Consider the following 56,498-nt stretch of genomic DNA (forward strand, 5'->3'; position numbering starts at 1 on the left):
GTGTCGTTCAGCCAGAAAAGTTCCGCCATCTTCCAAGTCCTCCGAACAGACTTGAATCAGACGCCCCGTAGTCATGGCAATAGGTACAGAACCTAGAGCGCGGGATACAAAATAAACGCTGACGCGCGGGACGCGAAAATACGCGCTGACGCGCGGGACACAGGCGCACGGCACCGTGCGCGGACGCGGCGATTGTGAAGCGGGACCGTCTGCTGTTACGTTGCCCGCCCGCGCGCCGCGCCGGCGGCGGGTTCGCCAGTTCCGGGATAGCAAGATGCCGCAGACAGACAGAGTTTTGACATCACGACGCCAGATGATGGCGGGGGCCGCGGCGCTCGCGGCGGCCGCAGGGGGCGCGCGGACGGCGCGGGCGGCAGGGATGACGGCGCTCCGCGTCGCCTATATCCCGATCCTGCCGATGGCGCAGCTCTTTGTCATCGAGGCCGAGGGCTGGGCGCGGCAGGCGGGGCTCGCGCTGCACGGCACCAGTTTTTCCTCCGGCCCGGCAATGGTGCAGGCGCTCGCCTCCGGCCGGTTCGACGTCGCCTATATCGGGATCGGCCCGGCGATGGTCGCCCAGGCGCATGGCGTCGATCTGCGGATCGTCGCGGCGAATGGCGAGGGGCAGATCGCCCTGCTCGGGCGCGGCAAGCTCGCCGGGATGTGGCCGCACGCAGCCTCCCCCGCCGCCGCCTTCGCCGCCTTCCGCAAGGCGACCGGGCGCAAGGCGCGGATCGGCAGCCTGCCGCGCGGCTCGGTGCCGGATACGGTGCTGCGCTACTGGCTCGACGAGGTGGCGCATGTGCCGCAGGATACGGTCGAGGTGATGGGGTTCGGCGCCAGCGCGTTGCAGCAGGCGCTGCTCTCGGGATCGCTCGACGCCGCATCGACGCTGGAGCCGACCCTGACCATCGTGCAGGAGCGCGACAAGGGGGCGCGCATCCTCGTGCGCGGCGATACGATGTTCCCTGGCCAGCCAGGCGCTGTGCTCGCGGTGACATCCCGCCTCGCGCATGACAACCCGGCGGCGGTGCAGACCATGGTCGATCTGCATGTGCGGGCGACGCATTTCCTGCGCGCGCATCCGCATCGCGCCGCCGCCGATCTCGCGAAGACGCTCGGCAAGGGGCTGATCCCGGAGGCGACGCTGCTGCAGGCGGTGCAATCGCCCTCGCTCAACCCGGTCGCCGATCCGCGCCGGATCATCGCGGCGACGGAAAAGCTCAACACCTATCAGGCGAAGATCGACCATATCGGGAAGGTCGCGGATGTGGGGGCGATGTTCGACACCTCGTACTACCTGCATGCGGTGAAATCGGCCGGATGAGGCCGGGCACGCCACGCCGGCCGGCGCTGCTCTCGGCGGCGGGGCTCGCGGTTTTTATCGGCGCCTGGGAGGCGGCGGTGCGCAGCGGGGTGCTGCCGGCGAGCCTGGTGCCGGCGCCGAGTGCGATTCCGCAGGCGCTGATCGGCGAAATCCGCAATGGCAGCTGGTTCACCGCGATCGGCGAGAGTCTCGGGCATTACCTGATCGGCGTCTGCCTCGGCAGCCTGCTCGGCATCGTCGCCGGGGCGGCGGTGGCGCTGCTGCCGCGCTTCGCCGCCGTGCAAGCCTGGATCGCGCGGCTGCTGCGGCCGATTCCGCCGCTGGCGTGGATTCCCTTCACGCTGATCTGGTTCGGCCCCAGCCAGGCGGCGGCGGCGTTCATCATCGGCGTCGGCGTGTTCTGGCTGAACTATTTCGCGACGTGGTCGGCGGTCGAGACGGTCGATGAGGGGCTGGTGGAACTCGCCGCGGCGTTCGGCCAGGGCGGGTTCGCCCGCCGGCTCGGCAAGGTGATCCTGCCGGCGGCGCTGCCGGGGATGCTTTCGGGCGTGCGCTCGGGGCTCGGCCAGGGCTGGATGGCGGTGGTGGCGGCGGAGCTGTTCGGGATTCCGGGGATCGGGCAGCGGATGAACGAGGCGGCCGGGGTGCTCGCGACCAATGTCCTGGTGCTCTACATGCTGACGATCGCGCTGCTCTACGGCATGACCGACCTGATGTTCGAGCGGGTGACGCGGCGGTTTCTGGCGTGGACGCGGGCATGAGCGGTGCCGGGGAGATGATCGTGGAGCTGACCGGCCTCGCCTTCGGCCATCCGGGCGATGCCTCCGGGCGCAACGTGCTCGAAGGGCTCGATCTCAGCCTGAAGCGCGGCGGGTTTACCGCGATCGTCGGGCCGTCCGGCGTCGGCAAGTCCACCCTGTTGCGGGTGGTGGCGGGGCTGGCCGCGGCGCGGCGCGGCGAGGTGCGGCTGCTGACCCGCCCGGCGCCCGACCGCAGGACGGCGGCGCTGGTGTTTCAGGATGCGCGGCTGATGCCGTGGCGGCGGGTGCTCGGCAATGTCGAGTTCGGGCTGGAAGGGCTGGCGCTGGACGCGGCGGCGCGGCGGCGGCGGGCGGAGGCGGCGCTCGACCTCGTCGGCCTGCTCGATGCGGCGGGGCGCTGGCCGGGGCAGCTTTCCGGCGGCCAGCGGCAGCGCGTCGGCATTGCCCGCGCCCTCGCCGTCTCGGCCGACCTGTTGCTGATGGACGAGCCGTTCAGCGCGCTTGATGCGATCACCAGGCATGCCTTGCAGGACGAGCTGCTGCGGATCTGGCGGGAGACCGGCACCACGATCCTGTTCGTGACGCACGATCTCGACGAGGCGACCTATCTCGCCGAGCGGGTGGTGCTGCTGGCCGGCAGCCCGGCGCGGATCGCGCGGGATGTGGCGATCCGCACGCCGCATCCACGCGCCCGCAACGGGCTCGATGGGTATGTGAGCGACCTGCGCCGGGCGCTGGAAGAGACGTTCGTGGGTGGTGCCGGAATCTGAGCTTCATCCGGGAGGATGATGCTCGGACGAATTGACGGCGCGTCATCCGGCCGGATGGAGGCACCCGGCCGGCGTTCGCGTTAGAGCATCATCCGGTCAGAAGGGAATCTCGTCGTCGAGATCGCTGGCGCGGCCGGAATCCCAGCCGCCGCCGCGCGATTGGCTGGCGGCGGGCGCGGCCGGGGACGCGGCCGGGGCGCGCGGCGCCGGGCGCGGCATGTCGTCGCCGCCGCCGGCGCCGGCACGGTCGAGCAGGACCAGCTCGGCGCCGATCCGGCCGAGCATCACCTCGGTCGTGTATTTCTCCTGGCCCGCCTGGTCGGTCCATTTGCGGGTCTGCAGCTTGCCTTCGAGATAGATCTTGGAGCCCTTGCGCAGATAACGCTCCGCCACATCCGCCAGCCGGTCGTTCATGATGACGACGCGGTGCCACTCGGTGCGCTCCTGGCGCTCGCCGCTCGCCTTGTCGTTCCAGGATTCCGAGGTCGCCACGGCGAGATTGACGATCTTCATGCCGGATTGCGTGGTCCGCGTTTCGGGATCGCGCCCGAGATTGCCGACCAGAATCACCTTGTTCACACTACCCGCCATTGTCCAACCCTCCGCTCGAAGACCGCGCCACGGCGTCCTGCCGCGGCGGAACATTGTATCAACACGGCTTGGCCATGCTGTCCAGCCATGCGCCCGGCCCTGCATGCGGGCCGGGCGTCGGGCTCAGTGATCGAAGGCCGCGTGGTCGACCTTGCCGTGGAAGACGCGGTAGGCGAAGGCGTTGTAGGCGATGATGACCGGGAGCATCACCGCGGCACCGGCCAGCAGGAATTCCTGCGAGCCGACCGGGGATGCGGCCTGCCAGATGGTCACGCCGGGCGGGATGATGTTCGGGAACAGCGAGAAGCCGAGGCCGAGAAAGCTGACCAGGAACAGGCCGAGCGCGCAGAGGAAGGCGGTGTTGTCACGCGAGGCGGCGCCGCGGCGCAGGGCGCGGAACAGCACGAAGGCCAGCGCCATCACCGCGAGCGGGGCGAGGCCGGTGACGGCGAGGCCCGGCCAGGTGAACCAGCGCACGGCATAGGCATGGTCGAGCAGCGGGGACCAGATGCTGACGGCGAGGATGCAGGCGAGCATGCCGAGTGTGAGCCGGGCGGTTTCGTGGCGCATCCGCAGTTGCAGCCCGCCTTCGGTGCGCCAGACCAGCCAGGCGGCGCCGAGCAGCGCATAGCCGCAGACCACCGCGAGGCCGGTGAACACCGAGAAGGCGGAGAACCAGGCGAAGGGCCCGCCGGCGAACTGGTCGCCGACGACCTTGGTGCCGTGCAGCACGGCGCCGAGGATCGCCCCCTGGCAGAAAGCGGCGAGGACCGAGCCGAACCAGAACCCGTAATCCCAGTTGAGCCGGTGCTGCTCGGTATGGGCGCGGAAGCGGAACTCGAAGGCGACGCCGCGCAGGATGAGGCCGATCAGCATGGCGATCACCAGCGGGTAGACCGCCGGCAGGATCACGCTGTAGGCCTCGGGGAAGGCGCCGTAGAGGCCGGAGCCGCCGAGCACGAGCCAGGTTTCGTTGCCATCCCAGACCGGGGCGATGGAATTCACCATCACGTCCCGCTCGGTGCGGCCGCGCTCGGCCGCGAAGAGGATGCCGACGCCGAGATCGAACCCGTCGAGCACGACATAGGCGAAGATCACGAAGGCCATGATGCAGCCCCAGATGATCGGCAATGTGTGGGCGTTGAGCATGGCGGTCACTCCGCCGGGCTCGGGGCGGCAGCGGGATCGTGCAGGCGGTGCGGGCCATGGCTGCGCAGCGGCTTGTCGTCGCGCAGCGGCGGTTCGCCCACCGTCGGCTCATGCGCCATCAGGCCGAGCACGTAGCGGATGCCGACGCCGAAGACGAGCGTGTAGAGCACGATGATGACGCCGAACGACCAGACGATCTCGCCCAGGGTGAGCGGCGAGGCGCTCTGCACCGTGCGCAGCACACCATAGACCGTCCAGGGCTGGCGGCCGGTTTCGGTGACCACCCAGCCGGCGATGATGGTGATGAAGCCGGCCGGGCCCATCGCCACCGCGAAGCGCTTGAACCAGGCGTTCTCATAGAGCCGGCCGCCGCGGCGCAGGGCCAGCGCGCCGAGGGCGAGGAGCAGCATCAGCGACCACAGCCCGACCATGACGCGGAAGCCCCAGAAGGTCGGGATCAGTACCGGCCAGTCGGATTTCGGGAACGCATCGAGCCCCTGCACTACGCCGTGCAGCTTGTGGGTGATGATCAGCGAGCCGAGATCGGGGATCTTCACGTCATAGAGCAGGCGGCCGAGGCTGCGGCTGGGCCAGCCGAACAGGTGCAGCGCCTGGCCGGCGCGGGTGTGGAAGTCGCCCTCCATCGCGGCGAGCTTCAGCGGCTGGTCGGTCATCGTCGCGCGGCCGGATTCATCGCCGATATAGCCCTGGACCGGCACGGCGATGGTCAGCATCCACATTGCCATCGAGAACATCAGCCGGCTGACCGGGTTTTTCGGGTTGCGCAGCAGGTGGAACGCGCCGACCGCGCCGACGGCGAGCGCCGTCGCGATGAAGGCGGCGAGCACCATGTGCAGCCACATGTAGGGGAAGGTCGGGTTGAAGATGATGGCGAGCCAGTTCTTCGGCACGAAATCGCCGTTCGCGCCGATCGCGTAGCCGCGGGGCGTCTGCATCCACGAATTCGCGGCGAGAATCCACGAGGCCGAGATCAGCGTGCCGATCGAGACCAGCGCGGTCGCCGCGAAATGCAGCTTCGGGCCGACGCGCGACATGCCGAACAGCATGATGCCGAGGAAGCCGGCCTCGAGGAAGAAGGCCGTCATCGTCTCCCAGGCGAGCAGCGGCCCGAGGATCGGCCCGACCTTGGCCGAGTAGCCGGACCAGTTGGCGCCGACCTCGTAGGCCATCACCAGGCCGGAGACGACGCCGATCGCGAAGATCACGGCGAAGATCTTCAGCCAGTAGCGATAGGCGTCGAGATAGACCGGGCGATTGGTGACCAGCCACATCAGCTCGAGCACCGTCAGATAGGCGGCGAGCCCGATCGAGAAGGCCGGGAACATGATGTGAAAGGCGATGGTGAAACCGAACTGGGCGCGTGCGAGCACGATCGCCAGCCCGCCGGCATGCATGCTTGTCATTCTCTGTCCGTATCGTTGTTGTCGTCGGCGTCGGCGCCGGCAAGGGCGTCGGCTTCGGTTGTCTCGGGCCGGGAGCGGCCGGCCTTGCCGCGCCCGAGCAGCGGCAGGCGGTTCTTCAGTTCCAGCAGCGCGACGACGCGGCCGCCGAGGCGGAGCAGCTGGACCAGATCCTTGTTGTCGAGCTTCTGCACGTCTTCCGACCAGCGCATCAGCAGCTCGATCAGGTCGTGCATCTCGGCGAGTCGGCGCTGGGCGAGCCGGTCGGCCTCCGAGCGGGGAGCCTCCATCAGCAGGTCGCGCAGCACGGTGAGGGTGGGGTCGATCTCGCGGCGGCGGCGCTCCTCGGCGAGGGCGCGGACGATCTGCCAGATGTCGTCCGGGGTCGAGAAATGCTCGCGCCGGTCACCCGGCAGGTGTTGCAGCCGCACGAGGCGCCAGGATTGCAGCTCCTTCAGCCCCATCGAGACGTTCGAGCGGGAGAAGCCGAGGGTTTCGGCGATCTCGTCGGCCGGCAGCGGACGGTCGGACACGTAGAGCAGCGCGTAGATCTGCCCGACCGTGCGGTTGATGCCCCAATGGCTGCCCATCTCGCCGAAATGCAGCACGAAGGCCTCGATGATGGGGGAGAGCGGCACTGTCTGAACTTTCAGTAATTTCTGAAATCCAAGTAGCCAGTGACGCGGCCATGTCAACCCATGGGGCGGGGTTCACGACAGGACGTGATCGACCGGCAACAGCGGCGGCGGCAGCTCGTCGGCGCCGAGGGCTTCGAGCACCGCGATCTCGATCGTTCGTGCGAAAGCATTGAGCGGCAAGGCATTTTGGGAGATGGCGAAAGGCTCCTCCAGCTCGTCGCCCAGCGCATCGAGGCCGAAAAACGCATAGCCGAGGATCACCGTGACGATGGGTGTGGCGAGGCCGAGCGTCTGCACGAAGCCGAAGGGGAGGAAGATGCAGAACAGCCATGCGGTGCGGTGCAGCAGCAGGGAGTAGGTGAAGGGGGTGGGCGTGGTGCGCAGGCGCTCGCAGGCGGCCTGGATGCCGGTCATCGCGGCGATGCGCTCGGCGAGGATGCGGTAGAGCATGTCGCTCAGCCTGCCGGCGGCGACGAGGCCGGCCAGTTCGGCGGAGAGCAGGCGCAGCGCCGCGTCCGGCCGGTTGCGCTGGCCGGCGAGCCAGGCGCGCTCGGCGGGGGCGAGCCAGTCCTGCCAGTCCGCCCCCGCCACGCCGCGCAGATGATCGCGCAGCAGGTGGGCGAAGGCGGCGATGCGGCCGCCGAGGCGCTGAGTGAGTGCGGCGTCATCGGGCAGGAGCGCGGTGATCTCGCGGATCAGGGCGCGGGATTCGGCGATCAGCGTTCCCCATTGCCGCCGCCCTTCCCACCAGCGGTCGTAACAGGCGCTGTTGCGGAAGCCGAGAAAGATCGACAGGCCAAGGCCGAGCAGGGTGAAGGGCACGGTGGCCAGCGGCCAGTCCGGCAGCGGGTGGATTGCATGGGCGATGGTGACGGCGAGGGCGAGCAGGAACAGCGCCAGCAGCCGCGGCGCGACGCGTTGCAGGATCGAGCCGCGCAGGGTGGTCAGCAGGGTCAGCGTGTTGGCGCGGTCGTGAACGATCATGCGGGCAATCCTCGGGCGGGGGAGACGGGACGGAACGGGTAGGCCGGGCGGGAGGGGTCAGCCGGCCTCGGCGTCCCAGTAGGGCGGGCGGCCGAATTTCATCTCGATGAAGTCGAGAAAGGCGCGCACCTTGGGGGAGATGCGGGCATGCGGCGGGTAGATGCCGTAGATGCCGCCGGGGCGGGTCGAGATCATCGAGAACCAGTCCGGCAGCAGCCGCACCAGCCGGCCGCGGGCGATGTCCTCGCCGACCAGCCAGACCGGCAGCAGGGCGATGCCGACGCCGGCGAGGGCGGCATCGAGCAGCGCCTCGGAATCATCGGAGCGGAGAATGCCGGCGATCGGCACTTCCTCCTCCGGCGCGCCGGCCTCGGCGCCGCGGCGGAAGAACCAGCGGTCGGTCGGTTGCAGCGTGTAGATCAGGGCGTTGTGGCGCAGCAGGTCGCGCGGCGCGGCGAGCGGCGGGGCGCCGGCGAGATAGGACGGGCTCGCGCAGACGACGCGGCGATGGCCGGCGAGCTTGCGGGCGATCAGCGTCGAATCGATCAGCGGGCCGATGCGGATGGCGAGGTCGGCGCCGCTGGCCAGCAGGTCCATCCGCACGTCGGTGAAGGAGAGTTCGAGCCTGAGGCCGGGATAGAGCTTGAGGAATTCCGGGATGAAGGGGACGACATGGCGGCGGCCGAAGGCGCCGGGCAGGTTGAGCCGCAGCAGGCCCTGCGGCCGCGCCTGCATCGCCGCGACGGAATCGCGCGCTTCGTCAAGATTGCGGAGGATGGCCTGCACCTGAGCGTAGAATTGCTCGCCCGGCTCGGTGAGGTGGAGGCGGCGGGTCGAGCGGTGGAACAGGGCGACGCCGAGATCGGCCTCGAGCCCGGCGACGGCGCGCGAGACGGTCGACACTTTCGCCCCCTGCGCCTCGGCCGCCTTCGAGAAACTGCCAAGCTCGACCGCGCGGCCGAACAGGCGCAAGGCTCCCAGGTAATCCACGTTCTGACCTCCGGCGGGGCGACGCCCTGCAGCAGACGCCGATCGGCCCTGATGTCGGCCATACACCGCCGCGCAGCAAGGGGGTCGTGCCCCCTGCCCCGTTCTGCACAGGTATTTTGTCGTCCAAGGGGTTGCAGGTTCGGACACACTGGCTCACGTGCGAGGCGCGACCGGCTTGCGGGCCGGCGCGGCCAGACCAGAGCACCGCCCGCGCGGATGGAAATATCCGAGCGGGTAACGATGCTTTAATGATCACCATCATAGAGAACCGCGGCCGGCCCCGACGGACCGGAAGGCGCTCTAGCGGAGATGCAGCCCATGACCACGCGACGTCGCATCGTGCCCGATCACAACCTGAAGGGCATCCGGCCCTACGGCGCGCCCGCCGGCGGCTGGGGCGCGCTGCGCGCCACCGCCAAGGCGATCCGCACCCAGATGGATGCCGGCGACGCCGCCCGCCTGCTGCTGCGCACCAACAAGCCCACCGGGTTCGACTGCCCCGGCTGCGCCTGGCCGGACAAGGAACACACCTCGACCTTCCAGTTCTGCGAGAACGGCGCCAAGGCGGTGACCTGGGAAGCGACGCGCAAGCGCGTCGGCCCCGATTTCTTCGCCGCCCACACGGTGAGCGAGCTGCTCGGCTGGTCCGACCACGCGCTGGAGGATGCCGGGCGGCTGACCCATCCGCTGGCCTATGACCACGCGAGCGACACCTATCGCGAGATCGGCTGGGACGACGCCTTCGCCCGCATCGGCGAGGTGCTGCGCGCCCTGCCCGACCCCAACATGGTGGAGTTCTACACCTCCGGCCGCGCCTCGAACGAGGCGGCGTTCCTCTACCAGCTGTTCGCCCGCGAATACGGCACCAACAATTTCCCCGACTGCTCGAACATGTGCCACGAGGCGACCAGCGTCGGGCTGCCGCAGTCGATCGGGTTCGGCAAGGGCACCGTCTCGCTCGACGATTTCGACCATTGCGACCTGATCATCGCGATGGGCCACAATCCCGGCACCAACCATCCGCGCATGATGGGCACGCTGCACGAGGTGGCGCGCCGCGGGGTGCCGATCATCGTGTTCAACCCGATGCGCGAGCGGGCGCTGGAACGCTTCGCCGATCCGCAGAACGCGGTGGAGATGGCGACGATGGGGGCGACGCCGATCGCCTCGACCTATCTCAAGGTGCGGGTCGGCGGCGATGCCGCGGCACTCTCGGGCATCATGAAGGCGCTGCTCGAACTCGATGCCGAGGCGGGGCCGGACGCCGGGATCCTGGATCGGGAGTTCATCGCGGCACACACCAACGGGTTCGACGATCTCGCCGCCGACCTGCGCGCGACGCCGTGGGAGCGGATCGAGGCGGCGAGCGGGCTGTCGCGCGCCGATCTCGCCACCGTGGCGGGGCATTACGCGCGGGCGAAATCGACCATCGTCACCTATGGCATGGGCATCACCCAGCATTCGACCGGCACGCAGAATGTGCGCCAGATCGCCAACCTGCTGCTGCTGCGCGGGAATTTCGGCCGCGAGGGAGCGGGGATCTGCCCGCTGCGCGGCCATTCCAACGTGCAGGGCGACCGCACCGTGGGGATCACCGAAAAGCCGGGCGAGGCGATGCTGGAGCGGATCGCGCAGCGGTTCGGCTTCGCGCCGCCGCGCGCCCACGGGCATGACGCGGTCGCGGCGATGGAGGCGATGCTGCGCGGCGAGTCCCGCGCGCTGCTGGCACTCGGCGGCAATCTCGCCATCGCCATGCCGGATACCGAGGCCTGCGCCGCGGCGATGCGCAAGCTGGATCTCGCCGTGCATGTCGCCACCAAGCTGAACCGCTCGCATCTGCTGATCGGCCGCGAATCGATCATCCTGCCCTGCCTCGGCCGCACCGAGGAGGATATCCAGCAGAGCGGACCGCAGGTCATCACCGTCGAGGATTCGATGTCGATGGTGCATGCCTCGGCCGGCAAGCTCGCGCCGGCCTCGCAGCTGCTGCGCTCGGAGCCAGCGATCGTCGCCGGGATGGCGATGGCCACCCTGCCCCGCAGCACCGTGCCCTGGGGCGAGATGGTGGCCGATTACAGCCTGATCCGCGACGCGATCGAGGCGGTATTCCCCGATTTCGCCGATTTCAACGCGCGCGTCGCCGTGCCGGGCGGCTTCCGCCTGCCGATCCCGCCGGCCGAGCGCGAGTGGCGCACCGCCTCGGGCCGCGCCGAGTTCATGCCGCCGGGCGGCGCCGGCGCGGAGCAGGAGACCCTGCTGCTGACCACGATCCGCAGCCATGACCAGTACAACACCACGATCTACGGGATGGACGACCGCTATCGCGGCGTGTTCGGCCGGCGCGACGTCGTGTTCATGAACCGCGCCGACATGGAGCGGCTCGGCATCGAGCATGGCGGGCGCATCGACGTCGCCCATGCCGAGGACGGGGCGCATCGCCTCGCCGGGTTCACCGCCATCGAATACGACATCGCGGAAGGCTCGGTCGCGGCCTATTACCCGGAGGCCAACGTGCTGATGCCGTTGTCGCGGCACGACCGGCAGAGCGGCACGCCGACCTACAAATCGGTGCCGGTCACCGTGGCGCCGCTCGCCGCCGGGGCGTAGGGCAACATCCGATCAGATGGAAGCATCTGATCGGATAAAGATGCTCTGGTTATCAACAAGATAGAGCACGACATCCGATCCGGATGGATCGGAACGTGCTCTAGGGCAGCATCAGGCGACCTTGCGGCGGCGGCCGGGGGGTCGCGCCGCCGGCTTGGCCTGCGGATTGGGCAGCAGCGGGGCGAGGAAGCGGGCGGTGTGCGAGCGGTCGCTCCCCACCACATCCTCGGGCGTGCCGGCGGCGACGATCTCGCCGCCGCCATCGCCGCCCTCTGGGCCGAGATCGATGATCCAGTCGGCGGTCTTGATGACCTCCAGATTGTGCTCGATCACGATCACGGTGTTGCCGGCATCGACCAGCGCATGGAGAACCTCCAGCAATTTGCGGACATCCTCAAAGTGCAGTCCTGTTGTCGGCTCGTCAAGAATATAGAGCGTGCGGCCGGTGGCGCGGCGGGCGAGTTCCTTGGCGAGCTTGATGCGCTGCGCCTCGCCGCCCGAAAGGGTGGTCGCCGCCTGGCCGAGCTTGATGTAGCCGAGCCCGACCTTGCCGAGCAGTTCGAGCCGGTCGCGGATGCGCGGCTGGGCGGAGAAATAGCCCATCGCCTCGTCGACATTCATGTCGAGCACATCGGCGATCGACTTGTCGCGGAAGCGGATTTCCAGCGTTTCGCGGTTGTAACGTTTTCCCTTGCAGGTGTCGCAGGTGACGAACACGTCGGGCAGGAAGTGCATCTCGATTTTCAGCACACCGTCGCCCTGGCAGGCCTCGCAGCGCCCGCCCTTGACGTTGAAGGAGAAGCGGCCGGATTTGTAGCCGCGCGCGCGGCTTTCCGGCAGTTCGGCGAACCAGTCGCGGATCGGGGCGAAGAGATCGGTATAGGTCGCCGGGTTCGAGCGCGGGGTGCGGCCGATCGGCGACTGGTCGATCTCGATGATCTTGTCGAGCAGGTCGAGCCCGTCGAGCCGGTCGAACGGCGCGGGCACCTGGCCCGAGCCCATCAGCCGGCGGGAGACCGCCTTGTAGAGCGTGTCGATCACCAGAGTGGACTTGCCGCCGCCGGAGACGCCGGTGACGGCGGTGAACACGCCGAGGGGGAATTCGCCGGTGACGGTCTTGAGATTGTTGCCGCGGGCGCCGACGAGTTTCAGCATCCGCGCGGGATCGACCGGGCGGCGGCGGTCCGGCACCGCGATGGCGCGGCGGCCGGAGAGATAGTCGCCGGTGAGCGAGCGCGGATTGGCGGCGATGTCGGCCACCGTGCCCTCGGCGATCAGCTCGCCGCCATGCACGCCGGCGCGCGGGCCGATATCGATCACGTGATCGGCGCTGCGGATCGCATCCTCGTCATGCTCGACGACGAGGACCGTGTTGCCGAGATCGCGCAGCCGGCGCAGCGTTCCGAGTAACCGCTCGTTATCGCGCTGGTGCAGGCCGATCGAGGGTTCGTCGAGAACATAGAGAACGCCGGTCAGGCCGGAGCCGATCTGGCTGGCGAGGCGGATGCGCTGGCTTTCGCCGCCGGAGAGTGTCGCCGAGCTGCGGGCAAGGGAGAGATAGTCGAGCCCGACATCGACGAGGAATTGCAGCCGCTCGTTGATCTCGCGCAGGATGCGGCGGGCGATGTCCTGGCGCTGCGGGGTCAGCGTGTCGAGCACGGTGGCGAACCAGTCGCGCGCCTCGCGGATCGAGAGATCCGAGGCCTCGGCGATGTTTTTCGCGGCGATGCGGACGGCCAGCGCCTCGTCGCGCAGGCGCGCACCCTGGCAGCGCCGGCAGGGCTGCTCGGCCTGGTAGCGCGCCAGCTCCTCGCGCACCCAGACACTGTCGGTCTCGCGCATGCGGCGTTCGAGATTGCGCACCACCCCCTCGAACGGGCGGGTGACGGTGTAGGCGCGCACGCCATCCTTGTAGGAGAAGGCGATCTCGGTGGTGCCGGCGCCGAACAGGATCGCCTCGCGCACCGTCGCGGGCAGGTCTTCCCAGGGCGTGGTCAGCTTCACCTTGAAATGCTTCGCGAGGCTGGCCAGCGTCTGTTCGTAATAGGGCGATTGCGCGTTGGCCCAGGGGGCGATGGCCTGCTCGGCGAGCGGGCGGCGCTCGTCGGGGACGATCAGCGCGGGGTCGAACACGGTTTCGGTGCCGAGACCGGCGCATTCGGGGCAGGCGCCGTGCGGCGAGTTGAAGCTGAACAGGCGCGGCTCGATCTCCTCGATCGTGAAGCCGGAGACCGGGCAGGCGAAGCGGGCGGAAAACACCGTGCGCTCGCCGCTGTCGGCGTTCTCGGCATAGGCGATGCCATCCGAGAGGGCGAGCGCGGTCTCGAAGGAATCGGCGAGGCGCTGTTCCGCGCCCTCGCGCACGACGATGCGGTCCACCACCGCCTCGATCTCGTGCTTGATCTTCTTGTTGAGCGCCGGCACCTCGGCGATTTCGTAGAGCTTGCCGTCGACCTTCACGCGGGTGAAGCCGCGGCGCTGCAATTCGGCGAGTTCCTTGCGGTATTCGCCCTTGCGGTCGCGCACCACCGGGGCGAGCAGCAGCAGCCGGGTGCCGGAAGGCATCGCCATCACCCGGTCGACCATCTGGCTCACCGTCTGCGCCTCGATCGGCAGGCCGGTGGCCGGCGAATAGGGCACGCCGGCGCGGGCCCAGAGCAGGCGCATGTAGTCGTGGATTTCGGTGACGGTGCCGACGGTGGAGCGCGGGTTGCGCGAGGTGGTTTTCTGCTCGATCGAGATCGCCGGGGAGAGGCCCTCGATACTGTCGACATCCGGCTTGCCCATCAGTTCGAGGAACTGCCGCGCATAGGCGGACAGGCTCTCGACGTAGCGGCGCTGGCCCTCGGCATAGATCGTGTCGAAGGCGAGCGAGGATTTGCCGGAGCCGGACAGGCCGGTGATCACGGTCAGCTGGTCGCGCGGGATGCGGACGTCGATGTTTTTCAGATTGTGCTCGCGCGCGCCGCGCACGGTGATGTAGCCCGACCCTGCCATGAACCGCCTCTGAACCCCGATCTGTCTTAGAGCACGTTCCGATCCATCCGGATCGGATGTCGTACTCTATCCTATTGATAATTAGAGCATCTTTATCCGATCAGATGATTCCATCTGATCGGATGATGCTCTAGAGCACGTTCCGGTCAGACGACGCCATCTGATCGGATAGTGCTATTGCTGGATATGGCCCCGCCGGCGCGGGCTGGAAAGAGGGGATGGATCAGGAGGCCGACCCGCGCGCGGCGCGCTGGGCGAGGCCGAGCAGGGTCTGCCGGGCGATCAGCTCGGGCATCGCGCCGGTGCGCTTGCAATCGGCCTCGGCGCGCAGCACGCGCTCGATCGCGGCCATGATGGCGGGCTCGCGCCACCGTGCGGCGGCGGCCAGGGCGGCCGGCTGGCGCTTGAAAAAAACCGGCGGGCGGCGGGCGGCGATGGCGTCGCGCGGGCTGGCGCCGCGTCCGACCGCATCGGCCACGAGGCGCAGCGCCGCCAGCTCGGACAGCAGCACCCGCATCACCGCGACCGGCGCCGCCCCCTCTTCGAGGGCGAGGCCGATCGCATGGTCGGCGGCGGCGATGTTGCCGGCCAGCGCCGCATCGATCGCATCCTGCATCGAGGCGGACCCCTGATCGTCCAGCACCGCCTCGACCGCGGCGAGATCGACCGCGCCGCCCGGCCCGGCATAGAGGGCGAGCCGCTCGGCGGCGTCGCGCAGCGCGCCGGTTTCGCCGCCGAGCCGGCTGGCGGCGAGCGCCAGCGCCTCGCGGCCGATGCCCACCCCGGCGGCGCGCAGGGCCGCCTCCAGCGCCGGGCCGCGCGCCGCGCCCTCCGGCGGGTAGCAGGCGATGGCGGCGGCTTCGGTGTGTTTTTCGGCGAGCGCGCGCAGCTTCGAGCGAGCGGCGAGATCGGCCGCCATGCCGATCACCAGCGCATCCCCCCTGCCCTCCAGCATCGTCTCGACGACCGGAGCCTGACGATCCGCCGCATCGCGCAGCAGCACCACGCGGCGGCCGCCGCCGAAGGCCTGCGCCGCCGCCTCTTCCGGCAGGCGCTCGGCGGTGTCGGCATCGAGTTCGGTAAGGCGGAACGGATCGTCGAGCGCGCCGGCAACGCGCTTCGCAAGGCGCCGCGCCCGTTCGGCGACGAGCGAGGTGTCGGGCCCATAGACAAGGACGAAGCGCGCCGCACCGGGATCGGCGAGAAACCGCTCGACGTTGCGGGCGTCGATCTTCAAGCGGCTAGCCCCGGTCGGGGTGATTGCGGAAATAGGCGGCGAGTTGTGCGGTGATCTGCCGGGCGAGGCGCTGGGCGAAATGGTGGCGCAGCACGCCCTGGTCGAGGGTGGCGGCGAAGTTCTGGTTATCGATGATGTTGGCCGCGTCCATCGCCTCGGCGGTGCCGCGGGCGATCACCGTGGTGCGGTTGCCCTCCGCGGTCAGCTCCCATCTCGCCGAGGCGATGTAGCGGACGCGGGTATTCGAGCTGTCGGGCTGGAGGCCGAGGGGCTGGCCGGCCCAGCCGCCATAGCTGACCTTCAGGTGGTAACGGTAGAAGCCGGGCGCGCCGGCACGCTGGAGATCGGCCTCCAGCGCCTGGCGCAGCAGCTGGCCCTGGCGGTCCGGCAGGAGGCCGACATCGACCTCGTCGAGCTGGGCGCTGACCGCGGCCCCGGCGGGGCCGCCGCCATAGAGCGGGCGGAAGCCGCAGCCGGCGAGCGCCAGCGGCAGCGCCAGGGCGAGGACCAGGACTTCAGGGCCGGACGACAAAGTTCACGATCCGGTCGGGGACGTGGATGCGCTTGACGATATTCGCCCCCGCCAGCAGTTGCGCGATGCGCGGCTCGGCCAGCGCCGCCGCGATGGCGGTTTCGGCATCAGCGCCCGGCGGCAGCTCGATCGTGCCGCGCAGCTTGCCCATGATCTGCACCGCCAGCGTGATCGAATCGCGCTTGAGCAGCTCCGGGTCGGCGACCGGCCAGGGCTGGTCGACGACGAGGCCGGAGGCGGGATCGAGCAGCGCGTTCGCCTCTTCGGCGACATGCGGGATGATCGGGGCGGCGAGGCGGATCAGCACCGACATCGCCTCGCGCCGCGCCGCCGGCAGGCCGGGGGCGGTGCGGCCCTCGGACTCGGCGATGGCGTTGGCCAGCTCGTAGAGCCGGGCGATGGCGACGTTGAAGGCGAAGCCGTCGATCGCCTCGGTGACCGCGGCGATGGTGCGGTGGGTCGCCTGGCGCAGCTTGCGGGCCTCGCCCTCGGCGCGCTCCAGCGCCACCTCGTCCGCACGGTCGGCGGCGACGCTGCGGGCGAGGCGATGGAGGCGCTGGACATAGCGGAACGCGCCCTGGGCGCCGGCCTCGGTCCATTCCACGTCGCGCTCGGGCGGATTGTCCGACAGGACGAACCAGCGCGCGGTGTCGGCGCCGAAGCGGGCGATGACGGCCGAGGGATCGACCGTGTTGCGCTTCGATTTCGACATTTTCTCGATCGGGCCGACGATCACCTTGCGGCCATCGAGCGTCGTCGCGTGATCGGCGTGGCGGATCACCTCCTCGGGGTAGAGCCACTTGCCGTCTTCGGTGCGGTAGCTCTCATGCGTGAGCATGCCCTGGGTGAACAGGCCGGCGAAGGGCTCGGCGACGCCGACCTCGCCGAGCCGGTGCATCGCCCGGGTGAAGAAGCGGGCGTAGAGCAGGTGCAGGATCGCGTGCTCGATGCCGCCGATATAGTGATCGACCGGCATCCAGTGCGAGGTCGCCGCCGGGTCCGCCGGCACCGCGGCGCGGGGGGCGCAGAAGCGGGCGAAATACCACGAGGAGTCGACGAACGTGTCGAACGTGTCGGTCTCGCGGTGGGCGGCGGCGCCGCATTGCGGGCAGGCGACGTGTTTCCAGCTCGGGTGATGGTCGAGCGCGTTGCCCGGCCGGTCGAACGGGAGGTCTTCCGGCAGGCGCACCGGCAGATCCTTCTCCGGCACGGGAACGGTGCCGCAGACCTCGCAATGGATCACCGGGATCGGGCAGCCCCAGGCGCGCTGGCGGGAGACGCCCCAGTCGCGCAGGCGCCAGTTGACCACGCCCTTGCCGGCGCCGCGCGCCTCAAGCTCGGCGATGGCGCGGGATTTCGCCGCCGCGACGGCGAGACCATCGAGGAAGCCGGAATTGACGATCAGGCCATCGCCGGTGAAGGCGACATCGCCCACCGCGAGGCCGGGATCGTCCTTGGGCGCGACGACGACGGTGACGTCGAGCCCGTATTTGCGGGCGAAATCGAGGTCGCGCTGGTCATGCGCCGGGCAGCCGAAAATCGCACCCGTGCCGTAGTCCATCAGCACGAAATTGGCGATCCAGACCGGGTGGGTGCGCGACGGGTCGAAGGGGTGGACGACGCGCAGCCCGGTGTCGAAGCCGCGCTTCTCGGCCGCCTCGATCGCGGCCTCGGAGGTGCCGGCACTCTGGCAGGCGGCGATGAAGGCGGCGGCCTGCTGATTGGTCGCGGCGATGGCGGCGGCGAGCGGATGGTCCGGCGCGAGTGCGACGAAGCTCATGCCGAACAGCGTGTCCGGCCGGGTGGAGTAGACCGGCACGCTGTCGATCCCGGCGCAGGGTTCCGTCAGGCGGATCGAGAATTCGGCGCCTTCGGACCGGCCGATCCAGTTGCGCTGCATGGTGCGCACGCGCTCAGGCCAGTTCTCCAGCGTGTCGAGCCCGGCGAGCAGGTCGTCGGCGAAATCGGTAATGCGGAAGAACCACTGGCGGAGCTTGCGCTTTTCCACCAGCGCGCCGGATTTCCAGCCCCGCCCGTCGATCACCTGTTCATTGGCCAGCACGGTCATGTCGACCGGGTCCCAGTTCACCGCCGATTCGCGGCGATAGGCGAGGCCGGCGCGAAAGAGATCGAGGAAGAGCTTCTGCTGGTGGCCGTAATATTCGGGATCGCAGGTGGCGAATTCGCGCGACCAGTCGACCGAGAGGCCGACGCGCTTGAGGTCGGTCTTCATCGCCGCGATGTTGTCGCGGGTCCATTTCGCGGGATCGACATTGCGCTCGCGCGCCGCGTTCTCGGCCGGCAGGCCGAACGCGTCCCAGCCCATCGGGTGGAGAACGTCATAGCCCTGGGCGCGGCGGGCGCGGGCGATCACGTCGCCGATCGCGTAATTGCGGACATGGCCCATGTGGATCTTGCCCGAGGGGTAGGGGAACATCTCGAGCACGTAGCATTTGCGCCGGCCGCCGGCGGGGATGTCGGCGGTGGCGAAGCAGGCCCGCGCGTCCCATTCGGCCTGCCAGCGTGCCTCGGCGGCGGAAAAATCATAGGCGCCGGAATCGTGCGTGGTCTGGTCCATGGATCAGCCGTTCAGCTGTCCCGCGGCCTTGAGCTGGGCGGCGCGGGCGAGGATGCGGTCCTCGATGCCGCTGGCGACCGCGGGATCAACCGGCTGGTCGACCCAGGCGCCGCCGCTGCGGCCCTGCTCGAACACCGAGACCCGGAGGTTGTTGGCGGCGAGCGTGGTGCCGAGCACATAGGCGGTGACCTTGAAGCGATGGTCGGTCGTGCCGGGCGGGGAATACCAGTCGGAGATGATGACGCCGGCGAAGGGATCGGCCGAGGCGAGCGGCATGAAGCTCAGCGTGTCGAGCGAGGCGCGCCAGAGATAGGCGTTGACGGCGACGCCGGTCTGCCCGGCCTGGCTCTTGCCGCCGAGGCTGAACAGCGAGCCGATGCCGCCGCCATTGCCGCTCGATGCCATTGCCTGGGGCACCCGGTAGGACTGCATGCTCGGCAGGTTCGGCTGCTGCGCGTTGCTGCACGCCACGAGCGCGAGGGCGGAGGCGAGCGCCGCGAGCTTCAGGGCGGTCCGCGGGAAATGGTTCGGGCAGGTCATGTCTGGAAAGCGCACATTCGTCTCCGCAGTTCGGACCGGAGGATCCGGCCGGCAACGATGGTCTTTAACCCTGCGACGCGACCGCGCCAAGGGCCGCGCGGCCGCGAAGGCCGCCAAACGTGCGGCCGTGAAGGCCGCCAAACGGGTGCGGCCGCGAAGGCCGCCAAACGGGTGCGGCCGTGAGGGCCGGCAAACAGGTGCAGCCGTGAAGGCCGCCAAAAGAAAAGGGCGGCGGATCGCTCCGCCGCCCCATCTGAACACCTTGCGGGTCAGATTACCACTTCAGAGCGGCGCCGAGGCTGATCGCCTGGGACTGCACGTTGTTCTTCAGGTTCGTCGCGCTGTTCGACGCGAAGCTGTAGTTCGCCTGGTGACGGTGACCATAGAGGTAGGTCGCATACAGGCCGAGGTTCTTGCTGAGGGCGTAGTTGGCGCCAACCGCAACACCATAGTCGGTCTCGGTGCGGCCGATGCCGGAGCCGAGCGTGTAAGCGCCAGCCGACTGGTTGTTGAAGTAGTAGGCACCGACCGTGTAGGGGCCCATGTCGTAGATGCCGGTCACTTCATAGAAGGTCAGGTCGCGCTGGCCGGGCATCAGGAAGTGCAGGCCGCTGTTGACCTGGCCAGCCTTCGCATTCACGCCGAGGGTGAAGCCGGCATACTTGACCTGGCCGGACAGCTCGTTGATGCCCATCGACTTGTACACGTTGGCGCCGGTGCTGTTGCCGATCGGCGCGGCGTGCAGGTAGTCATAGGCCAGCGTCACGCCAACGCCGTTGAACTCGCCGGAATATTCGATGCCGCCGGTGACGGTGTTCTTGCGACGGGCATTGCCCGCACCGCCCGGAGCGCTCGCCAGCGTGGCGCAGGTGGTGCTGCCAATGGCGCAAGCCTCGCCCTGCTTGAAGCCGTTCGAGTTCGGCTCATAGTCGAAGCCGGCCTGGAAGCCCGCGATCTTCGGCGAGATGTAGACGATCTTGTTGGTGGTGTAGAGCGCGCCGGTCGAGGTGAAGAGGCCCGAGGGAGCGTCCGGCGAGGGGACAGCGGCGCCGACGCCACCATCGGAGTTCCACAGGTTGCCGTCACCGAAATTGTAGTATTCGCCGGTGGAGAGCAGCCACCAGATGCCATCGGTCTGGCCGAAGCGGACGAAACCGGTCTGCGGCGTGCCAATATAGGCGAAGGCGCGGCGGATCGCGACGCCGGTCAGGCTGCCGCTGGCGCTATTCTCGGCAATGCCGACGCCGGCGCTGCTGTAGGCCGTGCGCAGCTCGATATGCGCACCGTACTGCACGCCATTCTCGGTGGTGCCGTCGAAGCCCGGATACAGGCGGATGAAGCCGGACATGCCGATCGGGTTCAGCTTGGTGCCGCCCTGGACGCTGTCGCCGGACGCGCCGATCATGTTGATCTGGTCGTTGATCAGGCCGTTGAGGTAGACATGGATCGAGCCCGGGGCCGGAGCCTTGGCAGCCTGGGCGTGGGCGGCGCCGGACGCCGCGACCATCAAGCCGAGCGACGCGGCAGACGCCAGAAGATACTTGCGCATTCAAACCTCCATTGTGCCGGCCGAACCGGCGTGAATCCTGCGCTGCCTGCGCCGTATCGGAAAGGCGACCAATCGCGGCCGGGCAGCGGACAAGCGGATAAAAGGCATTTCAGTCTCAGGAAGCAACATGCGTGGGACGGCTTGCGGGCTATTTAGATGCGCTGTTGTATCAAGGACACAGTGTATGGCGCTGAATGGCCAGCGCTCCGATTGCGGCGGCGCCGGCGCAGGATCGGCCGAGCGCGCGCAGCCGGCGCCCCCGCACGCCGCCCAGCGCGATGACCGGCAGCCCTGCCCCGCGCGCGAGCGCCGCCCAGCGCACCGGCCCCAGGGCGGGCGCGCCGGGATGGCTCACGGTCGGGAAGGCGGGCGAGAGAAACACGAGGTCCGCGCCGGCGCGGCGGGCGCGGACGAGTTCCGCCCGGCCATGCGCGGAGGCGGTGATCCAGCCACGGGTGAGGTGGGCGCAGCCGAGATGGGCGCCGCGACGCAGATGCAGCCCGGCATGCAGCGCCGCGGCGAGGTGCGGCGCGCCGGCGACCACCAGCGCGATCCGCCGCGCGCGGCACAGCCGGGCGATGGCGGCGGCACGCGCCACCGAGACCTCGTCGCGCAGCACCACGCCGGACAGGCCGGGCGGCAGCACCGCGATCGCCGCCAGCGGATCGGGCAGCCGAGCGGGATCGGTGAACAGCCACAGCGTCGGGTGGCTTGTGCGGCGGCGGCGCTTGACCGCCCGCGCCGCCGCGATCAGTTGTTCATCCATGAGCGAATTCAGCCCCGACACGATCAGGCCCGCCCTCGATGCCATCCGCGCGCGGATCGCAACGGCCGCACAGGGACGCGCGGTCACGCTCATCGCGGTGTCGAAAACCAAGCCGGTCGCGGCGGTCGAGGCGGCGCTCGGCGCCGGGCAACTCGTGTTCGGCGAGAACCGGGTGCAGGAGGCGGCGGCGAAGTTCCCGCTGCTGCGCCCGGCGCATCCGGGCCTCGCGCTGCACCTGATCGGGCCGTTGCAGACCAACAAGGCGCGCGAGGCGGTGGACTTGTTCGACTGCATCGATTCGCTCGACCGGCCGAAACTCGCCGATGCGCTGGCGGCGGCCGCCGAGCGCGCCGGGCGGATGCCGCGGCTGCTGGTGCAGGTGAATGTCGGCGACGAACCGCAGAAGGCCGGGGTGAGTATGGCCGAGGCGGATGGTTTCATCCGCGCGATGCGCGCCCGGTTCGGCGAGCGCCTGCACGGGCTGATGGCGATTCCGCCGCTCGGCGACGACCCCGCGCCGCATTTCCGCACCCTCGTCGCCATGGCCGACACGCACGGGCTGGCGGTGCGCTCGATCGGCATGTCCGATGATTTCGAGACCGCGATCGCCTGCGGGGCGACCGAGGTGCGCGTCGGCTCGGCGCTGTTCGGCGCGCGCCACGCGCCTCAATAGCCCCGGGCGAAATCGACCAGCGTGGCCGGGAGGCGGCCGGCGGCGAGTGCGCGCAGCGACGCGAAGAAGCTGGCCAGCGTCGCCGCGTTGTAGCGGGCCGGATCGTCCGAGGAGATATGCGGCGTCATGATCAGGTTCGGCGTATCCCAGACCGGATCATCCGGCGGGACCGGCTCGGTGGCGAAAACGTCGAGCACCGCGCCGGCGATGGTCCCCGCGCGCAGCGCCGCACAGAGTGCCGGCTGATCCGCCAGCGCGCCGCGGCCCATGTTGATCACCCCGGCATGCGGCGGCAGCAGCGCCAGCCGCCGCGCATCGAGCAGGTTGCGCGTCGCCGCGGTGAGCGGACAGGCGAGGAGCAGGAAATCGGTGTTGGGCAGCATCAGGTCGAGATCGGCGATCGGGCGGGTCGCGTCGCAATCGGGGTGCGGGGCGGTGCCGTTGCGCACACCGGTGACATGGATGCCGAACTGCCGCGCCCGCCGCGCCGCGCCGCCGCCGAGACCGCCGACGCCGACGATGGTCGCGCGCCTGCCGGCCACCGTGCCGGAGGCGCGGCGCTGCCAGCGATGGGCGCGCTGGTCGGTCGCGAAGGCGGGCATGTGGGTCGCCAGCATCAGCATCGCCATGATCGCGAATTCGCCGGCGCGGTCGGCGTGCACGCCGCGATTGTTCAGCAGCATCACCCCGCTGGGGATCATGTCGAACGGGGCGAGCGGGTCGACGCCGGCGGAGGTGGACTGGATCAGCCGCAAGCGCGGCGCGAGCGTGAGATCGAGCCGGCGGATCGCGGCGGGGGTGGCGATCAGCGCCTCGATCCCGGGCGCCGCGGCGGCGAACTCGGCCGCGGTCTCGCCCACGGTCAGGGTGTGGCCGGCGCCGATCTCGCCGGCGAGGCCGGCGGCCTCGTGAAACTCGGGCGCCGTCAGCTTGAGATAGGGGCTGTCGGCGAATTCCTGGATGTGGATGTGCATGCTTACCCCGGCTGGTGAAATCCGAAATGCAGGACAAGGAAGATCAGCCCGCCGGCGAGGAAGCCGACCAGCGTGCCGTTGACGCGGATGAATTGCAGGTCCTTGCCGACGCGCAGTTCGAGCCGCTCGGTGATGGTCGCGGCATCCCAATTCCCGATCACGCGGCCGATGAAGCCGGCGATCTCGGCCTGCGCGCCGGGCAGCAGCCGGGTGACGACGAGGCCGGCGCCGGCGGAGATGCGCGCGCGCATGGTGGGATCGGCGGCGAGCAGCGTGCCGAAATTGGCGAGGGCGCCGGCGATGAGAAGCTGCGCGTGACCACCCGGCCGTGCGGCGTCCGCCGCGATCGCCGCGCGCAGCCGCGCCCACAGCTCGCCCCCCCAGGCGCGCACGCTCTCATGCCCGACCACGCCGCGCAGGGCGGCGCCGAGTTCGGCGGCGCGTTCCGGATCCTCGGTGAGGCGGACGATCTCGCGGCGCACCCATTCATCGAAGGCGGCGCGCAGCTCGGAGCCATCGGGGTCGATGCGTTCCAGCTCGGTGTTGAGCGCGGTGACGACGCGCGCGGCGATGTTCGCCCCCACCGCCCAGCCGACCAGCGCGCCGCCCTGCTCGCGGACGCGCTCGCGCACCGCCTGTTTCAGCTCGGCCTCGCGGCTTTGCAGCAGCAGGCGAAGCTGGCCGAGGGTGAAACTGAACACCTCCTGGTGCCGCCCGCTCTCGACCAGCGAGGCAAGCGCGCGGGCGACGAGGCGGCCGGCGGTCGGCCCGCCCGCCATGCGCGGCAGCAGCCGGCCGAGCACGCGCCGCGCGCGGCCGTCCTCGACCGAATCGAGCAGGCGCGGCAGCGCCCCGGCGATGGCTTCGGCGAGCGGCGCCGACATCGCCGGATCGGCGAGGAAGCGGCCGAGCAGCGCCGGGATGTCGAGACCGGCGAGAAACCGCGTCACATCGGCGCCGGTGAAGACGTGGTTGGCGACGAAGCGGCCGAGGGCGGCGCCGAGCCGCTCCTTCTGCGCCGGCAGGATGGCGGTGTGCGGGATCGGCAGGCCGAGCGGGTGGCGGAACAGCGCGGTGACGGCGAACCAGTCGGCCAGGCCGCCGATCAGCCCGGCCTTGGCGGCATCGCGCAGGAACAGGGCGGCGGGGTCGGGCGGCATTGCGTAGCCCACCGCCATCAGCGCCGCCATCAGCGCGAGCAGCCCGGTCGCGAAGGCCCGGTGCCGGAAGAGCGAGCGGCGGAGTGCGGCGTCGGGGTCGGATACGGTCATTGCGCTGATGTGGCCTGATCCGCAGCAAGGGGCAACCCGGCGGCGGGATCGGTCGCGCAAGGTCAGTCGCGCGCGGGTTCAGCTTTACGCGCCGTCGCGCGCGGGAGCCCTCAGCAGCGCGAGGCCGGCCACGGCGAAGCCGGCGCTGGCGAGGAAGGTCGCCGCCGGGCCGGCGACGCTCCAGGCGAGGCCGGCGACCAGGCTCGCGGCCAGCAGCGCGACGCCGCTGGCGAGGTGGAACACGCCGAAGGCGGTGCCGCGCGCGCCGGGCGGCGCGGCATCGGAGACCAGCGCCGAGAGCACGCCCTGGGTCAGCCCCATATGCAGGCCGAACAGGGCGATGCCGATCAGGCCGACGACGAGCGAGGGGGCGAAGCCGAGGCAGAGATCGGCCAGGATCAGCACGCCGAACCCGGCGGCGAGCACGCCCCGGCGGTCCAGCCGGTCGGCGAGGCGGCCGGCGGGATAGGCGGCGAGGCCGTAGACCACGTTCATCACCACCAGCACAGCCGGGGTGAGCGCCAGCGGCAGGCCGAGGCTGCGGGCGCGGAGCACCAGGAACGCCTCGCCGAAACGGGCGAGCGTCAGCACCGCGCCGGCCAGCACGACGCCGCGGAAGCGCGGGCCGAGCGATGCGAATTCGCTGGCGCGCAGCGGCAGGCGGACGGGCGGGCGATCGGGCTTTGGCGGCGGCTCGCGCACCGCGACCGCGAGCAGCGCCACGGCGGCGAGGCCGAAGGGCAGCGCCAGCCAGAAGACGAGGCGGATATTGTCGCCGCTCGCCGCCATCAGCACGATCGCGAGCAGCGGGCCGGCGAAGGCGCCCACCGTGTCGAGCGACTGGCGCAGGCCAAAGGCCGCCCCGCTCATGCCCGGCGGCGCGAGGTCGCCCACCAGCGCATCGCGCGGGGCGCCGCGCACGCCCTTGCCGATCCGGTCGAACACGCGGGCGCCGAGCACCCAGCCCGCCGCCGGGGCGATCGCGAAGACGGGTTTCGACAGCGCGCCCATCGCATAGCCGGCGATGGCCAGCGCCTTGCGCCGGCCGAGCCGGTCGCTCAGCCAGCCGGAGAACATCTTGACGATCGAGGCCGTCCCCTCGCCCAGCCCCTCGACCAGGCCGACCATCTCGGTGCCGGCGCCGAGGGTGACGACGAGGAAAACCGGCAGCAGCGCGTGGACCATCTCGGACGAGATATCCATCAGCAGGCTGACGCACCCGAGCGCCCAGATGGCGCGCGGCAGGCGCGGCCGCGCGAGGCCCGTTTCCACCGGCGCGCTCATGACGTCAACGCGAGCGTCGCGCCATCATGCCGCCCTTGCGAGCGTCGCCCAGCACAATCTGCCATCGTCGGTCCTCCTAGAGCATCTTTATCCGATCAGATGATTCCATCTGATCGGATAAAGATGCTCTAATTATCAACAAGATAGAGCACGACATCCGATCCGGATGGATCGGAACGTGCTCTGGTCCGCAGGTAGGACGATATGCGGCGCGATGCCAAGCCCGCCGGGATCAGATCGCGAGCATCACCCCGCGAGAGCGGCCGCCCCGGACCGGGCGCGCGGACGGGCCGGGAAGGCCAGCACCGGACGGCCGCTGGTGAAGGTGCCGACGCGCTCGATGATCGAGGCGGCGTCGATGCCGTTGGCGCGGTAGAGATCGGCGATCGTGCCGGTCTGGCCGAAGCGCTCGACGCCGAGCGGCAGCACCGGATGGCCGGCGACGCCGCCGAGCCAGGACAGGGTTGCGGGATGGCCGTCGATCACCGTGACGATGCGGCAGTCGCGCGGGAGCGGGGCGAGCAGGCGCTCGGCGAGCGAGGTTACCGCCTCGCCGCGGCAGCGCGCGCGCTGGGATGCGCTCCAGCCTTCATGCAGCCGGTCGGCCGAGGTGACGGCGAGCACGCCGATGTCGCGCCGGCTTTCCGCCAGCGCCCCGGCGGCGCGGATCGCCTCCGGCGCCACCACCCCCTGATAGGCGATGACGAGTTCGGCATTCGGCCCCGGCTCGCGCAGCCAGTAGGCGCCGTCGGTCGCACCCTGCCGCCAGGCGGTGCCGCGCCGGCCCGGCTGCTCGACCGGGTTGGTGGACAGGCGGAGATAGACCGAGCCGCCCGCCGCATCGGCAAGGCCAGTGCGTGGATCGATGCGCGGATCGGTATGCGGATCGGCGGCGTCGCGCTGGAGATGGTCGAACGCCCATTCCATGATCGCCGCCAGTTCATCGGCGAAGGCCGGCTCGAAGGCGGCGAGCCCGGGCTGGGTCATGCCGATCGCCGGCGTGCCGATCGACTGGTGCGCCCCACCCTCGGGCGCGAGGGTGACCCCGGAGGGCGTGCCGACCAGCAGGAAGCGGGCATCCTGGTAACAGGCGTAGTTCAGCGCATCGAGCCCGCGGGCGATGAAGGGATCGTAGACGGTGCCGATGGGGATCAGGCGGCGGCCGAACAGCGACCGGGCGAGGCCGGCGGCGGCGAGCAGCAGCATCAGGTTGGTCTCGGCGATGCCGAGTTCGAGATGCTGGCCCTCAGGGGCGAAATCCCAGCGGGCGGTCGAGGGGATTTTCTCGGCGCGGAAAAGATCGGCCATCGCCTCGCGGGCGAACAGGCGGCGGCGGTTGACCCAGGGGCCGAGCGAGGTGGTGCCGGTGACGTCGGGCGAGGTGGTGAGGATGCGCGCGGCGAGCGCGCTGTCGCCGCGGGCGAGATCGTCGAGGATACGGCCGAAGGCGGCCTGGGTGGAGATTTCCCGCTCGCCGGGGGAAGCGAGGGCGGGGACCGGCAGTTGCGCATCGTCGTGCCGGCGGCGGCCGGCGGCGAAGAAGGGCGCCGCATCGAGCCAGGCGCGGAAGCCCTCCACATCCGCGACCGCGGCGAAGCGCTCCCATTCCTCGCCCTGACCCACGCCCATGTGGCGCTGCCAGGCCTGCATCTGCTCGACCGTCATCACCCCGCCGTGATTGTCCTTGTGCCCGGCGATCGGCGTGCCCCAGCCCTTGATCGTGTAGGCGAGGAAGCAGGTCGGGCGGTCATGATCGATGGCGGCGAAAACATCCGCCATGGTCTGCACGCAGTTGCCGCCGAGATTTTCCATCAGCGCGGCCAGCTCGGCATCGCTGCGCCGGGCGATCAGCGCCGAGACCGCGCCCTGGTCGCCCAGCTCGTCGAGCAGGCGCTTGCGCCAGGCGGCGCCGCCCTGGAAGGTGAGTGCTGCGTAGCGCTGGTTGGGGCAGGAATCGATCCAGTTTCGCAGCGCCTCCCCGCCCGGCTCGGCGAAGGCCGCGCGCTGCAGCGCGCCGTATTTGATCCGCACCACATCCCAGCCGAACGCCTCGAAGATCTTCTCGATGCGCTGCCACAGCCCCTCGCGGGCGACGCCATCGAGCGACTGGCGGTTATAGTCGATCACCCACCAGACATCGCGCAGCCCGTTCTTCCAGCCTTCCTGGAGGCATTCGTGGATGTTGCCCTCGTCGATCTCGGCATCGCCCATCAGCGCGACCATGCGGCCGCGCCGCACATCCCGCCCCCATTGCTTCGCCGCGATATAGTCCTGCACCAGCGCGGCGAAGGAGGTGATGGCGACGCCGAGCCCGACCGAGCCGGTGGAAAAATCGACGTCGTCATCGTCCTTGGTGCGGCTCGGATAGCTCTGGGTGCCGCCGAAGCCGCGGAAAGTCTCCAGCCGCGCGCGCGTGGTATTGCCCATCAGGTATTGCATCGCGTGGAACACCGGGGCGGCGTGCGGCTTGACCGCGACGCGGTCTTGCGGGCGCAGCGCGGTGAAATAGAGCGCCGCCATGATGCTCACCATCGAGGCGGAGGAGGCCTGATGCCCGCCGATCTTGATGCCGTCCGCCTTCGGCCGGAGATGGTTGGCGTTGTGGATCATCCAGTGCGACAGCCAGAGCAGGCGCTGTTCGGCGGTTTTCAGATGCGGCGTCATTCGCGGTCTCCCGGCATGAGGGCGGTGCTCGGAGTCTAGGCAGGCGGGTGGAGCGAATCCTTGCGATTCACGCGACATTGGACAATATCGTGGCGATATTCTGCAAGGAGCCACACGATCATGGTGAAATCCGGCACGATCGATGATTTCGATAGGGATATCCTGTCCGCCCTTCGGAGCGATGCGCGTATCTCCATGCTCGATCTCGCCGAGCGGGTCGGGCTGAGTGCGACGCCGGTGGCCCGCCGCGTGCGCCGGCTGGAGCGGGAGGGCATCATCCGCGGCTATACCGTGATGATCGACGAGGCGGCGCTTGGCTTCGATGTCTCGGTGTTCGTGTCGGTCAAGCTCGACAAGCAGGTGGATGACGCGCTGGTGCGCTTCGAGGCGGCCATCGCCTCGTTTCCCGAAGTGGTCGATTGCTGGCTGATGACGGGCAACCGCGACTATCTGCTGCGGGTGGTGACGACGAGCCTCGCCGCGTTCGAGCAATTTCTGGTCGGGCAGTTGACGCGGGTGCGCGGTGTCGCCTCGATCGAGAGCTCGATCCCGCTGCGCCGGGTCAAGTCCGGGGTGTCGCGTTCAGCGTGAGGAGGGCAGCCTGAGGGGGGCAGCCTGAGGCGGGCAACCTGAGGCGGGCGGCGCGTCAGGTGCTGGCGAAGGAGGAGACGGGCGACGGATGCGGCAGCGCATCCGCCCGGGCGCACAGCCAGCCGGCGACATCTTCCTCGGGCATCGGCCGGCTGTACAGGTAACCCTGGAGCGAGCCGACGCCGAGATCGATCAGGTGGCTGTTCTGTTCCGCGGTCTCGACCCCCTCGGCCGTCACCTGCAAGCCGAGTGCCCGGGCGATGGAGAGAATCGCCTCGATCGTGGCGTAGCCGTTGCGGCCGGCATCGCGGACGAAGGACTGGTCGATCTTGATGACGTCGATCGGCAGATTGCCGAGGAAGGAGAGCGAGGAGAAGCCGGTGCCGAAATCGTCGAGCAGGATGCCGATCCCCTGGCGGCGCAGGCTGTCGAACAGTTGGGCGAAGCGTTCGGCGTCGTGCAGGAACATGGTTTCGGTGATCTCGATCTTCAGGCGCGCGGGCGGCAGGCCGGAGACCGCGAGCGCGTGCTCGACATCCTCGATGAGGTTGCCGACCAGCACGTGGCCGACCGAGATGTTGACGGTGACGGCGATCGAGGGATCGGGCCAGGCGGCGGCGGCGAGGCAGGCCTGTTCGAGCACCCAGCCGCCGATGCGCTGGATCTGCCCGCTCTGCTCGGCGATGGGGATGAAGGTGGCCGGGCTGATCGGGCCGCGGACCGGATGGGTCCAGCGGAGCAGCGCCTCGAACGCGGTGCAGGCACTGTTGCGCGCGGCGATGATCGGCTGGAAGACGAGGCGGAACTGGTCTTCGCGGATCGCATCCCGCAGCCCCTGCTCCAGGTCGTAGCGGTCCGCCATATCCTCGGCGAGGGCGGGGTCGAAGCGCTTCGCCCGGCTCTTGCCCTCGCGCTTGGCGGCGTACATCGCCACATCGGCGGCGCGGATGACGATGTCGGCGGAGCCGCCATTGTCCGGATAGAGCGCGACCCCGACCGACGCCTCGATCCGGCAGATATCGGTGCCGACGGTGATCGGCGGGCGGATCGCGTCGATCAGTTTTTCGGCGAGGCGCAGTGCCGTGTCGCCATCGCAATCGGGCAGGGCGACGAGGAATTCATCCCCGCCCCAGCGGGCGACATCGCCCATGCCGCCCACCGCGTCCGCCACCCGCGCGGCGGTGCGGCGGAGCACCTGATCGCCGATCTCGTGGCCGCGCAGGTCGTTGATCTGCTTGAAATTGTCGAGATCGACGAAGAGCAGCGCGACCCGCGCCGGGGATTGCGGGGCGCCCTCGATCATCGCGGCGAGCCGGCCGTTGAAGGTGGAGCGGTTGTAGAGCCCGGTCAGCGGATCGTTCGAGGCGAGACGGCGGAGCGCCTCGGCATAGCGTTCGCGCTCGGCCACCTCGTGAGCGAGTTCTGAGGTCCGCTCCGCCACTCTGCGCTCCAGCGTCGCGTTGGCATCGGCAAGGTCGAGCCTGACCCGTTCGAGGGTCTGCCGCTCCTGTTCCGACCGCAGGGTGAGCACCTGGTTCCAGCGGGTGAGACGCAGCCCGTTCAGCACGGTGCGCGAGGTGCGCCGGGCGAAGGAGAACGAGGCGAAGAAGGCGAAAATCCCGAAAATGGCGAATTTGCCGCCATCGTCCGGCCGCACGAACAGCACGAAGGCGACACCCGGGAGCATCACCGCGCTGCAATAGCCAATGATGAGCCGGAAGCTCGCGCTCAGCACCGTGACGCTGCCGCCGGCCATGGCGAAGAAGACCATGAAGGCATAGGCTTCGGAGAGCGGCGGCAGGCGCCAGAAGAACAGCCAGGAGAAACTGCCGAGCAGCAGGGCGAGGGTCATCGTGCCGATGCCGAAGCGGCGGATCATCCGCCGCCCGTCGAACGGCTGGTGGCGGAGCCGGGGAAACAGGATGAAAATGTCGACGAAGCGGCCCGCCGAGACCAGCAGGATGCCGGCGAACCATTCATAGAGGCCGATGGCGACGTCCGGCGTCCTGACCACGATGATCAGGATGGCCGAGACCGCGATGGTGACGAAGACGCTGCTGCTGCCCATCGAATAAAGCAGCGATGCACGGTCGCGCTCGATCAGCCGCTCAAGCTCGGGATCTGGCGGGGCGTCCGGGCTCGGGTGCGGGGCTGTCGTCCACATGGGGGTCCTAACGGGCAGAGGCAAAGGCGGCTGAAATGCAGTCCGACGGCGAAACGGGCATCGACCTCAAATGCGCCGGACGGGATTCTGTCCGGGTAATCACTATGCCGTGATTAGGCACGGACGGGTTAATGAAACATTATCGAAATGTCCGCGCCGCGGGAACCTACCTTGCGCACAGGGGATGGCCACCGCCTTGGGAGCCGGACCATCGCTCTGGCGCACGACATCCGATCGGGTTATTCCGTTTGACCGTAGGCGGCTCCAGTCGCGGCGGACGCGCCGGGCGCGCTTTGCCGGGGACGCCTCGGCAGCGATTTCGTCCATGCCGTCGGCCGCATGGGCGTCAGCATCGACAGTTCGTAGAGGTCGCTCGGCAGGGGGATGGGGTCTGACATGGGGCGACCATGTGCGGGGCGAAGCCGCTTCGTCGATGATCCTGGTCAAGCGGCGGCAGGGGATGCCCCGCCGCCGCCCGACCGGATGAGGGGCGCAAGCTTCCCCCTCAGGTCCCCGACCGAGGCGCCGCACCGCAGGCCGCATGCGCGGCCAGCAGGGTGACGACGCCACGGCAGGTCGCCGCGTGGCTGGCCATCGCGATGCCGGCCATGTTGATCGTCGATCGCGGCGAGAGATCGCGATTTTTCAGATAAGGCACGACCGAAACATTGCCCGCGGCGACGGCCGCTCTATTCCCGGCGAGTGCCGCGCTGCCACCGGCGCCGAGCGCCACGGCGCAGGAGGCTGGCAGCGAAGCCAACACGACAAGGGCCGACGTCACGCGACGATGTGTGCTGATAAACCTTTTCATCTTTTATCCCATTGAAAGCGTTGTCTGACGAAAAGATTTTTTCTTGGGAAGGATTTTCGCTGTTTATTGCTCTTGAAAGTGGATCCGGATTTTCGGCCGCAAATTCGTTTTTTCGGGGCCATCCTTCGCGAGACACTGCCGGGTGGCGGGGCCCGCGGATGGGGTTGGATGATGCGTTCATAGGGGCAGATGGTTAAGAGCTGGTTTCGAAACCGGACCGTTTTCAAGGCTCGATTTACTTGCTCCCGAGGTGTGATTAAGTCTGCCCGATGGACCAGCAGGGCGATTGGGCGCGCTGGCTGCGCGAGGCGCAGGCCGGGAATCGCCGGAGCTACGAGGCCGTGCTCAGGGCGGCGCTGCCATGGCTGCGTGGCATGGCCCGCCGCCGGTTTCCCTGGGCCGATGCGGCCGAGGCCGAGGATATCGTGCAGGACACGCTGCTGGCGTTGCACCGCAACCTGCATCTCTACGATCCGGCGCGGCCGGCGGCGCCGTTTCTCCTCGGCATCCTGAAACTGCGGGGGGCCGACCGGCGGCGCGCGCAGGCGCGGCATCATCTCCGCACGACGCCGCTGGACGATGTGCCTGTAACCTCGTCTTCACTTGCGACGAAAGAGACGCAGGAGGTCTCGATCGATGTCGGGCGCATATCATCCGCGGTCGGCGCGCTGCCGCCGCGCGAGCGGGAGATTCTGGAGATGCTGAAGCTGCGCGAGATGTCCCTTGCCGAGACATCCGCGGCTACCGGGATGAGCGTGGGCGCGCTGAAGGTGGCGACCTTCCGGGCCATCCGGCGCCTGCGGGCGAAACTCGGGGTGAACGATGAGGAGTGAGGAACTGATCGCATCGCTTGCGCAGGATCTGCGCGGCGTCAGGCCCCTGCCCTCGCCCGCGCGGCTTCTGGCGACCTGGCTCGGCGTCACCGTTCCGGTTCTCGCCGCGATCACGCTGATCATGGGGCCGCGCCCCGATCTCGCCGGGAAATGCGGCGAGGCGGGGTTCCTGATTTCGGAGGGGCTCGGCGTCGTCACCGCGCTGGTCTCGGCCTATGCCGCGTTCTGCGCCGGCCGCCCGGACCAGCCGGGGTGGAAACTCTGGCTGCCGATGCTGGCGATGCTGGCCTGGCTCGGCGAGTTCGGCCGGCAATGCGCGGTGCTGGGCGTGCAGGATGCCGGCGGCATGCTGCGCCTGACGCTCGACCCGATGTGCGTGCCGGGCATCGCCATTGCCGGCGTGATTCCGGCCGGCTTCATCGTGATGCTGCTGCGCCGCAGCGCGACCTTCCGGCGCGACCATGCCTGCCTGTGCGGCGCCCTCGCGGCGGCAGCGGCGGCGGAGGTGGCGCTGCGGCTGTTTCACGGCTCGGTCAATATCGTGACATTGCTGCTCTGGCAGATGGGCAGCGTGATTCTGTTCACCGCGCTCGGCTGGTTCGCCTCGAGCACGATCCTGAGCCATGCCGTGCGGGCGCCGCGCCGCCGGCAGGAAGCCGGCTGAAGCAGCGTCGCCCCCCCCCGGCATGCATCGGGATGTGTATCGGCATGCGCAGAGCGGCGCATGTTCAAAATTGCAGGCGAACACCGAAACGAATACGAAATGTTAATTAATTCGCTGTTATGGACAGCCCACGCGCCTTCCACCCCGACCGATTTCCTGAATACCGGTATCCCGAGAGGATGATGCAGATGCCATCGGCGGACGACCGCCTGCCTGAAACGTTTTCGACGGTGATGCGGGATCACGCGTTCATGCGGCTTCGGCGCGGATGAGCCTGCTGCATGCCGCCCGGCGGGTGATCCGGCTCAGCCTCGCGGATGGCATTCCCGCCAGCTCGCTGCGGGTTGCCATCGTCGTCGGCGTGATCCTCAACCTGATCAACCAGGGCGATGCGCTGCTCGGCCTCGCCCGGCCGCACTGGGTAAAGATGATCCTCACCTTCATCGTGCCCTACTGCGTCGCCACCTACGGCGCCGTCTCGTACCGGCTGCGCGAGAGCGAAGGCGCGCAATGATGTCCAACCGACGAACACACGGAGCGTCTCGATGACCGCCAAAAGACCCAGGGGCCTTGCCGCGTTGGCGATGCTGTCGCTCGCGCTGGCCGGAACCATGCTCGCCCTTCGGTCATCCCGCGCCGATCCCCTGCCCTTCGACCTGCCGGCCCCGCCGCCGCACATCACTGTCGGCATGCTGTACAACACCTACAGTTCGGCGAGTTCGTTCTATACGGCGGGCGGCACGAAGATCGGCCATACGCGGATCTCGACGGATGTGCCGGTGCTGCGTGTGGTCAAGGGATTTTCGGTTGGCGGGATGGCGGCGGCGGTGCAGGTGATCGCGCCCTATGTGGTGTTTTCCGGCGGGCAGGAGATCGGCGGGCGGCAGCTGACCCACAATTCCGGCTTTGTCGAGCCGCAACTCGGTGGCTACATCTATCCGGTCAACGATCCGTCCGCCGATCAATATCTGGTGCTGTCCTATCTGGTCAGCCCGCCGAGCGGATCGTTCAGCCCGGCGGCCACGCTGAATGCGAGCACGAATGACTGGGTGAACGAGATGACCGCTGGCTATGGCCATGTCCTGCTCGGGCAGGCGCATGACGGGCGGCGGCTGGATATCGAGCTGTGGGGGGTGGCGCGGTTCCAATCCGGCAACAGCGATTTCGGCACGCTCGCCACACCGTTCGGCACGGTGCGCGAGCGGCTGGACACGCAGCCCTCCGGGAAGCTGTTGGTCTATCTCCCCTATATCTTCCAGCCGCGGACGGACGGGTATGTCGGGCTCAGCCTGTCGCAGTCCTTCGGCGGCAAGCAGACGGTGGCGTTCAGCCCGTTCCCGACCGGGCGGGTGGATACCGGCAACCGGACGGATGCGACGACGGTGGGCGTGTTCGGGGGTTCCTTCCTTAGCCGGACGATCTTCGCCTACAGCGCGCTGACGACAGATGTGCGGGTGCGCGGCGGGGCGCGGAACGATGCCTCGTTCACCCTCGTGATCGGCCGGCTGTTCTGATCCCGGCCGCCGCGGCGGCGCCGCGCTCCTGAAAGGCAGAATTTCCGCTGTTTGCCTGTAACCATTGTGTCGGTCACCGCGAATACGGACCAGCGGCATCGATGGATGCCGCCCCATATCAAGACAGGAGTTTGCCATGCGCGGCACCGGGAACAACCGTGCAGACCGCCTCGGTGCCGTGAAGGCCTTCACGGCGCGCGGCGTTCTGGCGGCTGCACTCACTTTGCCCTTCGCCGCCCCGGCCGGTGCGGCAGCGCCGCAGCCGCCGGCGTTTTCATCGGGCACGCTGGCGGGCTGGGCGGTGAAGCATTTCGACGGCCGGCATGTCACGCAATACGGTATCGCCCGGTCGGGGGGCAGCCCGGTGTTGCAGGCGATCTGCCGGGATTCGGCCTCCGGCCTGATCTGGAAACACCGGATCGATCTCGACAAGACCCCGGTGATGAGCTGGCGCTGGAAGATCGCCCATGTCTATGCCGGGCTCGACCCGCATGCGAAATCGGGGGACGACTATCCCGCGCGCGTCTATGTTGTGGCCGGCAATCCGCTGTTGCCCTGGACGCTGCGCAGCCTCGTCTATGTCTGGGCGAACGGCCCGGTGACGGCGGCGAAGCAGGGCCCGCACGGCACGAAATTCTATCCGGATCCCTATACCTCGCAGGCCGAGATCGTCGCCCTCCGGCAGGGTCCGGACGGTGCCGGCGGCTGGGTCTCGGAGCAGCGCAACCTGAAGGCCGATCTCGCCCGCGCCTTTGGCGGCCATCGGCACATCATCGGCGCCGTCGCGGTCATGACCGATTGCGACGATTCCCACAGCCATGGCCGCGCCTGGTATGGCGATATCAGGCTGGAGGCCGGCGGATAGGACACGTTCCGATCCTTCCGGATCGGATGATGCGCTATCTTACCGAGAACCAGAGCATCTTTATCCGATCCTTCCGGATCGGATGATGCTCTGGGCCGACACAGGCTTGCCCGGCGCCGGGCGGCTGGCCTATCTCGGCGTCATGGTGAGGCCCCGACAGATGCGCGGTTCCGCCGCGCGGGCTTGGCGATGAACACGTCCGCCGGGGCGGGCGGCCTCGGCGTTGCGGCGCTGCGGCGCTATGTCCTGACCGTCGCTGCCGGCAACCTGGCCTGGGAGGTCTTGCAACTTCCGCTCTATCACATCTGGTATCATGCGGGTCTGTTGCGCCTTGCGTTCATCGCTCTCGCCGGGACAAGCGGCGATATCCCGATCGCGATCGTCTCGCTGGTTTGCGCCTTCAGCCTGTTCGGCAGGGAGCGCGCCGCGCCGCCGATCAGCCCCGCCGTCGCGTGGACGACGATCGCCATCGGCCTCGTCTACACGATCGGCAGCGAAATGGTGCATCTGCGGCTCGGCACCTGGCACTATGCGGCGCTGATGCCGCGCCTCCCGCTGCTCGGCGTCGGCCTCGGCCCGACGCTGCAATGGGTCGCCATCCCGCCGCTGGCGCTGCGCGCCGCCGGCGGGCGCTTCCTGCCCCGGCACCGGTCCGGCACCGGGTGAGCCCTGCGGACCCGGCGTCGGGTTTCGCAGGATTACGCGCGATCGTCCCAGCTCGGCGCGGGCAGGCTGCGGAAGCCGGGTTTGGCGAAGATATAGCCCTGCATGAGCGCGATGCCGAGATCGCCCAGCGCTGCGCATTCATCCCGCGTTTCAACACCCTCGGCCACGACCGTGATCCCCATCTCCCGGCACATCGCGGCGCAATGGCCGACGATGCTCCGCCGCCGCGCATCGGTGTCGATCCCGCGGATCAGCTCCATGTCCAGCTTCACGAGATCGGGACGGAACTTGGCGAGCAGGTTGAGGTTGGAATATCCGGACCCAAAATCGTCGATGGCGGTGCGAAAGCCCATCGCCGCGTATTCCGCCACGATATTGGCCAGATGATCGGGCGCTGCGAGCAGTTCGCCCTCGTTGATCTCGAAGATGAGCTTGCCGGTGGGAAACCGGCTGCGGGCGGCGGCCTGCAGCGTGGTGCGGATACAGGCGCGCGGCTCGTAGACCGCGTTGGGCAGGAAATTGATCGAGAGATCCCACGCCGTGTCGGCAAGGCCGAGTGACGCGGCGGTCTCGATCGCGGTGACGCGGCAGGCCTGGTCGAACGCATAGAGTTCCGCCTTGCCCACGCTGCGCAGGATGCTGGCCGCGGACTCCCCGGCGGGGCCGCGCACCAGGGCCTCGTAGGCGAAGACGGACCGCGCCGCGACATCGACGATCGGCTGGAACGCCATGGCAAGCGGCCTGTCGAACAGGCCCTGCCGGCAACCGGTGCAGGATTTCGTGCTTTCGGAACGCGTTTCAGTCACACTCATCTCGCCATCGCCATCATCGATACGTCTTCACGCCAAGCGTTCAGAAAGACAGAATTAAGGTTTCGCAGAATGCGACCAATTATTTAATGAAAAGCTAAAATGCTCTCGCATACAGGGCATGCAATCCTGCCCCATTTCGGTACTTCGCGCACGAAGCAACGGGCGCAGACCGCCGCCGACAGCGGCCGCCGGCCCGGAAGATAACGTATATTTGACTGTCCAGATCGAGGAACCGGTGACCATCATTTCCGACATCGCGAAAAGATGGTGGGTGCGACAGGGATTGAACCTGTGACCCCCGCCGTGTGAAGGCGATGCTCTCCCGCTGAGCTACGCACCCGGTCGGCAATTCTCTAGCGGCGTGGCGCGGCGAAGGCAAGAGGTCCCCCAAGAGAGGCCTAGACGAGGTAAGGCGAGGCGCCGCCCTGGAGCACTTTCCGATCCTTTCGGATCGGATTCAGTGCTCTATCATGTTGATAATTAGCCCCGCGCCGGCGGCGCGGTGGGGCGGATCGCGGCGAAGGCGATCCCGAGAAAGAAGGTCAGGCAGGCGACGCTGAAGCCGTTCAGCGTCGCGAGCGAGGCGGCTTGCGCCGCCGGATAGGTCGCGACCGGCGGCATCGGGGCAAGGCGCAGCGCGGCATAAGCCAGGAAAGGCAGACCGGCGAGGGCGAACATCGTCCGCCGTTCGGATTGGTGGAAGCCGAGTGTCGCCAGCATCACGCAGGGGATCAGGAACAGCGCCACCCCGGAGGAGAAGCCGAGCACATGGTTGCACCATGCGGTGTTCAGCGTCGCCACCGTGCAGAGCAGTGCGCGCGCGGCATAGCCGCTGCGCCGGGCGAGCAGCGGCACGGTGAGCCAGAACGGCAGCGAGGCCAGGGTCAGCAGCACGAACGGGCCGGCATTCCGCCCGAGCACGGCCCAGAGATAGAGCGGGTAGAACGGCGTGTTGCCCGCCAGCACGAGGGCGACGGTGTTGCAGGTCGCGGTCAGCCCGTCCTCATGCGCGACGAAGCCGGCAAGGGCGCGGGCGGCAGCGCGCATCAGGCCGGACGCAGCCGGTAGTGGCTGACCCCCCAGGATTCGCCGCCGGCGTGGCCGAAGAGCCCTTCGGTGGCGAGGAAGAACAGCCGCCAGCGCCGCTTCCACACCGCGGCCTCAGCGCCATAGACGCGGCTCAGAATCTCGTCGATCGGGCCGGCATTGCGGTCGTAATTCTCCAGCCAGAGGCGCGCGGTGCGGGCATAATGCGTGCCGTTCCAGCGCCAGTTGGCCTCCAGCGCGAACAGGTCGGAAAACTGGCCGATCAGCCCGTGGCTCGGCATGATGCCGCCGGTGAAGAAATGCCGGGCGATCCAGTCCGCCGGATCGTCGTGATCGAAGCGGTAGGGGCCGGTGCGGTGCGAGAACACGTGCAGGAACAGCGCGCCGCCGGGGGCGAGCCACTGGCGGACGCGCCCGAGCAGGCCCTGCCAGTTGGACATGTGCTCGAACATCTCGACCGAAACCACCCGGTCGAATGTCCGCTCCGGGGTGAATGCGTTCATGTCGGCGGTGACGACGCGCAGATTGGCCAGGCCAAGCCGCGCGACCTCCGCCTCGATATGCGCGCGCTGCGAGGCGGAGTTGGACACCGCGGTGATGGCGGCGGCGGGGTAGCGTTCCGCCATGAACAGGCTCAGCGAGCCCCAGCCGCAGCCGAGTTCGAGAATCGCCTGCCCGTCGGCGAGGCCGGCATGGTCGCAGGTCTGCTCCAGCGCCTCGATTTCCGCCATCTCCAGCGTGTCGGCCGGGGAGCGGAAGAAGCAGCTCGAATATTTCCGCCGTGGTCCGAGCACATGGCCGAAAAACGCCGCCGGCACCTCGTAGTGCTGGGCGTTCGCCGCATCGGTGTGCAGGGCGATCGGCAGGCGCGCCATGTCACGCGCGAAGGCGCGTTCGGCATCTTCCGTCATCGCCGCGAGCTTGCGGTCGGTCCGGCCGACCAGCCCGGCGATGCCGCGGCGGGTCAGCGCATCGGGGATCGGCAGGCGCTCGGCCATTTCGGCCATGGTGGCGGCGAGGTTCATCCATTCACTCCGAAGCTTGGGTCAGACCAGACCTGATACGGGGCCGGACGGCATACGGATGCACGCCGCTCAGCCCCGCCGGCGCGGCGGCCAGGGCACGATCGGGCTGACCCGCGCCTGATAGTCGCGATAGGCGTCGCCGCGCGAGGCCAGCATCTCGCGTTCGAGCGGCGGCACGCCGGAAATTTTCGCCAGCAGCCAGTACATGAACAGCGGCGCGGCGAGGCCCGCGAGGCCCGGCCACCACGGGCCGGCGAGCCCGATCAGCGGATAGGCGAGCCAGACCAGTATCTCGAAGAAATAGTTCGGATGGCGCGACCACGCCCACAGGCCACGGGCGCAGACCTTGCCGCGATTGGCCGGATCGGCGCGGAAGGCGTGCATCTGCCGGTCCGCCAGCCCCTCGCCGGCGACCGATCCGGCGAACACGGCAAGCCCGGCCAGCGTCAGGCCGGGAGCGAGCGGGTAAGGGTTGCTCGCCGCGAGCGTCACCGCCAGCGCCAGCAGCCAGGCGACCGCGGCCTGGATCATCAGCAGGAGGAACATCCGCCGTTCGAACCCCGCCCCCCATTCGGCGCGGAACCGGGCATAGCGCGCATCCTCGTGGCGGATGGCGGCGGTGCGGCGCAGGATGTAGCCGCCGAGCCGCCCGGCCCAGACCAGCACCAGCGCCGCCACCAGCAGCCGCCGCGCCGGCGGCGCCGTGCCGAGCGGCACCAGCGCGCCGACCGCGCCGGCAATGCCGGTGCCGAAGGTCCAGAACACGTCGACCCAGCCGGAATTGCGGGTCGCGCGCTGCGCCACCCAGGCGCCCGCCATCACCAGCATGAGAAAGAGCAGGAGCGTCAGCGCGAGTGCGGGATATGCCATGCGCAAGACATTCATCCGCCCCGCACTTCGTCAAGGGCCGGGCTGCGCGGCGGGCGCCGAAACGCTATATGACGCGGCAGACAGAAGGAGCCACGCCATGTCGCGCATCGACGAAAGCCGCAAATTCGTTCCCGTCGCCATCGCCGTGATGACCGTCTCGGACACGCGGACGGCGGAGACCGACAGTTCGGGCGACGCGCTGGCCGCGCGCGTGGTCGCCGCCGGCCACCGGCTCGCCGCGCGCACCATCCTGCGCGACGACGCCGACCTCATCGCCGCCCAGCTGCGCGCGTGGATCGCCGATCCGGCGATCGACGTGGTGATCACCTCGGGCGGCACCGGCATCACCGGGCGGGATGTGACACCGGAGGCCTTCTCCCGCGTGCTGGAGAAGGAAATCGAAGGCTTCGGCGAATTGTTCCGCATGCTGAGCTACCAGAAGATCGGCACCTCGACGATCCAGTCCCGCGCAATCGGCGGGGTGGCGGGCGGCACCTATCTCTTCGCCCTGCCCGGCTCGACCGGTGCGGTGAAGGATGGCTGGGACGACATTCTTGTCTTCCAGCTCGATTCCCGCCACCGCCCGTGCAACCTCGTCGAGCTGATGCCGCGGTTGCAGGAACATCTGACCGCCTGAACACCTGCCCCGCGCGCGCCCGCGCCCGCCGGTCAGATCGGCGGCGGGCCGGATTTCATCCGCTCCATCGCGAAGCGCGAGCTGACATTGCGCAGCGGCACGGCGGCGATCAGCCGGCGGTAGAACGCATCGTAGGACGGGATGTCCGGCGCCATGACGTGCAGCAGGTAGTCGACATCCCCGCTCATCCGCCAGGCGCCGACGATCTCGGGCATGGTCGCGACGACCTCGGCGAAGCGGGCGATCCAGCCATCCGAGTGATCCGCCGTCTCGATCGAGACGAAGACCGACACCGGATAGCCCAGCCGCTCGGGCGAGAGTGCGACCACCCGCCCCTGGATGACGCCGGCCTCCTCCATCCGCTTGATCCGCTTCCAGCACGGCGTTGCCGAAAGCCCGACCTCCTTCGCCATGATGGCGAGCGGCACGGTGGCATCGCGCGCGAGCAGGCGGAGAATCGCGCGGTCGATATTGTCGAGCGCGATGGCGGCGGAAGGCGCGGCGGCGCCGGCTGAAGCGGCCGCCGCCGGGCTGGTCCGGGCTTTGTCAGCCATTCCAAATTATCCTTCAGATTTAGACTCGTTTTTCGTATGCCCGGGGTAATTCAGAAAATCAAACTTATTTTCAGCTTAAAACGCCGAATTCAGAGAAACCTGTTTTCCTGCCCCGGCCGCGTTCCTATACTCTGGCGGTGCAGGAGATACCATGATCCCGATCGCGCTCGACCCTCGTCTGACCTCGCTCGGCGTTGCCGGCAACGGCCCGCTGGCGGTGCGCCGCTATCGCGCGTTGCAGGCGGCGGGGGCCGAGGGCGCGCTGCTGTTCTCCGACGATCCCGGCGCCGAGGCGGTCGAGGCGGCGGGGGCAAATCTGCGCCGCGCCCTGCCGGACGAGGCGGCGCTGGCGGCGCTGCACGTGCTCTGGATCGTCGATCTGCCGGCCGAGGTGGCGGAAGCGCTGGCGACGCGGGCGCGGGCGGCACGCGTGCTCGTCAATGTCGAGGACGTGCTGCCGTTCTGCGATTTCCACTCGGTCGCCGAAATCCGCCGCGGCGACCTGCTGCTCACGATTTCCACCGCCGGCGCCGCCCCCGGGCTTGCCGGCGTGCTGCGCCGCGATCTCGAAACCCGGTTCGGCCCGGAATGGGCCGATCGCGTCGCGCAGATCCGCGCGCTGCGCCGCACCTGGCAGCGTGAGGGCGTGAAAATGCCCGAGGCCGCGCGGCGGATCGCCACTCTCGTCGAGGAAGAAGGCTGGCTCGCATGATCCGACATCCCGCATTCGCCCCCGGCAGCGTCTGGCTGGCCGGCGCCGGCCCTGGCGACCCCGCGCTGCTGACGCTGGCGGCGCTGCACGCGATCGAGACCGCCGACGTGATCCTGCACGACGCGCTGGTGCCGGCCGAAATCCTCGCCCTCGCCCCGGCGGCGACGCGGCTGGTGCCGGCGGGCAAGCGGGCCGGCGGCATCCACACGCCGCAGCTCTCGATCAACGAGGACCTGATCGCCCTCGCCCGGCAGGAGCTGCGGGTGCTGCGCCTGAAAGGGGGCGATCCGTTCGTCTTTGGCCGCGGCGGCGAGGAGTGCCTCGCCCTCGCCGCGGCGAGCGTCCCCTTCCGCGTCATCCCCGGCATTTCCGCCGGCATCGGTGCCGCGAGTGCGGCGCATATGCCGATCACCCATCGCGGCGTCGCCCGCAGCGTGGTCTTCGCCACCGGCGAGGCGGGGCCGGCCGGCGGCGAGGTGGATTTCGCGGCACTCGGCCGCGCCGCCGATACGCTGGTGCTCTACATGGCACGGCAGAACATTGGCCGGATCGCCGCCGCCCTGATCGCCGGCGGCCGCAGCCCGACCGACCCGCTCGCCTTCCTGCTCGACGCGACGACGCCGCGCGAGCGCGTCGTCCACACCACGATCGCCGCCGCCGCCGCCATCGCCGCCACCCTGCCGCCGGCCGCCACACTGGTGATCGTCGGTCCCGTCGCCGGAATCGGTGCGATGATCGCGCCGCACCGCCCGGAAGCCGAACCCTCGATCCGCTCCGCACAAGGTTGACATCATGACCCGCATCGCCGCCCTGCCCCATTCCGCACCCTTCGCCCCCGAGGACATCGCCGTTCTCGACAAGGTGATCGGCCGCGCCTCCAGCACGCAGCGCGCCTGGCTCGCCGGCTTCCTCGCCGGGATCGACGCCGCGAAGGGCGACGCCGCCGCCCCGGCCGCACCGCCGGCGGCGAAGACCAAGCTCACCATCCTGTTCGCCACCGAATCCGGCAATTCCGAGGCCCTGGCCAACGCCGCGAAGAAGGACGCGCAGAAGCGCGGCTTCGCCCCCCGCGTGCTGGACATGGCGGATATCGCCCCCGCCGCGCTGGCCGAGGCGGAGAACCTGCTGGTCATCGCCTCGACCTGGGGCGAGGGCGAGGCGCCGCAGCGCGCCGCCCCGTTCATGCGCGCCCTGCTGGCCGAGGACGCGCCGGCGCTGGACGGCGTGACCTTCGCGGTGCTCGCCCTCGGCGATTCCTCCTACGCGCAATTCTGCGAGACCGGAAAGCAGATCGACGCGCGGCTTGAGGCGCTCGGCGCCCGCCGCATCGCCCCCCGGCTCGACTGCGATCTCGACTACGAGGCCCCGGCCGCGAATTTCATCGACAGCCTGTTCACCGCGCTCGCCCCGCTGGCCGATGCAGGCTCGGTCATCCATGTCGATTTCCACCGCGCCGAGGGGGTGGAGATCAGCAAGGCCAACCCGTTCGAGGCCGAGGTTGGGGCGCTGCACCCGATCACCTCGTCGCGCTCGGAGAGCGAGACGCTGCATCTCGAACTCGACCTCACCGGCTCCGGCCTGAGCTACGAGCCGGGCGACACGCTGGGCATCGCGCCCACCAACGCGCCCGCACTCGCCGATGCGATCCTCGGCGCGACCGGTCTTGCCGGCAACGCCGCGGCGCGCGAGGCGCTGATCCGCGAGCGCGACATCACCACCCTGACCCCGAAGCTGATCGCCGATTATGCAGCACTGACCGGCGAGGCGAAGCTCGCCGCCCTCGCCGCCGACGAGGCCGCGCGCCCTGGCTTCATCGCCGGGCGCCAGCCGGTCGACCTGTTCGAGGCGTTTCCGCACCGTCTCGATGCCGGCCAGCTCGCCTCCCTGCTGCGCAAGCTGCCGCCGCGCTACTACTCCATCGCCTCGTCGCAGAAGCTGGTGGGCGATGCGGCGCATCTCGCCATCGCCAAGGTCGCCTATGAAAGCGCCGGCCGGGCGCGGCTCGGCGTCGCCTCCGGCATGGTCGCCAAGCGGCTGCGCGAGGGCGACACGCTGCCGATCCACATCAAGGCGAACCCGCATTTCCGCCTGCCCGCGGATGCGGCCGCGCCGATCGTGATGATCGGCGCCGGCACCGGCATCGCCCCCTACCGCGCCTTCCTGCAGGAACGCGAGGCGACCGGGGCGTCCGGCCGGAACTGGCTGATCTTCGGCCATCGCCGCTTCACCCACGACTTCCTCTACCAGCTCGAAATCCAGGACTGGCTGAAGAGCGGCGTGCTCAACGAGATCGACCTCGCCTTCTCGCGCGACCAGCCCGAGAAGCGCTACGTGCAGCACGTGCTGTGGGAACGCCGCGCGGCGCTGCAGGCCCAGCTCGCCGAGGGGGCCACGCTCTATCTCTGCGGCGACGCCAAGGCGATGGCCCGCGATGTCGATGCAACACTCGCGCGCATCCTCGGCGGCGACGACGCGCAGAAGGGCCAGGCAGCAGTTGACGCGCTGATCGCCGCCGGCCGCTACAAGAAGGACGTCTACTGATGAGCGAACCCGTTTCCGACCGCGCGAGCGCGACGCTGGACATGCTGCGCGCCGCACTGCACGCCCATCACGGCAGGATCGCGCTGGTCTCCTCCTTCGGCACCGAATCGGCCGTGCTGCTCGACATGGTGGCGAGGATCGACCGCACCCTGCCGGTGATCTTCCTTGAAACCGGCAAGCTGTTTCCCGACACGATCGCCTATCGCAACGCGCTGATCGCCCGGCTGCGGCTGCACGATGTCCGCACCATCCGGCCGGACCCAGCACATCTCGCCGAGCTGGACCCGGATGGCGGGCTGTTCGGGCGTGACCCCGATCTCTGCTGCACCATCCGCAAGACCATGCCGCTGGATGCCGCCCTCACCGGGTTCGAGGCGTGGATTTCCGGCCGCAAGCGCACCCAGTCCGACCAGCGGGCGCGCATCCTGCCGATCGAGACCGGGCCGGACGGGCGGACCATCGTCAACCCGCTGCATGACTGGGAGCGCGCCGATATCGACGCCTATTTCGCCGCCCGCCGCCTGCCGCGCCACCCGCTGGAGACGGAGGGTTTCCCCTCGATCGGCTGTGCCACCTGCACCCGCCGCGTCCGCCCGGGCGAGCCGCCGCGCGCCGGCCGCTGGAGCGGCACCAGCAAGACCGAGTGCGGCATCTTCCTCGACCGCGCCGGCCAGGCCGCCTGACCCGACAACGCCAGGGCAATTTCCGATCCTTCCGGAGCGGATGCAGCGCCCTGTCATATCGATAAACTGAGCATCCCTGTCCGGTCAGATGGCTCCATCGGATCGGGTGATGCACCAACCGAAAGATTGCACCATGGCGGATCGTGACGTCATTCAGCTTTCCCGCAACGAGGACATCAAGGCGCGGAGCGACTTTCTCCGCGGCACGCTGGTCGAGGAACTCGGCCAGCAGGCGCTCGGCGGCCTGACCGAGGATGGCGGCCAGCTCGTCAAGTTCCACGGCATGTATGTCCAGGACGACCGCGACTTGCGCCCCGAACGGGCCAAGCGCAAGCTCGACCGCGCCTATTCCTTCATGGCGCGGCTGCGGATTCCCGCCGGCGTGCTGACGCCGCGCCAGTATATCGCGCTCGACCGCATCGCCGATGAGCGGGCCAACGGCACCATCCGCGTGACCACCCGCCAGACCGTGCAGTTCCACGGCATCATCAAGTCGAACGTGCGCGCCGCCCTGCAGGCGATCGACGCCGCCCTGCTCGACACGATCGCGGCCTGCGGCGATGTGAACCGCAACGTGATCTCCACCGCCAACCCCTATCTCTCCCGCGCCCATGCCGAGGCGGCGGAGGCGGCGCGGGTGCTCTCGGCGCATTTCCTGCCGCGCACCGGCGCCTGGCGCGAGGTGTTCATCGGCGATGAGCGGGTGCTCGGCGGCGAACCGGAGGCGGAGCCGATCTATGGCGCGACCTACCTGCCGCGCAAGTTCAAGATCGCCATCGCCGTGCCGCCCTCGAACGATGTCGACGTCTTCGCCCACGACCTCTCCTACATCGCCATCGTCGAGAACGGGGTGATCGCCGGATACAATGTCGTGGTCGGCGGCGGCATGGGGGCGACGCATGGCGAGCCTGAAACCTATCCGCGGGTGGGCGACGTGATCGGCTATTGCCCGGCGCATCTGCTGATCGACTCGGCCGAGGCGGTGCTGACCACCCAGCGCGATTTCGGCGACCGCACCAACCGCAAGCACGCCCGGCTGAAATACACGATCGACACCCACGGGGTCGACTGGTTCCGCGCCGAGGTCAACCGCCGGATGAGCACCCCGCTCGAACCCGCCCGCCCCTTCACCTTCGCCGGCAATCACGACCAGCTCGGCTGGACCACCGACGCCGAGGGCCACCACCACCTCACCCTGAACATCGTCAACGGCCGCATCGCCGACCGCGACGATGCGCGGCTGAAATCCGCCCTCGCCGCCATCGCCGCCCTGCCCGGCTTCATCGACACCGGCGCGATCGTGATGACCACCAACCAGAACATCATCATCGCCCGCGCGAACGATGCCGAGCGCGCCGCGATCGATACGATCCTCGCCGAACACCGGGTGAGCCAGGACGTGTCCCGCCTCGCCGAAGGGGCGATGGCCTGCGTCGCCCTGCCGACCTGCGGCCTCGCCCTGGCCGAGAGCGAGCGCTATCTGCCGACGCTGGTTGCGAAGATCGACGGGATTCTCGCCGGCCACGGGCTTGCGGAGCAGAAAATCACCATCCGCATGACCGGCTGCCCCAATGGCTGCGCCCGGCCCTATATCGCCGAGATCGGCCTGGTCGGCCGCAATCCCGGCAAATACAACCTGATGCTCGGCGGTGCCGCCGACGGCTCGCGGCTCAACACGGTCTATCGCGAGAATGCCGGCGAGGCGGAAATCCTCGCCGCCCTTGAGCCGGTGATCGCCGCCTATGCGAAGGACCGCCAGCCGGACGAGGGTTTCGGCGACTACACGCGGCGCGCCGGCATCGTCTGAGCTTGCATGAAAAAACCTGGCCGGAGATTTCTCTCCGGCCAGGTTGGCTTCAACCCTGGAGCACGTTCCGATCCTTTCGGATCGGATTTAGTGCTCTACCACATTGATAATTAGAGCATCTTTATCTGATCAGATGACTCAATCTGATCGGATGATGCTGTAGAGCACTTTCCGATCCTTTCGGATCGGATGTAGTGCTCTACCACATTGATAATTAGAGCATCTTTATCTGATCAGATGATGTTCTATGTCGCGCGGTGGACTTATTTTACCGCGCAGACGCCGAACTTGTCCGGCGTGCCGGCCGGATGGGTCGGGGTCGAGAGTTTCACCGTCCCGAAACTGCTGCCGGGATCGGTCGGAAACGCGGTCTTGCCGGCGGGGAAGCAGTTCGCCGCCAGCAGATAGGCCATCACATCCGCATATTCCGCCGGCTTCAGCGAGCCGGGATCGTTGAACGGCATGTTCTGCGTGACGATCGTGTTCAGGATCGAGGCGGAATAGCCGTTCTTGTTCGCGGTGGTCAGGAAGTCCTTGCCGGCGATCGCCGGTGCCGCGACGCCCTGCAGATTGGCGCCATGGCAGCTCGCGCAATGCGCGGCATATACCGCCTTGCCGGCGGTGGCCTGCGCCATGGTGTAGGACACGCCGCCATCGCTGCTGGTGGCGGAGACGCGGATCAGCCGGGCGACCGGCGCTTTCGCGACCGGGGCAGCGGCTGGCCGGATCATCGCCTGGGCAGCGGCGTGGTGGGTCGGCTTGGCGGCGCAGAGATGCTGCACCATCGCGGCGACGGGCGTGTAGAGCACGAGCATGGAACCTTCCTTCCTGACCATGGCGGCGCCGGCGGTGGCGATCGGGGCGCTGCCGAGTTTCACGGCCCGCCATACCAGCCAGCCCTGCGCCATGCCATAGCCCGGCGCGCGGGGCGCCGCACAGCCATTCTCGACCGGCGCGCCGGAAGGCACGCCAAGCCCGGTATTGGCCATCGCACCGAGCATGCCGCCGAAGACGTCATGCGCGCCGGGGCGGCCTTCGGCCATCGCCAGCGTCTGCAACGCCTGCGACACGTCGACCTCGTAGGCGCCGAGCCCGCGCGCCTTGGCCGCGTCCTGCAGGCTCGCGACCGAGGATTGCAGGTTGACCAGCACGCCATGCAGCATCGGCACGAAAGGCGGCGAGGCGCGGCGGTCGAGCAGGGTGTTGACCTCGCCGATCGCGCCAACCGGATCGCCGGGCAGGCCGGCGGCGGCATCGTAGGCCTCGTCCTTGGTGCCGACGAGCAGGTTGATCGCGCGATGGGCGGCCGCCTTGTAGCGGGCGGGGCCGTTGGTCGCGTCGTTCTCGACGGTCATGATCGTGCCGACCGCGAGACGGATATTGGCCAGCGTCGCCGCCGCCCGCGCCTGATCGGACGCGGGTGCGGCGGCATGGGCGCAAGGCGGAGCGAGGGCGGCAAATGCCGCCCCCGCGATGATCAGGCTACGCGCAAAACCAGTCGGTGACATTACTTCGCCAGCGCAAACATGGTCAGCATGGTGCCCTTGTTGGTCTTCGGCATGGTCGGCAGCATCTGGTTGCCAGCCTGGCCGGACGCAACCGCGACGTATTCCGTGTTGCCCTGGGTGAAGGCAACCGGCGGCGCGATGATCGGGGAGCCGGTATCATAGCTCCACAGCTTCTTGCCGGAGGTCGCGTCATAGGCGTTGAAGTCACCATCCTCGAGACCGGTGAAGACGACACCGGTCGAAGTCGAGAGGGCGCCGCCCGCCATCGGCAGCTTGGAATTGTCGCGCCACGCGAAGACGCCGGTATTCACGTCGATCGCGTTGAACTGCCCGGTGTTCGGCCCGACGAATTTCGGGAACGCGCCACCGAGGTAGAACTGCCCGGCGATGTAGACGACCTTCTTCGTCGACCGCCAGAAGCCGCACTCGTTCGAGCTCGGCAGGTAGATCATGTTGGTCTTGGGATCGTAGCTGCCGCCGTTGTATTCGACGCCGCCATTGGTGTTCGGGCAGGCCACGTTGCCCTTCAGGCTCGGCGGCAGGTTGAGGTGGTATTGCATGGCAATGGCGAGATGGCTCACCAGCTTGCCGGTCTGCGAGTTCAGCAGCCAGAAATTGCCCGCCTTGTCGCCATCGGCGACCAGCGGCATTTCCTGCCCGTTCACCTTGCCGGTGAACAGGATCGGCGGCATCACCGGATCCCAGTCATGGGTGTCATGCGGGATGAACTGGTGCGCCCAGACCATCTTCGGCTTCGCACCCGAGATGTTAATCGCGAGCAGGCTGTCCGAATAGAGGTTCGAGCCCTTGCGCGCCGGGCCGTTGAAGTCCGGCTGCGGGTTGCCGGCATTGGCATAGAGCATGCCGGTCTTCGGGTTCAGCGCCATCATCGTCCACACGGCACCACCGCCGCGCTTCCACGAATCACCGCTCCAGGTATTGTGGCCCTTCTGGCCCGGCCCGGGGATGGTCTCGTATTTCCACTCGACCTTGCCGGTGGTCGGGTTGATCGCCTGGATCACGCCGATTCCACCCCAGTCGCCGTTGGAGATGCCGAGCAGCAGCACGGTCTTGCCGGTCTTCGGGTTGGTGTAGGGCAGCGGCTGCATCGTGTAGAACGAGTTCGCCGTGTCGGAGACCTCGACCTTGTCGAACACCTTCTTGCCGGTCGTCGCGTCGAGCGCGATCAGGTGGCCATCGAGCGTCGCGAGATAGGCCTTGCCGTCGAGCAGGGTGACGCCGCGGTTGGCGGCGAAGGAGATGACATGGGGATTGTCGGAGAATTCCCACTTCAGCTTGCCGGTCTTCACATCGACGGCATAGACGTGGTCATGCGCCGAGGTGATGTAGGCGGTGCCGTTCCAGATCACCGGAGCCGCCTCGATCGGGCCGTTGTCGGAGACCTGGAAGGTCCAGACCGGCTTCAGCTTGGAAACGTTGTCCGGGGTGATCTCGCCGATATCGACGTAGCGGTTGTTGTCGTAGTTCTTCGCACCGAGAATCCAGGTCGAGTTGCTGGCCGCGGTGTTGGTGTAGTCCTTCGGCGTCGGCGTGGTGTTGGAAATGGCGCCCGCATGGGCAATCCCGGCAATGCCGGCGGCGAGAGCGGCGGCGGCAACGCCGCCGACGAGGCCGCGGCCTCCCTTGATCCAATTCGACTTCATCTTCGTTTCCCCTGTTGAAAATCAGGCTGCGTGCCGGGACGCGGTGACGCACCCGTGGCTGCGTGATAACGCTATCATAAGCGGCGAAACGATCAAGCTTTCGTGTCCACTTTGCGACAGGCTGTTCCCAAACGGAGCAACGCCGCCGCGCGAGGGCGGCTTTCCCCGCCGGGAAATGGCGATATAGTCGGCCCATGCCAGACCTGATCGACCAGCTTGCGGCCGCACTCGGGCCGGGCGGCGTGCTCCTCGCCGCCGACGAGATCGCCCCTTACGGCGCCGACTGGCGCGGCCTGTTCAGCAACACCCCGCGCGCCGTGCTGCGCCCGCGCGATGCGCAGGGCGTGGCCGCCGCCCTGCGGCTCTGCGCCGCCGCCGGCGTGCCGGTGGTGCCGCAGGGGGGCAACACGTCGATGGTCGCGGGCGCCGTGCCGGCCATGGCGGGGCGGGAGATGGTGCTCTCGCTCGCGCGGATGAACGCGGTGCGCGCCCTCGACCCCGCGGGGCTGACCATCGAGCTTGAGGCCGGCGTGCCGCTGCGCGCAGCCCAGGAGGCCGCCCGCGCCGCCGGCGCGCTGCTGCCGCTGTCCATCGGCTCGGAGGGCTCGGCGACGATCGGCGGGGTGATCTCCACCAATGCCGGCGGCAACAACACGCTGCGATTCGGCAATGCGCGCGACCTCGTGCTCGGCCTCGAAGTGGTGCTGGCGGACGGCACGGTGTGGAACGGGCTGCGCCGGCTGCGCAAGGACAATACCGGCTACGCGCTGCGCCAGCTCTTCGCCGGCGCCGAGGGCACGCTCGGCATCGTCACCGCCGCCGTGCTGCGCCTCGCCCGCGCGCCGCGCCAGTACCAGACCTGCTTCTGCGCGCTCGACAGCGTCGATGCCGTGCTCGACCTGTTCGCCCGCTTCCGCAACGAGGACGAGGCGGCGCTCTACGCCTTCGAATACATCTCCGGCGCCGCCATGGCGGTGAACGCGGCGCACATGCCCGATTTCCGCCTGCCGCTGGCCGCCCCCGCGCCGCACTACGTCCTGCTCGAACTCGCCACCACGCGGCGCGGCGACAGCCTGCGCGACACCGCGGAGGAGGTGCTGGCGGATGCGCTGCGGGATGGCGTGATCGGCGATGCCGCACTCGCCGAATCGGAGGCGCAGCGCGCCGCCTTCTGGGCGCTGCGCGAGCATCTCTCCGAATCGCAGCGCCGCGCCGGCGCCTCGGTGAAGAACGACGTCTCGGTGCCGGTCGCCGCCGTCCCCGCCCTGCTGGAGCGCGCCGCCGCCATGCTCGCCGCCCGCCACCAGGGCGCCCGCATGGTCGCTTTCGGGCATATCGGCGATGGCAACATCCATCTCAACGCGCTGCAACCCGAGGGGGCCGACCCCGCCGCCTTCATGGCCGGCGCCGAGGCGCTGATGGAGGATGTCAACGCCATCGTCATGGAACTCGACGGCAGCTTCTCCGCCGAGCACGGCATCGGCCTGGTCAAGACCGAGGCCTTCGCCCATTGGCGCGCCGCCCCCGAGCGCGAGATCATGCGCCGCATCCGCGCCGCACTCGACCCGGCGGCGACGCTCAATCCCGGCAAGCTGTTCTGACCTGAGGTCGCCCGCGCTCCCGCTCAGAACCGGTAGCGCGCGCGCATCCCGATCACGAAATTCCGCCCCGGCGCCGGCTCGTAATAGGCGGCGTTGCTCGCCGCGATCACCACGGCGCCGACATAGGTGCGGTTGAACAGGTTGTCGATGCGGGCGAACTCGTTGAAGCGGATCGGCCCGAAATCCTCGCGGAACCCGGCGGCGAGCCCGGCGGTGAAATACCCCGCCGCATAGGCCGAATTCTGCGAATCGACATACATCCGGCTCTGCCACTGGCCATTCGCCTGGGCGTAGAACCCGCTTGCCGGATCGTGCCAGTCGAGCTCGCCATAAATGCGCTGGTCCGGCACGCCGGGCAGCGCCTTGCCGGCGAACTGGTTGGCGAGGAAATGCGCCTTCAGCAGCGAGTAGGAGCCGTAAAGTTCGAGATGATGCGGCAGATGCGTGTCGATGCTGAGATCGACGCCGTTGCGCGCCGTCTGCCCCTGGTTGGAATAGGCGGTGCGCGCATCCTTCGAGGAGGACACCTCGATCTCGTTGTTGGTATGGATGTGAAACACCGCGAGCTGGAGATAGGTATCGGCGCCGATCAGGCTCTTGATCCCGGCCTCGAAATTCTGGCTGCTGGTGGGGCGGAGTGCGGAATTGAACCCCGCCTGGCCATTGGGCAGGTAGGCAAGCTGATCGAGCGTCGGCGTCTCGAACCCCTCGCCGTAATCGGCGTAGAGATTGGTCGTCGGCGTCAGGTGATAGGTCGCGCCGGCAACGAGGCTCGTGTTTCCATAGCTGACCGAACCGGAATCGTTGGTCAGCGCGCTGGTCACGTAATTGTCGGTCACGCTGAAATAGTCGTTGCTGTGGCGAAGCCCGACGACCAATGTCGTGCGCCTGGTCAGGTGGGCGTTCACTTGCGCGTATTCGGCGATATTGCGCGCCACGTCCTGCTCGTTGCGGCGCAGCGCGCCGATCGCGCCATACTCGTTGACATAGCCCTTGCGGTGCTGCTGTTCGTAGCCGAAATCGACCCCGCTCACGAGGGTGAGCGGAATGCCGGCGACCCGGTCCTTATGGGTAAAGGAGGCATCGATCCCGCCGGATTTGCGGGCGAGATCCACCACGCCGCCGCCGGAGGCCGCGAAATTGCCGGTGAAGGGCAGGAATTGCAGCACCGAATGCGTCGCCTCGTAGACGACGACGCGCACGCTGTTATGCGCGTTGAACCGATGGTTGAAGACCAGCCCGAATTGCAGGTGGCGCAGCACCTTGCGGGTGCCGAATTTTTCGGTGTTGGTGCCGGCCTGGGTCGGATCGGCGTGATATTGCGCCGCGGTCAGCCCGCCGGGGTCTTCGGAATAGGGCTCGTTCAGCCCATCCACGAGCAGGGTGTAGCTGGTGTCCGGGCTCACCTCGACGCGGAACTTGCCATAGAATTGCTGGCGCCTTGCAGCACTGTGCTGGCGGTAGCCGCCGGTGTAGAAATCCGATGCGTTCATCATGTAGTTGAACGAACCGTCCTGCCCGAGGCGCGCCGTGCCGCCATAGCTCGCGCCGACGCGCCAGCCGCCATAGGAGGCGGCGGTGATGCCGCCGCTCACCGTCGGCCGGGCCGGGCCATCCTTGCTGAACACCTGGATCACCCCGCCCGAGGCATTGCCGTAGAGCACCGAGAACGGGCCGGTCAGCACCTCGATCCGGTTGATGTCGCCAAGATCGATCACCTCGGAATCGGTCGTCCCGTCCGGCCCGGTCAGCGTCATGCCATCGACGAGGATGCGGATGTTGCGCACGCCGAAGGGCGTCTGCGCGCCGAACCCGCGCGAGGTGATGCGCAACCCTTGGGCATAATCCTGCCGGTTCTGCACATCGATGCCGGGCACGCGGTTCAGCGTCTCGCTGAGGTTCTCCTCCTCGTTGGCGAGGCTGACCTGCCGGCCGGAAACACTGTAGATCGACACCGGAACATCGAAGCTCGGCTCCGGCGTGCGGGTCGCGCTCACCACGATCTTGCGGATCGCGATCTCCCCCGGCGAGGGCACGACCAGCGGCTGTGCCACCTGCCCGCGTGCCGGGGCAGCGAACGCCGTGCCCCCGAGAAGGGACACGGCGAACAGGCAGAGCCGGCGGGACATCAGTAGACGACGACGCTGCGGATGCTCTCGCCCTTGCGCATCAGCTCGAAGCCCTCGTTGATCTGCTCGAAGGGCAGCACATGGGTGATCAGGTCGTCGATGTTGATCTTGCCGTTCATGTACCAGTCGACGATCTTCGGCACATCGGTGCGGCCGCGCGCGCCGCCGAACGCGGTGCCGCGCCAGTTGCGCCCGGTGACCAGCTGGAACGGCCGGGTCGAGATTTCCTGCCCCGCGCCGGCGACCCCGATGATGATCGAGGTGCCCCAGCCGCGATGGCAGCATTCCAGCGCCTGGCGCATCACCTTCACATTGCCGATGCACTCGAAGGAATAGTCCGCGCCGCCATCGGTCAGGTTGACGATATAGGGCACGAGATCCTCGCCGATCTCGGCCGGGTTGACGAAATGCGTCATGCCGAATTTCTCGGCCATCGGCTTGCGGCCGTTGTTGAGATCGACGCCGACGATCATGTTCGCACCGGCGAGACGCGCGCCCTGGATCACGTTGAGGCCGATCCCGCCGAGACCGAAGACGACGACATTGTCGCCCGGCTGCACCTTGGCGGTGTTGATCACGGCGCCGATCCCGGTGGTCACCCCGCAGCCGATATAGCAGATCTTGTCGAAGGGCGCGTCCTCGCGCACCTTCGCCAGCGCGATCTCCGGCAGCACGGTGTAGTTGGCGAAGGTCGAGCAGCCCATGTAGTGCATCACCGGCTCGCCGTCGCAGGAGAAGCGCGAGGTGCCGTCCGGCATCACCCCCTTGCCCTGGGTCGCGCGGATCGCGGTGCAGAGATTGGTCTTGCGCGACAGGCAGGATTTGCACTGCCGGCATTCGGGCGTGTAGAGCGGGATCACGTGATCGCCCTTCTTCACGCTGGTCACGCCGGGGCCGATATCGACCACGACCCCCGCCCCCTCATGGCCGAGAATCGCCGGGAACAGTCCTTCGGGGTCAGCGCCCGAAAGCGTGTATTCGTCCGTATGGCAGATGCCGGTGGCCTTGACCTCGACCAGCACCTCGCCCGCCTTCGGCCCTTCCAGCCGCACGGTGCCGAGTTCGAGCTTTTCGCCGGCTTTCCACGCAATCGCGGCGCGAACGTCCATCGTATCCATCCTCCTCGGCGCGCCGTCCGGCCTCGCGGGGCCGGCACCATCACGCCATGCTGTTGATCGGCGGAGCCTCTCTCGCTCCGACCGGGCGATGCCACCCGGCCGGATCAGGCTCCAGGGCGGTCAGGCCGCGAGCTTGCCGTTCGCCTTCGCGACATGGGTCGCGATGGCGTCCATCAGCGGCGGCGAGAGGCAGTCATACGGCTCAAGGCCGAGTTCCTTCAAGCGCGCGCGAATGGCGCCCATCTCCGCGGGCGGCGTGCCCTGTTCGATCACCGAGGAGACGAAGGCGGCGAATTCCGGCGCCGACCAGCCCTGGTCGGACGACAGCTCGGTATGCACGAAGTCGAGCCCGTAGAACGGATGGTCCTTGTTCTCGATGCGGCCGAACATGTGCACGCCGCATTCGCGGCAGGCATGGCGCTGGATGACCGCGTTGTGATCGACGATGTGCAGCTTGTTGCCGTTCTCGACGATGTGAACCTTGTCCCGCGGCACCACCGCGACGACCGAGAATTTCGCCCCTGCCGGCTTCCAGCATTTGGAACAGCCGCAGGCGTGGTTGTGGGCGGTCTGCGAATCGACGCGCACCACCACCTGGTGGCTCGGGCAGTGGCAGCGCAGCGTGCCGCCGGCAAAGCCGGACGCGCCCGGCTTGATTCCATTGTCGATGGACGGATGCAGCGAGATGGCCATGTTTCCGAACTCCCTTTCGTTCAGAGCGGTTTCCGATCCATCCGGATCGGATGTCGTGCTCTATATTGTTGATACCCAGAACATCCTGATCCGGCGCGGGGCATGGCCCCGCATCGTCACTCCTTGGGCATGGCCCCGCATCGTCACTCCTTGGGCATGTCCCCACATCGTCACTCCTTGGGCGTGGCCCCGCCCCGTCACTCCTTGGGCGCGCCGGTGCCGACGGCGCCGACCGCGCGTGCCTTCACATACTGGTAGATCACGTGGATCTGGTGCGGGGTGAAGAACCCGGCCCAGCTCGGCATGCCCTTCGCCTTCACCCCGGTCATCGCGACATTGGTGAAGCCGGCCTCGGTCATGCCGTTATTCAGCGACGCCCGCAGGTTGGGCGCGTAGGATCCGCCGACGGCATCCTCGCCATGGCAGCGGAAGCAGTAGGAGTTGAACAGCTCGTAGCCGCGGAAGACATCCTTGGTCACCTTTTCGGTGCCGGGCTGGAAGATCGGGAAATCGACCTTCACCGTCTTGCCGTTGACCTTGTAGCTGTAGGTCTTGCCGGACGCGGCGGCCGGCGCGCCCGCGGCTTGTGCCCCCTTGAGGCTCAGGATCCAGGAGACGATCTCCTTGGTGTCGGCCTCCGAGAGCTGCGGGTGCGCTGGCATCGGGATCTTGCCCCAGGTGCCGAC

The 56,498-nt window shown here is 68.7% G+C and carries 49 protein-coding genes and 1 tRNA gene (1 of these 50 running past the window's edge); 19 read left to right on the forward strand and 31 right to left on the reverse strand.

All coding sequences use genetic code 11. The annotated features are described in order from the left end of the window. Positions 1-295 precede the first annotated feature (295 nt). Genes B7Z76_RS05200 through B7Z76_RS05210 form a run of 3 tightly spaced genes read left to right on the forward strand, consistent with a single transcriptional unit; the run spans position 296 to position 2,858 of the window. Positions 296-1,327 carry an ABC transporter substrate-binding protein gene (locus B7Z76_RS05200; RefSeq protein ID WP_291342577.1) on the forward strand — a complete coding sequence of 344 codons (1,032 nt, stop codon included), beginning with the start codon at positions 296-298 and terminating at the stop codon, positions 1,325-1,327. Next, positions 1,324-2,088: an ABC transporter permease gene (locus tag B7Z76_RS05205; protein ID WP_291342579.1), complete on the forward strand. Its 765-nt coding sequence runs from the start codon at positions 1,324-1,326 to the stop codon at positions 2,086-2,088. Before B7Z76_RS05200 ends, B7Z76_RS05205 begins: the two co-directional genes overlap by 4 nt. Then, complete coding sequence (locus B7Z76_RS05210) at positions 2,085-2,858, forward strand: ABC transporter ATP-binding protein (protein ID WP_408736368.1); 774 nt, start codon at positions 2,085-2,087, stop codon at positions 2,856-2,858. Before B7Z76_RS05205 ends, B7Z76_RS05210 begins: the two co-directional genes overlap by 4 nt. A gap of 96 nt (positions 2,859-2,954) precedes the next feature. Here the strand turns inward: B7Z76_RS05210 and ssb are convergent, their stop codons facing one another. The 6 genes from ssb to B7Z76_RS05240 form a co-directional block, all read right to left on the reverse strand. Then, positions 2,955-3,449: a single-stranded DNA-binding protein gene (gene ssb / locus B7Z76_RS05215; protein ID WP_174504203.1), complete on the reverse strand. Its 495-nt coding sequence runs from the start codon at positions 3,447-3,449 to the stop codon at positions 2,955-2,957. A 123-nt stretch (positions 3,450-3,572) separates the two neighbouring features. Beyond that, complete coding sequence (gene cydB, locus B7Z76_RS05220) at positions 3,573-4,598, reverse strand: cytochrome d ubiquinol oxidase subunit II (RefSeq protein WP_291342583.1); 1,026 nt, start codon at positions 4,596-4,598, stop codon at positions 3,573-3,575. A 5-nt stretch (positions 4,599-4,603) separates the two neighbouring features. Beyond that, on the reverse strand, positions 4,604-6,022 hold the full coding sequence (locus B7Z76_RS05225) for a cytochrome ubiquinol oxidase subunit I (RefSeq protein WP_174504201.1): 1,419 nt from the start codon (positions 6,020-6,022) through the stop codon (positions 4,604-4,606). Further along, positions 6,019-6,657: a GbsR/MarR family transcriptional regulator gene (locus B7Z76_RS05230; protein WP_291342586.1), complete on the reverse strand. Its 639-nt coding sequence runs from the start codon at positions 6,655-6,657 to the stop codon at positions 6,019-6,021. Before B7Z76_RS05230 ends, B7Z76_RS05225 begins: the two co-directional genes overlap by 4 nt. A 72-nt stretch (positions 6,658-6,729) precedes the next feature. Beyond that, positions 6,730-7,641, reverse strand: coding sequence for a bestrophin family protein (locus tag B7Z76_RS05235; protein ID WP_291342588.1), 912 nt, complete (start codon positions 7,639-7,641; stop codon positions 6,730-6,732). Positions 7,642-7,698: 57 nt separating this feature from the next. After that, positions 7,699-8,631 (reverse strand): LysR family transcriptional regulator, encoded by a 933-nt coding sequence (locus B7Z76_RS05240; protein ID WP_291342590.1) that lies wholly within the window; start codon positions 8,629-8,631, stop codon positions 7,699-7,701. A 318-nt stretch (positions 8,632-8,949) separates the two neighbouring features. Between B7Z76_RS05240 and B7Z76_RS05245 the strand changes: the two genes are divergently transcribed. Next, a complete protein-coding gene (locus B7Z76_RS05245) occupies positions 8,950-11,238 on the forward strand; it encodes an FdhF/YdeP family oxidoreductase (protein ID WP_291342591.1) in 2,289 nt (762 codons plus the stop codon). 111 nt (positions 11,239-11,349) lie between these two features. Here the strand turns inward: B7Z76_RS05245 and uvrA are convergent, their stop codons facing one another. From uvrA to B7Z76_RS05280, 7 genes are all read right to left on the reverse strand, one after another. After that, positions 11,350-14,235: an excinuclease ABC subunit UvrA gene (uvrA, locus tag B7Z76_RS05250; RefSeq protein WP_291342592.1), complete on the reverse strand. Its 2,886-nt coding sequence runs from the start codon at positions 14,233-14,235 to the stop codon at positions 11,350-11,352. A 223-nt stretch (positions 14,236-14,458) separates the two neighbouring features. Then, entirely contained in the window at positions 14,459-15,472 is a 1,014-nt protein-coding gene (gene holA / locus B7Z76_RS05255; protein ID WP_291342594.1) for a DNA polymerase III subunit delta, read from the reverse strand. Positions 15,473-15,476: 4 nt separating this feature from the next. After that, on the reverse strand, positions 15,477-16,004 hold the full coding sequence (locus B7Z76_RS05260; protein ID WP_291342595.1) for a hypothetical protein: 528 nt from the start codon (positions 16,002-16,004) through the stop codon (positions 15,477-15,479). Beyond that, positions 15,988-18,582: a leucine--tRNA ligase gene (leuS, locus tag B7Z76_RS05265; protein ID WP_291342597.1), complete on the reverse strand. Its 2,595-nt coding sequence runs from the start codon at positions 18,580-18,582 to the stop codon at positions 15,988-15,990. Before leuS ends, B7Z76_RS05260 begins: the two co-directional genes overlap by 17 nt. A 3-nt stretch (positions 18,583-18,585) precedes the next feature. Next, positions 18,586-19,122 carry a DUF3576 domain-containing protein gene (locus B7Z76_RS05270; RefSeq protein WP_371808634.1) on the reverse strand — a complete coding sequence of 179 codons (537 nt, stop codon included), beginning with the start codon at positions 19,120-19,122 and terminating at the stop codon, positions 18,586-18,588. A 274-nt stretch (positions 19,123-19,396) separates the two neighbouring features. Continuing rightward, a complete protein-coding gene (locus tag B7Z76_RS05275) occupies positions 19,397-20,671 on the reverse strand; it encodes a porin (protein WP_174504192.1) in 1,275 nt (424 codons plus the stop codon). A 169-nt stretch (positions 20,672-20,840) separates the two neighbouring features. Beyond that, entirely contained in the window at positions 20,841-21,437 is a 597-nt protein-coding gene (locus B7Z76_RS05280; RefSeq protein WP_174504191.1) for a thiamine phosphate synthase, read from the reverse strand. On the opposite strand from B7Z76_RS05280, the gene B7Z76_RS05285 reads away from it, so the two are divergent. Further along, positions 21,436-22,110, forward strand: a complete 675-nt coding sequence (locus B7Z76_RS05285; protein ID WP_291342601.1) for a YggS family pyridoxal phosphate-dependent enzyme — start codon at positions 21,436-21,438, stop codon at positions 22,108-22,110. The genes B7Z76_RS05280 and B7Z76_RS05285 overlap by 2 nt on opposite strands. On the opposite strand, the gene B7Z76_RS05290 is transcribed toward B7Z76_RS05285, so the two are convergent. From B7Z76_RS05290 to B7Z76_RS05305, 4 genes are all read right to left on the reverse strand, one after another. Then, positions 22,104-23,084 carry an NAD(P)-dependent oxidoreductase gene (locus tag B7Z76_RS05290; protein ID WP_174504189.1) on the reverse strand — a complete coding sequence of 327 codons (981 nt, stop codon included), beginning with the start codon at positions 23,082-23,084 and terminating at the stop codon, positions 22,104-22,106. The genes B7Z76_RS05285 and B7Z76_RS05290 overlap by 7 nt on opposite strands. Positions 23,085-23,086: 2 nt before the next feature. After that, complete coding sequence (locus tag B7Z76_RS05295) at positions 23,087-24,355, reverse strand: DUF445 domain-containing protein (RefSeq protein ID WP_324482606.1); 1,269 nt, start codon at positions 24,353-24,355, stop codon at positions 23,087-23,089. Positions 24,356-24,439: 84 nt separating this feature from the next. Further along, complete coding sequence (locus B7Z76_RS05300) at positions 24,440-25,639, reverse strand: MFS transporter (protein WP_291342604.1); 1,200 nt, start codon at positions 25,637-25,639, stop codon at positions 24,440-24,442. 246 nt (positions 25,640-25,885) lie between these two features. After that, a complete protein-coding gene (locus tag B7Z76_RS05305; protein ID WP_174504187.1) occupies positions 25,886-28,303 on the reverse strand; it encodes a transketolase in 2,418 nt (805 codons plus the stop codon). Between the two features lie 120 nt (positions 28,304-28,423). Here B7Z76_RS05305 and B7Z76_RS05310 point away from each other — a divergent pair, with 120 nt between their 5' ends. Continuing rightward, a complete protein-coding gene (locus B7Z76_RS05310; RefSeq protein WP_174504186.1) occupies positions 28,424-28,894 on the forward strand; it encodes an Lrp/AsnC family transcriptional regulator in 471 nt (156 codons plus the stop codon). 55 nt (positions 28,895-28,949) lie between these two features. Here the strand turns inward: B7Z76_RS05310 and B7Z76_RS05315 are convergent, their stop codons facing one another. After that, a complete protein-coding gene (locus B7Z76_RS05315; protein WP_236656416.1) occupies positions 28,950-31,058 on the reverse strand; it encodes a bifunctional diguanylate cyclase/phosphodiesterase in 2,109 nt (702 codons plus the stop codon). A 505-nt stretch (positions 31,059-31,563) separates the two neighbouring features. Next, positions 31,564-31,839: a hypothetical protein gene (locus B7Z76_RS05320; protein ID WP_174504185.1), complete on the reverse strand. Its 276-nt coding sequence runs from the start codon at positions 31,837-31,839 to the stop codon at positions 31,564-31,566. Positions 31,840-32,138: 299 nt separating this feature from the next. Between B7Z76_RS05320 and B7Z76_RS05325 the strand changes: the two genes are divergently transcribed. The 6 genes from B7Z76_RS05325 (at position 32,139) to B7Z76_RS05350 (ending at position 36,411) form a co-directional block, all read left to right on the forward strand. After that, positions 32,139-32,702, forward strand: coding sequence for a sigma-70 family RNA polymerase sigma factor (locus tag B7Z76_RS05325; protein WP_174504184.1), 564 nt, complete (start codon positions 32,139-32,141; stop codon positions 32,700-32,702). After that, complete coding sequence (locus B7Z76_RS05330) at positions 32,692-33,366, forward strand: NrsF family protein (RefSeq protein ID WP_174504183.1); 675 nt, start codon at positions 32,692-32,694, stop codon at positions 33,364-33,366. The genes B7Z76_RS05325 and B7Z76_RS05330 overlap by 11 nt, the downstream gene beginning before the upstream one ends. A 268-nt stretch (positions 33,367-33,634) precedes the next feature. Further along, positions 33,635-33,880 (forward strand): nitrate/nitrite transporter NrtS, encoded by a 246-nt coding sequence (gene nrtS / locus B7Z76_RS05335; protein WP_174504182.1) that lies wholly within the window; start codon positions 33,635-33,637, stop codon positions 33,878-33,880. A 31-nt stretch (positions 33,881-33,911) separates the two neighbouring features. Continuing rightward, entirely contained in the window at positions 33,912-34,880 is a 969-nt protein-coding gene (locus B7Z76_RS05340; RefSeq protein ID WP_291342608.1) for a transporter, read from the forward strand. Positions 34,881-35,016: 136 nt separating this feature from the next. Further along, the gene (locus tag B7Z76_RS05345; RefSeq protein ID WP_291342610.1) at positions 35,017-35,745 is read left to right on the forward strand and encodes a DUF3047 domain-containing protein; all 729 of its coding nucleotides are present in this window, start codon (positions 35,017-35,019) and stop codon (positions 35,743-35,745) included. Positions 35,746-35,934: 189 nt separating this feature from the next. Beyond that, positions 35,935-36,411, forward strand: a complete 477-nt coding sequence (locus tag B7Z76_RS05350) for a hypothetical protein (RefSeq protein WP_291342611.1) — start codon at positions 35,935-35,937, stop codon at positions 36,409-36,411. 32 nt (positions 36,412-36,443) lie between these two features. Here the strand turns inward: B7Z76_RS05350 and B7Z76_RS05355 are convergent, their stop codons facing one another. The 5 genes from B7Z76_RS05355 to B7Z76_RS05375 all read right to left on the reverse strand — a co-directional run bounded on the left by B7Z76_RS05355 (position 36,444) and on the right by B7Z76_RS05375 (position 40,165). Next, positions 36,444-37,142: an EAL domain-containing protein gene (locus B7Z76_RS05355; protein ID WP_174504902.1), complete on the reverse strand. Its 699-nt coding sequence runs from the start codon at positions 37,140-37,142 to the stop codon at positions 36,444-36,446. Between the two features lie 346 nt (positions 37,143-37,488). Then, a tRNA-Val gene (locus tag B7Z76_RS05360) sits at positions 37,489-37,563 on the reverse strand. A gap of 140 nt (positions 37,564-37,703) precedes the next feature. Then, entirely contained in the window at positions 37,704-38,270 is a 567-nt protein-coding gene (locus B7Z76_RS05365) for a hypothetical protein (protein WP_291342612.1), read from the reverse strand. Further along, a complete protein-coding gene (locus B7Z76_RS05370) occupies positions 38,270-39,295 on the reverse strand; it encodes a cyclopropane-fatty-acyl-phospholipid synthase family protein (RefSeq protein WP_291342614.1) in 1,026 nt (341 codons plus the stop codon). The genes B7Z76_RS05365 and B7Z76_RS05370 overlap by 1 nt, the downstream gene beginning before the upstream one ends. A 69-nt stretch (positions 39,296-39,364) precedes the next feature. After that, on the reverse strand, positions 39,365-40,165 hold the full coding sequence (locus tag B7Z76_RS05375; protein WP_291342616.1) for a DUF1295 domain-containing protein: 801 nt from the start codon (positions 40,163-40,165) through the stop codon (positions 39,365-39,367). Between the two features lie 97 nt (positions 40,166-40,262). On the opposite strand from B7Z76_RS05375, the gene moaB reads away from it, so the two are divergent. Beyond that, positions 40,263-40,802, forward strand: coding sequence for a molybdenum cofactor biosynthesis protein B (gene moaB, locus B7Z76_RS05380; RefSeq protein WP_013641037.1), 540 nt, complete (start codon positions 40,263-40,265; stop codon positions 40,800-40,802). A 32-nt stretch (positions 40,803-40,834) separates the two neighbouring features. Here moaB and B7Z76_RS05385 read toward each other — a convergent pair whose 3' ends face one another. Beyond that, a complete protein-coding gene (locus B7Z76_RS05385) occupies positions 40,835-41,356 on the reverse strand; it encodes an Lrp/AsnC family transcriptional regulator (protein ID WP_291342619.1) in 522 nt (173 codons plus the stop codon). 151 nt (positions 41,357-41,507) lie between these two features. Here B7Z76_RS05385 and B7Z76_RS05390 point away from each other — a divergent pair, with 151 nt between their 5' ends. The 5 genes from B7Z76_RS05390 to B7Z76_RS05410 all read left to right on the forward strand — a co-directional run bounded on the left by B7Z76_RS05390 (position 41,508) and on the right by B7Z76_RS05410 (position 47,099). Continuing rightward, a complete protein-coding gene (locus B7Z76_RS05390) occupies positions 41,508-42,068 on the forward strand; it encodes a bifunctional precorrin-2 dehydrogenase/sirohydrochlorin ferrochelatase (RefSeq protein ID WP_174504174.1) in 561 nt (186 codons plus the stop codon). Continuing rightward, the gene (gene cobA, locus B7Z76_RS05395) at positions 42,065-42,856 is read left to right on the forward strand and encodes a uroporphyrinogen-III C-methyltransferase (RefSeq protein WP_291342622.1); all 792 of its coding nucleotides are present in this window, start codon (positions 42,065-42,067) and stop codon (positions 42,854-42,856) included. The genes B7Z76_RS05390 and cobA overlap by 4 nt, the downstream gene beginning before the upstream one ends. A gap of 4 nt (positions 42,857-42,860) precedes the next feature. After that, positions 42,861-44,609, forward strand: coding sequence for a sulfite reductase flavoprotein subunit alpha (locus B7Z76_RS05400; protein WP_291342623.1), 1,749 nt, complete (start codon positions 42,861-42,863; stop codon positions 44,607-44,609). After that, entirely contained in the window at positions 44,609-45,292 is a 684-nt protein-coding gene (locus B7Z76_RS05405; protein WP_174504171.1) for a phosphoadenylyl-sulfate reductase, read from the forward strand. Before B7Z76_RS05400 ends, B7Z76_RS05405 begins: the two co-directional genes overlap by 1 nt. A gap of 133 nt (positions 45,293-45,425) precedes the next feature. Next, on the forward strand, positions 45,426-47,099 hold the full coding sequence (locus B7Z76_RS05410; protein ID WP_291342625.1) for an NADPH-dependent assimilatory sulfite reductase hemoprotein subunit: 1,674 nt from the start codon (positions 45,426-45,428) through the stop codon (positions 47,097-47,099). A gap of 263 nt (positions 47,100-47,362) precedes the next feature. Here the strand turns inward: B7Z76_RS05410 and B7Z76_RS05415 are convergent, their stop codons facing one another. Then, positions 47,363-48,607 (reverse strand): c-type cytochrome, encoded by a 1,245-nt coding sequence (locus B7Z76_RS05415; RefSeq protein ID WP_291342626.1) that lies wholly within the window; start codon positions 48,605-48,607, stop codon positions 47,363-47,365. Next, positions 48,607-50,271: a PQQ-binding-like beta-propeller repeat protein gene (locus tag B7Z76_RS05420; RefSeq protein WP_174504168.1), complete on the reverse strand. Its 1,665-nt coding sequence runs from the start codon at positions 50,269-50,271 to the stop codon at positions 48,607-48,609. Before B7Z76_RS05420 ends, B7Z76_RS05415 begins: the two co-directional genes overlap by 1 nt. Positions 50,272-50,465: 194 nt before the next feature. Between B7Z76_RS05420 and B7Z76_RS05425 the strand changes: the two genes are divergently transcribed. Then, positions 50,466-51,872 carry an FAD-binding oxidoreductase gene (locus B7Z76_RS05425; RefSeq protein WP_174504167.1) on the forward strand — a complete coding sequence of 469 codons (1,407 nt, stop codon included), beginning with the start codon at positions 50,466-50,468 and terminating at the stop codon, positions 51,870-51,872. A 23-nt stretch (positions 51,873-51,895) separates the two neighbouring features. Here the strand turns inward: B7Z76_RS05425 and B7Z76_RS05430 are convergent, their stop codons facing one another. The 4 genes from B7Z76_RS05430 to B7Z76_RS05445 all read right to left on the reverse strand — a co-directional run. After that, entirely contained in the window at positions 51,896-54,001 is a 2,106-nt protein-coding gene (locus B7Z76_RS05430) for a TonB-dependent receptor (protein WP_174504166.1), read from the reverse strand. After that, positions 54,001-55,110, reverse strand: a complete 1,110-nt coding sequence (locus B7Z76_RS05435) for an S-(hydroxymethyl)glutathione dehydrogenase/class III alcohol dehydrogenase (RefSeq protein WP_174504165.1) — start codon at positions 55,108-55,110, stop codon at positions 54,001-54,003. The genes B7Z76_RS05430 and B7Z76_RS05435 overlap by 1 nt, the downstream gene beginning before the upstream one ends. Positions 55,111-55,239: 129 nt before the next feature. Beyond that, positions 55,240-55,812 (reverse strand): S-(hydroxymethyl)glutathione synthase, encoded by a 573-nt coding sequence (gene gfa / locus B7Z76_RS05440; protein WP_174504164.1) that lies wholly within the window; start codon positions 55,810-55,812, stop codon positions 55,240-55,242. Positions 55,813-56,009: 197 nt separating this feature from the next. Further along, positions 56,010-56,498, reverse strand: the 3' portion of a protein-coding gene (locus B7Z76_RS05445; protein WP_174504163.1) for a c-type cytochrome. 264 nt of this gene lie beyond the right edge of the window; only the last 489 of its 753 coding nucleotides appear in the window; the start codon falls outside the window, past its right edge; the stop codon is at positions 56,010-56,012.

It is taken from the genome of Acidiphilium sp. 20-67-58 (assembly GCF_002255515.1).
GTDB lineage: Bacteria > Pseudomonadota > Alphaproteobacteria > Acetobacterales > Acetobacteraceae > Acidiphilium.

What these genes read in the sequence shown, in the direction of transcription:
- B7Z76_RS05205 (WP_291342579.1), top strand. Translation starts at nt 1,324, where the DNA reads ATGAGGCCGGGCACGCCACGCCGGCCGGCGCTGCTCTCGGCGGCGGGG.
- B7Z76_RS05210 (WP_408736368.1), top strand. Translation starts at nt 2,085, where the DNA reads ATGAGCGGTGCCGGGGAGATGATCGTGGAGCTGACCGGCCTCGCCTTC.
- ssb (WP_174504203.1), bottom strand. Translation starts at nt 3,449, where the DNA reads ATGGCGGGTAGTGTGAACAAGGTGATTCTGGTCGGCAATCTCGGGCGC.
- cydB (WP_291342583.1), bottom strand. Translation starts at nt 4,598, where the DNA reads ATGCTCAACGCCCACACATTGCCGATCATCTGGGGCTGCATCATGGCC.
- B7Z76_RS05225 (WP_174504201.1), bottom strand. Translation starts at nt 6,022, where the DNA reads ATGACAAGCATGCATGCCGGCGGGCTGGCGATCGTGCTCGCACGCGCC.
- B7Z76_RS05235 (WP_291342588.1), bottom strand. Translation starts at nt 7,641, where the DNA reads ATGATCGTTCACGACCGCGCCAACACGCTGACCCTGCTGACCACCCTG.
- B7Z76_RS05245 (WP_291342591.1), top strand. Translation starts at nt 8,950, where the DNA reads ATGACCACGCGACGTCGCATCGTGCCCGATCACAACCTGAAGGGCATC.
- uvrA (WP_291342592.1), bottom strand. Translation starts at nt 14,235, where the DNA reads ATGGCAGGGTCGGGCTACATCACCGTGCGCGGCGCGCGCGAGCACAAT.
- leuS (WP_291342597.1), bottom strand. Translation starts at nt 18,582, where the DNA reads ATGGACCAGACCACGCACGATTCCGGCGCCTATGATTTTTCCGCCGCC.
- B7Z76_RS05270 (WP_371808634.1), bottom strand. Translation starts at nt 19,122, where the DNA reads ATGACCTGCCCGAACCATTTCCCGCGGACCGCCCTGAAGCTCGCGGCG.
- B7Z76_RS05275 (WP_174504192.1), bottom strand. Translation starts at nt 20,671, where the DNA reads ATGCGCAAGTATCTTCTGGCGTCTGCCGCGTCGCTCGGCTTGATGGTC.
- B7Z76_RS05285 (WP_291342601.1), top strand. Translation starts at nt 21,436, where the DNA reads ATGAGCGAATTCAGCCCCGACACGATCAGGCCCGCCCTCGATGCCATC.
- B7Z76_RS05280 (WP_174504191.1), bottom strand. Translation starts at nt 21,437, where the DNA reads ATGGATGAACAACTGATCGCGGCGGCGCGGGCGGTCAAGCGCCGCCGC.
- B7Z76_RS05290 (WP_174504189.1), bottom strand. Translation starts at nt 23,084, where the DNA reads ATGCACATCCACATCCAGGAATTCGCCGACAGCCCCTATCTCAAGCTG.
- B7Z76_RS05295 (WP_324482606.1), bottom strand. Translation starts at nt 24,355, where the DNA reads ATGACCGTATCCGACCCCGACGCCGCACTCCGCCGCTCGCTCTTCCGG.
- B7Z76_RS05300 (WP_291342604.1), bottom strand. Translation starts at nt 25,639, where the DNA reads ATGAGCGCGCCGGTGGAAACGGGCCTCGCGCGGCCGCGCCTGCCGCGC.
- B7Z76_RS05305 (WP_174504187.1), bottom strand. Translation starts at nt 28,303, where the DNA reads ATGACGCCGCATCTGAAAACCGCCGAACAGCGCCTGCTCTGGCTGTCG.
- B7Z76_RS05310 (WP_174504186.1), top strand. Translation starts at nt 28,424, where the DNA reads ATGGTGAAATCCGGCACGATCGATGATTTCGATAGGGATATCCTGTCC.
- B7Z76_RS05315 (WP_236656416.1), bottom strand. Translation starts at nt 31,058, where the DNA reads ATGTGGACGACAGCCCCGCACCCGAGCCCGGACGCCCCGCCAGATCCC.
- B7Z76_RS05325 (WP_174504184.1), top strand. Translation starts at nt 32,139, where the DNA reads ATGGACCAGCAGGGCGATTGGGCGCGCTGGCTGCGCGAGGCGCAGGCC.
- B7Z76_RS05330 (WP_174504183.1), top strand. Translation starts at nt 32,692, where the DNA reads ATGAGGAGTGAGGAACTGATCGCATCGCTTGCGCAGGATCTGCGCGGC.
- nrtS (WP_174504182.1), top strand. Translation starts at nt 33,635, where the DNA reads ATGAGCCTGCTGCATGCCGCCCGGCGGGTGATCCGGCTCAGCCTCGCG.
- B7Z76_RS05340 (WP_291342608.1), top strand. Translation starts at nt 33,912, where the DNA reads ATGACCGCCAAAAGACCCAGGGGCCTTGCCGCGTTGGCGATGCTGTCG.
- B7Z76_RS05345 (WP_291342610.1), top strand. Translation starts at nt 35,017, where the DNA reads ATGCGCGGCACCGGGAACAACCGTGCAGACCGCCTCGGTGCCGTGAAG.
- B7Z76_RS05350 (WP_291342611.1), top strand. Translation starts at nt 35,935, where the DNA reads ATGAACACGTCCGCCGGGGCGGGCGGCCTCGGCGTTGCGGCGCTGCGG.
- B7Z76_RS05355 (WP_174504902.1), bottom strand. Translation starts at nt 37,142, where the DNA reads ATGGCGTTCCAGCCGATCGTCGATGTCGCGGCGCGGTCCGTCTTCGCC.
- B7Z76_RS05365 (WP_291342612.1), bottom strand. Translation starts at nt 38,270, where the DNA reads ATGCGCGCTGCCGCCCGCGCCCTTGCCGGCTTCGTCGCGCATGAGGAC.
- B7Z76_RS05370 (WP_291342614.1), bottom strand. Translation starts at nt 39,295, where the DNA reads ATGAACCTCGCCGCCACCATGGCCGAAATGGCCGAGCGCCTGCCGATC.
- B7Z76_RS05375 (WP_291342616.1), bottom strand. Translation starts at nt 40,165, where the DNA reads ATGGCATATCCCGCACTCGCGCTGACGCTCCTGCTCTTTCTCATGCTG.
- moaB (WP_013641037.1), top strand. Translation starts at nt 40,263, where the DNA reads ATGTCGCGCATCGACGAAAGCCGCAAATTCGTTCCCGTCGCCATCGCC.
- B7Z76_RS05385 (WP_291342619.1), bottom strand. Translation starts at nt 41,356, where the DNA reads ATGGCTGACAAAGCCCGGACCAGCCCGGCGGCGGCCGCTTCAGCCGGC.
- B7Z76_RS05390 (WP_174504174.1), top strand. Translation starts at nt 41,508, where the DNA reads ATGATCCCGATCGCGCTCGACCCTCGTCTGACCTCGCTCGGCGTTGCC.
- cobA (WP_291342622.1), top strand. Translation starts at nt 42,065, where the DNA reads ATGATCCGACATCCCGCATTCGCCCCCGGCAGCGTCTGGCTGGCCGGC.
- B7Z76_RS05400 (WP_291342623.1), top strand. Translation starts at nt 42,861, where the DNA reads ATGACCCGCATCGCCGCCCTGCCCCATTCCGCACCCTTCGCCCCCGAG.
- B7Z76_RS05405 (WP_174504171.1), top strand. Translation starts at nt 44,609, where the DNA reads ATGAGCGAACCCGTTTCCGACCGCGCGAGCGCGACGCTGGACATGCTG.
- B7Z76_RS05410 (WP_291342625.1), top strand. Translation starts at nt 45,426, where the DNA reads ATGGCGGATCGTGACGTCATTCAGCTTTCCCGCAACGAGGACATCAAG.
- B7Z76_RS05415 (WP_291342626.1), bottom strand. Translation starts at nt 48,607, where the DNA reads ATGTCACCGACTGGTTTTGCGCGTAGCCTGATCATCGCGGGGGCGGCA.
- B7Z76_RS05420 (WP_174504168.1), bottom strand. Translation starts at nt 50,271, where the DNA reads ATGAAGTCGAATTGGATCAAGGGAGGCCGCGGCCTCGTCGGCGGCGTT.
- B7Z76_RS05425 (WP_174504167.1), top strand. Translation starts at nt 50,466, where the DNA reads ATGCCAGACCTGATCGACCAGCTTGCGGCCGCACTCGGGCCGGGCGGC.
- B7Z76_RS05430 (WP_174504166.1), bottom strand. Translation starts at nt 54,001, where the DNA reads ATGTCCCGCCGGCTCTGCCTGTTCGCCGTGTCCCTTCTCGGGGGCACG.
- B7Z76_RS05435 (WP_174504165.1), bottom strand. Translation starts at nt 55,110, where the DNA reads ATGGACGTTCGCGCCGCGATTGCGTGGAAAGCCGGCGAAAAGCTCGAA.
- gfa (WP_174504164.1), bottom strand. Translation starts at nt 55,812, where the DNA reads ATGGCCATCTCGCTGCATCCGTCCATCGACAATGGAATCAAGCCGGGC.